Here is a 57,501-nt window from a genome sequence, read left to right on the forward strand (position 1 = left end):
AACCCATCACGGCCGAGGTCAGCCCCAAGGTACTGGCCACCGAAAGGTCGATCTCGCCGGTGACGATCACGAACGTCATCGGCAACGCCACCAGCGCGATCGGCAGCAGGTCCAGCAGCAGGAACGTGAAGTTGCGGCCGGTGCCGAAGTTCTCGACCGTGCCGGAGGCGATCAGCAGCACGACGACGGTCACCATGATCACGGCGGCGTCCCAGCTCGCCAGCCTGGACAACCACGGAATACCGGACTGTGCCCGCTCAGACATGGGAGTCCCTCTTCTTCAAGGCTTTCGCGACCCGGACCGCGACCAGCCGGTCGGCGCCGATGGCGAACAGGATCAGCGCGCCGACGATCGCCTGCTGCCAGAACTGGTCGATGTCGAGTACCGCCAGCGCGCTGCCGATCACGGTCAGCAGGAGCGCGCCCAGACCCGCGCCCCACGCCGAACCGCTGCCGCCGAACACCGCGACCCCGCCGACGACGGCGGTCGCGACGACGGTGAGCTCGTATCCGGATCCGGCGGCCGCGTCGACGGTGCCGAAGCGCGCCGCGAACAGGACCCCGGCCAGGCCCGCGAGCGCACCACTGGCTACGAAGGCGGCGCTGGTGTTGCGGCCTACCTTGATCCCGGCGAGCTTCGCGGCCTCCGGGTTCGAACCCATCGCGTACAGCTCGCGCCCGGCACGGTAGTCGCGCAGGAGAACGGCGGCGGAGACCAGGACGGCCACCGCGATCAGCACCAGCCACGGCACGCCCAGCAGCGTCGCGGTCCCGAAGCCGAGGAACGAGGGCGGCAGCTTGTCGGCGTTGATCTGCTGCCCGCCCGCCCACAGGTAACAGACCCCGCGGAAGGCGTACAGCGTGCCGAGGGTGACCACCAGTGCCGGCACCTGGCCGAACCGGACGAGGGTGCCGTTGATCAGGCCGCAGACGGCGCCGAGGGCCAGGCCGGCCAGTACCGCCACGATCACCGGCAGACCGGGGTTGTCCCGCATCAGCGAGCCGACCGCGAACGCCGACAGGCCCAGCACCGAACCCACGGACAGGTCGATGTTGCGGGTGATCATCACGATCGACTGGCCGACGGCCAGTACCGCGAGGATGGCCGTGCCGAGCAGGATGTCGCGGATGCTCTGCCCGGAAAGGAACCGGGAGTTCTGCGTGGCGGTGAACGCCACCAGTGCCACGAGGGCCAGGGCGATTCCCGACTCGCGGGCTTTGAACACCGTGCCGAGCACCGAACGCTCCGGAGGCCGGGGTGCCGCCACTTCGGTCGCGCTCACGCGGCGGCTCCCTGTCCCATCGCGGCGAACATCACCGAGTCCTCGGTGGCCTCGGCGCGCGGAAGTTCCGCCACCATCCGGCCTTCGCGCATGACCAGCACCCTGTCGGCCATGCCCAGCACCTCGGGCAGTTCCGAGGACACCATCACCACGGCGACCCCCTCGGCGGCCAGTTCCGACATCAGCCGGTGGACCTCCGCCTTCGTGCCGACGTCGATCCCCCGGGTCGGCTCGTCCACGATCAGCACCCTCGGCGCCGTCGCGAGCCATTTGGCCAGCACGACCTTCTGCTGATTACCGCCGGACAGCGTTCCGACGGCGTCGGTCAGACGGCGGTACCGAGTGCGTAGCCGCTCCGTCCAGTGCCGCGCCTCCCGCCGTTCCCCCGCGCCGCTGAGCAAGCCGAGCCGCGCCAGCGCCCGCGAACGCGGCAGTGTCACGTTCCGCTCGATCGACAGGTCCATCACCAGGCCCTGCTGCCGCCTGTCCTCGGGCACGAGCGCCATCCCCGCGGCCATCGCCGCGCGGGGCGAACGCGGCCGGATCCGCTTGCCGTTCAAGCGAACCGAGCCCGTGTCGCGTTCGTCCACCCCGAACACCGCCTGCACGACCTCGGACCGGCCCGAGCCGACCAGCCCGGCGAAGGCGACGATCTCCCCGGCGCGGACCGAGAAGGAGATGTCCCGGAAGACACCGGCGCGGGACAGGTTCTCGACCTCCAGGACGACCGCGCCCGGTTCGACGTCCTGTTTGGGGAACAACGCGTCGAGGTCGCGGCCGACCATGCGGCGCACCATGTCGTCGACCGTCAGGTCCCCGGCCGGATCGGTCGACACCTGCCTGCCGTCGCGCAGGATCGTCACGCGACCGCACAGTTCGGTGATCTCCTCGAACCGATGCGAGATGAACATGATCGCCGCGCCCTCGTCGCGCAGCGTCCGTACCACCGAGAACAGGCGCTCGACCTCGACCAGGCTCAACGCCGCCGTCGGCTCGTCCATGACCAGCACCCGCGCGTCGGCGCTCAGCGCCTTCGCGATCTCGACGATCTGCTGATCGGCGATCGACAGCCCGCGCGCCGGCCGGGCCGGGTCGATCCGCACCCCGAGCCGGGCGAACAGCCGCCGCGCCTCGGCTTGGACGGCGGCGTGGGCGATCCTGCCGAAGGCGCGGCGCGGATGGCGGCCCATCACGATGTTCTCCGCCACCGACAGATCCGGGAACAGGGTCGGCTCCTGGTAGATGACCGCGATACCGGCGGCCTTCGCGTCGGCGGGCGAGGCGAAGGCGACCGGTTCGCCGTCCAGCACCAGCGTTCCGGAGTCGGGCCGGTGGACCCCGGCCAGCATCTTGACGATGGTCGACTTGCCCGCGCCGTTCTCCCCGACCAGGGCGTGCGTCTCCCCCGCGTACAGGGGGAACGACACCCCGGCGACCGCCGCGACCGCGCCGAACGACTTCGTCACGTCGCGGACCTCCAGCAGGGGCACGCGACCCGGCTCGTCGGCCGACCGATCCTGCCGCCCCATCGCGACCTCCGGATTGAAAGGTTTCACAAGCCTGGAGCGGTGAAGCTACTATGGCCTGAAAGGTCAAGTCAACGACTAGCCAGGACCGCTTGACCGCTGCATAGTGTTACGTTTCAACAGAGAGGTGCCGATGACCGACCGAGGCTCGAAGGAAGCCCGACTCGAGACCCGGGCGGCGGGCATCAAGGATGTCGCGGCCGCCGCCGGTGTCTCCCTCGGCACGGTCTCGAACGTGCTCAACCGGCCCGACCGGGTCAGCCCCGGTACCCGCGCGAAGGTCGAAGCCGTCATGGCCGAACTCCGCTTCGTGCGCAACGAATCGGCGCGCCAGCTGAGAGCCGGCCGCAGCCGCGTCCTCGCCTACGTGATGCTCGACGGCAGGAACCCGTTCTTCACCGACGTCGCCGCCGGGATGGAGGAGGCCGCCGGCGCGGACGACCTCTCGCTGTTCCTCTGCAACAGCGCCAATCTTCCCGGCCGCGAGAAGGCCTACCTCGACCGGCTCGAAGAGCAACGGGTCCAAGGCATCCTGATCACCCCGGCCGATCCGGACTCACCGCTGCTCGACGAAATCGCGCGCCGCGGCACCCCGGTCGTCATCGTCGACCGCACGCGGGACACCGCCACCCACTGCTCTGTCGCGGTCGACGACGTCTACGGCGGCGAGATCGCGGTGCGGCACCTGATCGAACAGGGCCACGACCGCATCGCGTTCGTCGGCGGCCAGACCGCGCTCGGCCAAGTGCGCGATCGCCGCGAAGGCGCCCTTCGCGCGCTTGCCGAGGCAGGTCTGGGACCGGATCACCTGATCGACATCACCAGCCCGACGCTGACCGTCGCCGACGGCCGCAACGCCGGCGAACGCCTGGCGGGCCTGCCCGCGCCGATCCGCCCGACCGCCGCCTTCTGCGTCAACGACCTGCTCGCGCTCGGCCTCCTGCAGGCCTGCGCCACCCTGCGCGTGAGCGTCCCCGGCGACCTCGCGATCGTCGGCTACGACGACATCGAGTTCGCCTCCGCGGCGGCGGTCCCGCTCACCTCGGTACGCCAGCCACGCCACCAGCTCGGCCGCACCGCCGCGGAACTCCTGATGGCGGAGACCACCGAACCGGCTCACGAGCACCGGCAGGTCATCTTCACCCCGGAACTCGTCGTGCGCGCCTCCACACGCCGCCGCGAGTGACCGGTGGGCCGGGGTGGTCGACTCCTCATGAATCGCGCTGACAGCACGGCGATCGCCGTGTCGGCAACCGTGTTCATCGACAGAGCGGAACAGGCAGATCGCCCCGGACCGACCTTGTCACCCACGCGGTTTGCGTTTCTTCAGTCGATCGAATGCCAGCGCAGCGCCAATCCCGGCGAGACCGAAACACATGATCAGCGTGCGCCCCTCGTCCCAGAAGTCACCCGTTCCCGTCCCCTGGACAAGACGTCCGATTCCGGCCAACGTGAAGACCACCGCAGCCACGCCACCGATCATGATCAGAACGACATCGACAGGTGTCCGTTCCTTGGCGACAGGTGTCCGCTCCCCGGGAGTTCCGAACTCCCGTGCTGCTTGCCGCTGTTTGCGGTTCATCGGCTTGCGAAGCTGTTCGTCGGTCATGCTGGATACACGTCCGTCGCGCCTCGCGGGTTGCCGTGTTACCTCACCGTTACAGCCAGGAGCGGCTGTGACCGGCGCGCCATGGAGGGGCTGAAGGGCGCTTTCCCCGCATCCCATGCGACGAAAGCGCCCTTCACCGCATCTGACGCGAGGAAAGGGCCCTTCAGCCCACGCAGCCGGTACAGGACCTCGTGAGTGGTAAGTGCCGTTAGAACGACACTTACCACTCACGACCCACCGGCTCGCCTAACCGACCGCCACGCGCGGGTTCCCGATGCTTCCCGGAACCGACAACAGGGCGCGGTACCAGACGGCGGCCATCTTGTCGTACCCCGTGGCGTTCGGATGGACGCCGTCGGGGAGGTCCGCGGCGGTCACCGCGCTGTGCTGGTCCACCAGGTGCACACGCTTGCCCGCGTTCACCTTGTCCCGCACGATCCCGGGCAGCGCGTTGTTGAACGTCCGCACGGTGGCGTCACCACTCCCCCATCCCAGCGGGATGAGCTGCGCGACGAACACGTCGGCGGTGGGCGCCGTCGCGGTGATGTGGTCGATCAGCGCGGACAGCCTGCCCGGCGCGCCCGCCACGTTGTAGTTCTGCAGCACGTCGTTGGTGCCGATGTGCAGCAGCACCGAACGCGGCCGGTAGGTCCGCAGCCAGCCGGTGATGTTCGCGTCGATCTGGTCGATCCGCCAGCCGGGGTGACCTTCATGGTCGTGGTCCCAAAGACTGCCCGGCCCGTTGAACTGCGAGCCGACGAAGTCGTTGGTGTACCGGCCCGCCGCCAGCCGTTTCCAGAGGCCGATCCGGTACCCGCCGGGGTCGCCGGTCCCGTAGGTGATCGAGTCGCCCAGTGGCATGATCCGCACGCCCCCGTTCGATTCGGCGTGGCCGGCGCCCGGCAGTCCGGTGATCGCCACGACCACGGCCGCCGCGACGGCCAGTACTTTCGCGCGTGTTTTCATCGTCGGCTCCCGTTCAACAGGTGGAATTCGTCTGGGTGAGGAGATCGAGCCGCCAGGGCAGGCAGCCTCTCGCCGTGACTGACGTCCTTCGTCCACTGCCTGCCGGGGAACGTCACATTGTTGGCCCGGGCGAAGGGATTGCTTTCGCTGGCGGCCAGCGGCCTGAACGTGCCGTTGATACTCGACGACGTCCAGGAACGGAAGTACCGGCGGCCCTCGGATCCGATCGCCTCCACCAGCATCAGGTACTGGTTCTGCCCGGCGATCTTGTAGCTGTTGCCGGCCTCGAACAGATTGTGCGCGTTCGAATCCTGCATCGCGATCACGGTGTCGGTGAAGCCGTTGGGGAAGTTCGCCATGGTGGTCCGCGAACGGTACAGATGCCCGTTGTCGTCGGAGGAGAACAGGTAACAGTTGGCCGTGTCCGGGTTTTCACGAAACCTCCTGCGGGCAGGGAAAGTAAGCCGGTGGCGGCCGAAACTTTCGCCATCGGGCGGAGAAAATCGCTGAGTGACGAAAGTTTCGCTGACACTGTTAGCGATAACATTCCGTCGGAGTTGTCAGCTTAACGTCTCGTTCACATCGTGACAACGGTCGATGACCACTCCCTCACGCGCGACGAGCCTGATCATCCACTGTGGACGGACATCGCCGACATCGATGACAGCACCCCTGACCTGGGAGCGATCCCAGCTCACGCCGGCGAACATCACCGTGACCCCGCGGCCGCTCGCCATTTACATCGCTTTCGATGTATCGTTTCCGATATGAAGGCCAGTGAGCTGTACCTGCTCGGCAAGCACCTGATGGAGCTGGCCTCCCAGGGCATGCGCGACGACACGGATCCGGAGGCCCCGGAGATCTACGACCTACTGATCTCGGTGCTCGTCGAAAGTCCGGGCATGTCGATCGGTGAGCTGACCGCGCGCACCGGTTTCGCGCAGAGCCACGTGTCCGCCGCCGTCGCGAAGATGCGCGACGAAGGTGCCGTGGTGACGGGCCCGGATCCGGCGGACCGGCGGCGGACCCTGGTCACGCCGGTCGACGCCCTGGTCGAGGTGGTGGCCCAACGGCAGCAACGGGACGCCGAACAGGTCATCGCGGCGGCGCTCGCCGAACTCGATCCGGACGCGGAGGCGGTCGCGGCCCGCGCGGCGCGCCTCACGCTCGCGGCGGAGGAGCTGTACCGGGTACTGACCGCCCGAGCGCTGGGCGTGAGCGGTGACGCCGTCTTGATGCCGCTGAACTCACTCAGCGAGAAAGCGACCGAACGACCCAAGAGAAGGGGGAGATCATGACAGGGGAGAGTGATTACCCGTTCGCGGAGGCGGACCCCTTGCGGTGCCCGGCGGAATTCGCCCGGCGGCAGGACGAGGAACCCGTCGGCCGCGTGCGGCTGGCGTCCGGGGAGGACGCCTGGCTCGTCACCCGCCACGCCGACATCCGGGCGGTGCTGGCCGATCCGCGGTTCCGCCCCTGGATGCCCGGGACTCCCGCCACCGACGGAGAGCAGCTGCTCTTCACCATGTCGGGCCCCGGACACGCGCGGTTGCGCCGCATCGCGGCCAAGGCGCTCACCCCTCGCCGGGTCGAATCGCTCCGGCCGCGGGTGGAGGTCCTCGCGGCGGAACTGGCCGCGAAGCTGATCGCGCAAGGCCCGCCGTCCGACGTGCTGGCCGGGTTCGCGATCCCGTTCGCCCTCTCGGTGATCGACGAACTTCTAGGCGTCCCGGCGGCGGCTCGCGACGATCTGCGGACCTGGACCGACGGGATCGTCGCGGTGTTCACCGCCCCGGATTACGCGGAAATGGCCGACGCGGCGCGGAATCTGGGCGGATACCTCGCGGAACTGGTCGAGTCGAAGCGGAAATCGCCCGGTGACGACCTGCTGACCGGGCTCATCGAGGCTCGGGACGACTCCGGTGACGCCCTGCGCCCGGACGAGGTCACCCATCTCGCCTTCGCGATCATGATCGCCGGCTACGTCCCCTCCGCGAACGCACTGGCCCAGGCCGTACTACGGCTCGCCGTCGCACCGGAACTCCCCCGCGACCCCGCCGCGATCCCCGCGCTGGTCGAGGAATTGCTGCGCCAGGACCAGGGTTCCGCCGCCGATCAAGGACGGGTGGCGGCCGAGGACGCCGAAATCGGGGGAACGCCGATCCGCGCCGGAGAGTTCGTCCTCTCGCCGCTGCGAGCGGGCAACCACGACCCCCGGCGGTTTCCCGCGCCCGAATCGGTGGATCTCACTCGCGCGCCGGGTCATCTCACCTTCGGGCACGGGCCCCATCACTGCCTTGGCGCGGCCCTGGCCAGGCTGGAACTCCAGACCGGTCTCACCGCGTTGCTGGCCGCCGCGCCGCGCCTGCGACTGGCCGTCCCCTTCGGCGAACTCGCGTGGCGGCGGATGTTCCTCACCCTCCAGGGCCCGGTCACCGTCCCGATCGAGTGGTGAAGCTGAAGGACGCTTTCCCCTCATCGCATGCGGGGAAAGCGCCCTTCGCCGCGTGAGATGAGGGGAAAGGGCCCTTCAGCCGCATTGAACGCGACGCCGCCGCCGGGTTGAATGACCGCTATGCAACGCAGGATTCTCGGGCCCGCGGTCATCTGGTTCCTGCTCGCGTCGGTGATGGTCTGGGTGATCATCCGCTACGGCGCGGGACCGGTCACCGCGGTCTCGGGCGTCGTCCTGGCGTTGGTGACGGCGGCGCCCTTCGCCCCGGCCGTCCGGCGCTGGTGGCTGTGGTCCGGTGAGGCGAGTACGCCCAGCCAGATCGACGACGCGGCTCTCGTCCTCCGGGAAACGGTGCGCAAGCAGTGGACCGAGGAGGCGGGACGACGGCACCAGTTCGCCGAAGAAGACCGGATGGCCGTCCGGTGGGAGGTCGTGTCGAGGCCCGCGCCCCGCGCCGGGGCCGAGAACCTGTTGCCGGACAACGGTTCCCTCGAAATGCTCCTTGAAGCGTACGAGGCACGGCCGTGGCCGATGATCGTGGTGGGCGACGCCGGATCGGGCAAGACCGGGCTGTGCGTCCTGCTCACCCTGGAGCTGGCGAAAAAGGAGGCGCAGCAGCGGATCCCGGTGCTGTTCCAGCTCGCGTCGTGGAATCCGGCGGAGAACTTCGAGCGGTGGCTGCTCGGCAGGCTGAACGAGGACTACCCGTTCCTGAACGACGAGGCGCGCTGGGGTGCCACCGCGGCACAGGACCTGCTGACCGGCGAACGGCTGCTGCCGATCCTCGACGGCTTCGACGAACTGTCCGAGGAAGCCCGCAGCGCGGTGATGCGGACCGTCCGTGAAAGCCCGGTGTTCGTCTCACCGTTCGTCCTCACCAGCCGGACCGCCGAATTCGCCGACGCGGCCGGGAAACGCACGGTCAGCGGCAAGACCGTGGTACGGCTGCTGCCGATCGACGACGCCGCGATGGGCACCTACCTCCGTGAGGTGTTCAGCACCGACATCGACCGCTGGCTGCCGGTGCTCGACGAGATCGAGCGCAGACCGGACGGACTGGTGGCCACCACCCTGGCGAAACCGTTGATGCTCTTTCTCGCGCGCACGACCTACGAAGGGCCGGACCGGTCCCCGGCGGACCTGCTCGATCAGCACCGGTTCGGCACCGCCGACCAGCTCGAACACCATCTGCTCGACAGCTTCGTGCCGACCGTGTTCGCGCGAAGGTCCAGGCCGCTGGTGCACAACCCGGCCCGGCCCTCCGGGCATTGGGGCCCGCGCCAGGCCGAGCGGACGTTGACCTTCCTCGCGCGGCACCTCAGCTCCGGCAGGAAGGAAGGCGACCGGGGCACGACGGACCTGAGCTGGTGGCAGCTGTACCGGCTGGTGCCGATGACCGTGTTCGTCCTGACCCCGGTCATCCTGGGCGCCGCCGGCTGCGGGTTGCTGGGCTGGTCGGTGTTCAGCCTGTTCGGGCGCCCGGTGTTCGGGCTCGTCTTCGGGCTTTCGATCGGCTTGCTCGGCGGATTCGCGCTCGGCGTGATCCGGCCGGAACCACCGATGCGGTTCGTCCCGAGGGCACCGCGGTGGAACGCGGCCGGACGTCGTTCGTTGCTGCAGGACCTCGGTTTCGGCGTGACCGGCGCGGCCGCGGGCGGCCTGATCGCGGGAACCCTCGCCACCCCGGTGCACGGCCTGATCAGCGGCCTGATCTTCGGCCTCACCTTCGCCATGGTCCGGCGGTTCACCCGTCCGACGGAGCCGAAGTCCGCGGTCACCCCGCTCGGCGTCCTGCGCAGCGACCGGGCGGCCGTCGGCTACGGCGTGGCCGTCGGCGGTTTCGCCGGTCTGGTGGTCGGTGTCGCCGGGAGTATCGCGGTGCCGGAACTCGCCGCACAGCTCGCCTTCCGGATGAACCCGGTGCAGCAAAGCCTTTTCGGCGGTTTCGTGGGCATGGTGCTCGGTGGCGGCGGGCTGGGGATGATGGTGCTGGCCAGCAGCGCCTGGGGGCATTTCGTCACCGCGCGGATCTGGCTCTTCGTCATCGGCGCCACGCCGCTGCGGCTGATGCGGTTCCTCGACGACGCGCACAAGCTCGGGGTGCTGCGGCTGACCGGGCCGCACTACCAGTTCCGTCACGGACTGCTTCAAGACCGGCTGTCCGGCGGCTGAAGTCGTCCTCGTTACCCGGCGGCGGCGTGGACCGTGGCCGGGCCGAGCACCCAGAACGTCGTCTCGCTCGGTTGCCGCCAGCCTGTCCGGTGCAGCGACGGCTGCGCGTGATAGCGCGCCTCCGGGAACCGGACACGTGCCCGGCGCGCACCCTCCGCGCGGACGATCGTGACGTCGTCCAGATCCAGGTGGACCACCTCGATCGCCGCACGTCGCGCCGGCCCGAGAAGGTAGGAGAATTCGAGCTTCACCTGCGAGGACCGGCCTCGGGCACGGTCGTCGCGCTGCCGCTCGATCAGCATCTCGACCTCCGCGGGGCGGGTGAGGTCGTAGGACTGGGCACGGCCGCGAGGACGTCGCTCGAACGGCGTCGACACCTCGAACCGGACGACTTCGAACGAGGCCGTGCGCAAGACGGCCGACTGCGCCTCCAGCCACCGGGGCTCGAAGGCGCGCTGGCGGCGCCGCAAGGAGTTCAGCGCGAGGAGACGGCAGACCAGGTCCAGCAGGAGCAGGGCGGCGGCGCCCAGCAACCACGGCCGCAGTGAGGGGACGACGGCGAACTGTGCGGCCGTCAGCGCGGCGGCCCCCGCCAGGGCGCGGAGGGTCCGGCGATGGGCGTCGGCGAACCGCGGTTCACTCAGCCGGGCCAGCGTGGCCTCGATCCTGGCGGTCGCGAGGAGGGGAACGCGCAGGTCGGGTCGCAGGCTGTCGGCGGGCTCGATCCTGGGAAGGTCATCCGTTTTCACCGGTACTCCGCCTCTCTTCGCGGACGCGGTCGGCTCCAGCCTCCGCCGTGCTCACGGCTCTGACAAGGCCTCCGTACTGTTAGCCTGCTCGACATGGGTGGGGTGCTCCGCGATGCGCTCGGGGTGATGCGCTGCGTGCCGATGGCCGCGGGCCTGCCCGGTGTGGTGCGGTACGTGGTCCGTGACGCGCGGGAGATCATGGGCGCGTTCGACGAGGTCGTCGCGCCACTCGTCGACCAATCGGTCGGGACCACCCCGGCGTTGTCACGGGACGCCCACGACGCCTTCCTGGCGACGACCATCAAGGTCGGGCTGGCGATGCGCGGCTACGCGGAGATGGCGGGGGTACCGTTCGACCCCGCGCTCGCGGCGCTCGGCAGTTCGTTCACCCGCGTCTACGACGACCTGGTCGACAACTTCGACCGGCCCGACCTCGACGACAGGCTCGCCGAGCTGTTCCGAGGCGAGGCCTTCGAGCCGATGTCCGGGGTGGAATCGCTGCTCCTCGCCCTTTATCACGCGATGGAGACCCGGATGGACCGGCCCGCCGAGGACACCATCTTCACCGTGATGCGGGACCTGCACGACTACGAACGGCAGTCGCGGCGCCAGCGGGATCCGCGGCTGCCGCTCGCCGAGGTCGAGCGGATCACCCGCGGCAAAGGCGGTCTCGGGGTCACCGCGCTGTTCGCGCTGCTACGGCCGGGGATGACGGCGGACGAACTCGACCTTCTCGTCGAGCTGGGCGACGTGCTCCAGCTTCTCGACGACTACCACGACGTCGCCGTCGATCACCGCGACGGAGTGGTGACGGTCGCGACGCTGGGAGAGCCCGGTCTGGCGGTGCTCGCCGAGAAGATCCGCCGGCTGCGCTCCCGCTTCGCGCGTCACTACGGCGAGGGACGTGATCGCCGTCTGGCCGCGATGTTGTTCGTGATGCTGGTCGGCGCCTTCGCGGCGGGACGGCGACGGCTCGACAGGCCGGTGCGGTCCACGCGGTCGCGGCGTCCTTTCGTCCTGCTGTTCTCCCGGACCGGCACGATCACGCCGGACGGCGCGGGATTCGACGACTGACGAACGTGACGTCGGCGAAAGGCTGATCATTCGGCTGCACGTTGGTGCGTTCACGATTCGGTACCGGGCTGGTCTCATGGCGATATTCCCGTCGAGAAAGGAATACTCGAGATGTCCATTGCGACCAGGAAAGCGCTCCGGATCGGTATCGCCGCGACCATGGCCACGGGCCTGGCCTTGACCGCGACGCCTGCCGCGTCGGCTGCCACGAGCTTCGCGGGCAGTTTCGACTGGCAGGCGGATTTCAAGCTGCTCCTGAAGTCCCGGCTCTGGGACCAGAACGGCGGGAGCACGAAAATCACCAGTTACGCCAACTGCTCCACCGATCCGGGACTGACGTCCTACGCGATCGAACTGTGGAAAGACGAATTCTTCGACAAGAGCTACGGCAACGTCGGTTACCAGTGCGACTCGGCCCGGGAATACACCTGGAACAACCTGCCGGCCGGGACCTACTATTTCATGATCTCCAAGCGGGACGGCAACGCGATCCACGCGAACGGCACCACGTACTACCCCTGATCGCGACAGCCCCAGCCTCGTGAGTGGTAATGAGGGTTAGAACCGTCATTACCACTCACGAGACGTCCTTGCGGCTCGCCTAGTGCGCGAGTACTCCGCTGACCTCGTTCGGTGTACCGGGCAGCGAGCCGGTCGTCGTCTTCGTACCGGCGGCGAGGTCGACCGCGTGGATCTCCTTCTTGCCCGGATCGGTGACATAGGCGGTCCCGCCCCGGACGAAGATCGCCGGACGCGGGCTCTGCCATTCGAGCGGTTCCTGCCAGGAGCCGAGCACCGCGATCTTCCGGGTCACCGCACCGGACACCGGGTCGATGACGTGGATCTGCCCGTCGGTACCGAGCACCAGCCCCTCCCCCTGCGGTCCGCGGGCCAGCGACCGGAAGGTGTAGCTGACCCCGAGTTCGACGTGCTTGAGCGTGGCCTTCTCGGTGTCGATCAGCGACACCCTGGTCGGCCGCTCGAGTTCCGCCGCCTTGTCGACCTTGTAGTCGCCCAAGGTGATCGGCGAGAGGTCCGACCCGGCCTGGTTGCCGATCCGGCCGTAGGGGTCCGGGCTGGGGACCTTGGTGATGGCGCCATCGCGGTAGATCAGGACGCCGGTCTCGCAGCCGATCACCACCGCTTCGCCGCGCGCGGCGGCTTCACCGTGCACGCCGGGGCATTGGTCGTTGCGCGCGATCTCCTTCTTCTCCTTGTCCAGCACCACGATCCCGGGCCGCTCGTCCTCGTTCCCGATGGTGGTGACCAGTTCGCCGCCCGCGAGTTCGACGGCCACCCCGTGATGCGCTTCCGGCGTCTTGTGCTTCGGCGCGGGCAGGGCCGCGCCCCCGAGCGTCTTCGGATCGAACACCGTCACCTCGCCGGTGCCGTCCGCGAAGAGCACCGTCTTGCCGGCGTGGCGGACGACGTGTCCCGGTTTGGGCGCCTTCACCTCGGTATCGGTCAGCACGGCGCCGACGGCGTCGAGCACGCGGAACCCGGTGGACGTCGAGACCAGCAGATGCCGGTCGTTCCCGGCGGGGTTGAGCCGGTTGAAACCGCTGAGCGGAAGGTCTTTGGCCACCTTCAGGGTCTTCCCGTCGAGCAGCAGGATCCCGCCGTCGTAGGTGACGGCGACGGGTTCGGCCACGACGGCCACCGCCGGGGTTCCGGCCTGTGCCTGCGGGGACGGCTGTTCGGTCGCGCAGGCGGTGAGCGCGAGCACGCTCGCCGCCGTCAGCGCGCCGTACCGGATGGGTCGTGCCATTTTCACTGCACCTTTCTTCTGTGCCAAGTCATTCAGGGCCAAGTCGTTCAGGGGCGCGTCAAGCCGGTGGCGATCGACTCGGTGTTGGCGCGCATCATGTCCAGATAGGTGGCCGCGCCCTGCCCCGGTTCGCTGAGCGATTCCGAGAACAACGAGGTCACCGCCACCTGCAGACCGGCCTGCTCGGCCAGGACCCGCGCGAGCTTGTCGGGCTGGGAGGAGTCCGCGAAGATGACCGGCACACCGGCCGAGCGCACGGTGTCGGCCAGCGCCTTCAGATCCGAGGAACTGGGTGAGGCGAGGGTTGTGCCACCGGGGATCACCGCGCCGACGACCTCGAACCCGTAACGCCGGGCGAGGTAACCGAAGACATGATGATTGGTGACCAGTTTCCGGCGGTCCGGCGGGATGGCCCCGAACCTCTCGGTCATCGTGGCGTCGAGTGCCGCGATCTCGCGGCCGTAGCGGTCGGCGTTGGCCCGGATCACCGTTTCGTCGACGCCGCCGACATGGGCGACGATCTGGTCGGCGATCAGCTTCACCGCCTCGCGCACCCGTCCCGGGTCGGTCCAGAAGTGCGGGTCGGCCGCGCCTCCCGGATAGGCGATCGGATTCGCCCGCTCTCCCACGGGAAGCGACGGCACCCCGTTCTCCTCCGCGGTGCGGACCGTGCGCAGCATGCCCTCTTCGAGGCCGAGTCCGTTGTAGACGATCAGCCCGGCGCGTTCGACTTCGGCCGCCTGCTGCGCGGAGATGCCGAACGAATGCGGATCGGCGTTCGGTTTCATCAACACGGTCACCCCGGCCTGATCCCCCACGATGTTGCGGGTGATGTCGCCGAGGATGTTCGTGGTGACGACGACGGACTTCCCTCCCCCGCCGCTCCCGGAGCAGCCTGCGACCACCAGCAGCACCGTGGCGAGCAGCGCGAGCACGCGACGGTTCATCGGCCGGTCTCCACGATGAAGGCGGCTTTGCCCTCGACCTTCAGGGTCCTGGCGCGACGGAGGTTGTCGTTGTAGTCGATTTCGTACACCTCTCCGGAAAGCGGGTTGTTGATGTAGGCCCGCGTCGTGTCGACCTGCACGGAGGGAGTGGCGGCCACGGCCGCTTCGGGTGGCAGCAAAGGGATCTGCGCCTGTTCCTTCCCCGTGGCGCCGTCGAAGGCGCGCAGCTTCCCGTCCCGGGTCAGCACCAGGACGGGGCCGCCCTCCCCCACCGCGTTCACCGCGGCGACCGGCCCGGTCTCGAGGTACCGCCAGGTCCGGCGGCCGACGTCCAGCGACCACACGCCGCCGTCCCCGGCCTTCGCCACGAGCGTGGTGCCGCCCGGCCGGTGAAAGAAGCCGGTGGCGCGTTCCCGTGCGGCCGCCTCCGGCGGGTACGGGATCTTCTCGCCGGTGAAGGCGCCGTCCTTTTCCGTGACCAGCAAAGCGCCGTCCGCGCAGCCGAACACGACACCCCGCCGGGTCACCGCCTGGCCCCGCAGTTCCGGACACGGCCGGTCGATCTCCGCCACCGGTTTCCCTTGCCGGTCATGGACCCGCACCCGGTTCCCGTACCTCTTGCCGGGTTCCGCCACCGAAGCCAGGATCTGCTTGCCATAAGGGATAGCGACGCCGTCATGGGGTTCGCGCACGATCCTGCCCAGTTCGGCGACGGATCCCTTGTCCAGCAGAGCCCGGTCGAGCACGACCGCCGTACCGTCCGAAAAGGACAGAGCGGAAGCCACTGGATCGCTGTACGCGCCCAGCGGCTGTTTCCCCGGCGCCACACCGACTTCCCTGGGCTTCGCGCGATAGTAGTGCACGTGGTCGCCGTGATCGACCATCCAGGCGCCGCTGTCGACCACGCGGACCGAACCGTCACCGCCGGTCAGATAGCCGAACCGCCCGTCGCCGGTGAGGGCGCGCACGCCGTCGACGCGACCGGTTTCGTGCACCTCTTCGGTGATCAGGTCCACCACGCGCACGGCGCCAGACGCGGTGTCCGCGACGATCAACCGTGACTGCGCCTCGGCGGCTTCCTCGGCACCTTCGACGTAGCCGTGCGGTGTCTCCGCGGGAACGTCCTGCCGCGGTTCGCCGCCGCACGCCGCCATGGTCACCGCCGTGACCGCGAGGATCACCGCCACCCGGCTCTTCTTGAGTCTCATCGTGAACGCTCGATCTCCAGGGTCAAGGAACGGAAGCGCCGTCGCGCGAAGGAAAGGAACGCGGAGAGGAAGAACACCAGTACCGCGCCGGCGGCGATGGTCGCGCCCGCCGCGGTGCCCCAGTGCCACGAGACGAGCAGGCCGCCGACCGTGGCCACGACGCCCAGCAGCGCCGCGACGAGCATGATCGTGGTGATCCGCCGCGACCAGAAGAGCGCCGCCGCCGCGGGGGCGATGAGCAGGCCGAACACCAGCAGCGTCCCCACCACGCGGAACGAGGCGACGATCGTCAGCGTGACCAGCGCCAGCAGCACGGCGTTGGCCAGGCGCGGGCGCAGGCCCAGGGTGTGCGCCTTGCGGATGTCGAAGGTGAGCGCGGTGAACGACCGGTGTCCCAATAAGGCCACCACCGCCACGACGGCCAGCGTGATCGCCAAGCCCACCAGATCGGCGGAACCGACGGCGAGCACGTCACCGAAGAGGAACCCGGTGAGATCGACCGCGAACGACCGCGAATGCGAAACGATGATCACGCCGCTCGCGAGCATCCCCACGAAGAGGAGCCCGATCGTGGTGTCCTCCGACAATCGCCGCGACCGGCCCAGGGCCGTGACGCCGAGCGCCATCACCCCGGCGCTGACCGCCGCGCCGATCAGCAGGTTCACGCCGGTGAGCGACGCGATCGCCACGCCGGGCAACATGCCGTGCGACATGGCGTCGCCGATGAAGGCCATGCCCCGCAACACCACCCAGGTGCCCACGATCGCGCACACCACCGACACGAGCACTCCCGCCACCAAAGCCCGCTGCACGAACGACACCTCGAAGGGGACCAGTAACCACTCCACGCGAGCCACTATAATGGTAATGATTGTCATTATCTGAATGAGGTGGGATGAAATCGGACACAACGGTCCTCACGCTCGACGGCGTCCACGCGCACTACGGCCCCCGGGAGGTGCTGTGCGGGGTCACCGCCGAGGTGCCGCAAGGGCGTCTCACCGCGGTCGTCGGGGCGAACGGAGCGGGTAAGTCGTCCCTGCTCAACGTCGTCGCCGGGGTGCTGCCGCCGACCGCCGGGTCGGCCGGCCTCCGGGATCCGCGCCGCCTCGCCTACGTGACCCAGCAGAGCGAGGTCTCCCAGACGCTCCCGATCACCGTGCGCGCCACCGTCACCATGGGCCGGTGGGCGCACCGCGGCCCCTGGCGGCGGCTGACCGCCCTGGACCGCGAAGTGGTCGAGGAATGCATGGCACGACTGGACATCACGTCGATCGCGCACCGGATGCTCGGCACCTTGTCCGGCGGTCAGCGTCAGCGGGCGCTGGTGGCACAGGGGCTCGCTCAGCGGGCGGGGCTCCTGCTGCTCGACGAGCCGTCGGCCGGTCTGGACCTGCATGCCCGGACCATGATCGACGAGGCGCTGCGGGCCGCGCTCGACGAGGGCACCACGATCCTGCGCGTCACCCATGACCTCGCCGTCGCCCGCCGGGCGGATCACTGTCTTCTGTTGCGGGACGGCCATCTTGTCGACGCGGGCCCGCCGGATGCGGTGCTGACCCCGGGCCGGGTGGCGGAGGCGTGGGGAATCCCGCTGGGCCAGCTCGTGAGTGGTAATGACGGTTAGAACCGTCATTACCACTCACGAGGCTTGCGAACCGACTAAGGCGCGATCAGCTCGCGGTGCCGCGGAATCCCTTCAGCCGCAGGCTGTTCGTGACCACGAAGACCGAGCTGAACGCCATCGCGGCACCGGCGATCATCGGGTTGAGCAGCCCCGCCGCGGCCAGTGGCAGCGCCGCGACGTTGTAGGCGAAGGCCCAGAACAGGTTGCCCTTGATGGTGCGCAGCGTCCGCCGGGAAAGCCGGATGGCGTCCACCGCCGACCGCAGATCGCCGCGGACGAGGGTGAGGTCCGACGCCTCGATGGCGACGTCCGTGCCGGTGCCCATCGCCAGCCCGAGGTCGGCCTGGGCCAGCGCGGCCGCGTCGTTGACACCGTCCCCGACCATCGCGACCACCTTGCCCTCGCCCTGCAACCGCTTGACCACGTCGACCTTGTCCTTCGGCAGGACCTCCGCGATCACCTCGGTGATGCCCACCTCCGCCGCCACCGCGCGGGCCACGGCCTCGTTGTCGCCGGTGAGGAGGACCGGGGTCAGCCCGAGGGCGCGCAGCCGCGTGATGGCCTCGGCGGAGGTCGGCTTGACCGTGTCGGCGACGACGAGCACGGCGCGGGCCTTCCCGTCCCAGCCGACGACGACCGCGGTGCGGCCTTCCTTCTCCTCGGCGGCCTTCGTCTCGGCGAGGTCCTCCGGCAGGTGATGCGCCCACTCCTCCAGCAGGGCGCTGCGCCCGGCGAGTACCGCCTTGCCGTCGACGATCCCTTGCACACCAAGGCCTTCGACGTTGGTGAACTCCTCGACACCCGGGAGGTCGCCGGTGCGCTCCCGCGCCGCGCGGGCGATGGCCTGCGCGATCGGGTGTTCGGACGCGTCCTCCAGCGCGCCCGCCAGGCGCAGCGTCGTCTCCTCGTCGACGCCTTCGGCGACGTGGACGGCCACCAGCGACATCTGCCCGGTGGTCACGGTGCCGGTCTTGTCGAGGACGACCGTGTCGACCGAGCGGGTGGACTCCAGCACTTCCGGGCCCTTGATCAGGATCCCGAGCTGCGCGCCGCGGCCGGTACCGACGAGCAGCGCGGTCGGCGTCGCCAGTCCCAGTGCGCACGGGCAGGCGATGATCAGCACGGCGACCGCCGCGGTGAACGCCGCCGCGACCGAGCCACCCGCGCCGAGCCAGAACATCAGCGTGCCGACGGCGAGCGCGATCACGACCGGCACGAACACCGCCGAGACCCGGTCCGCCAGCCGCTGGACCTGCGCCTTCCCCGTCTGGGCGTCCTCCACCAGCTTCGCCATCTGCGCCAGCTGCGTATCCGTGCCGACCCGCGTCGCGCGGACGACGAGCCTGCCGCCCGCGTTGACCGTCGCCCCGACCACCGCGTCACCGGGGCCGACCTCGACCGGGACGCTCTCCCCGGTCAGCATGCTCGCGTCGACCGCGGAACTGCCTTCGGCGATGACACCGTCGGTGGCGATCTTCTCGCCGGGCCGGACCACGAACTCGTCCCCCACGGCCAATTGGTCGACCGGGATCCGCACTTCCTTGCCGTTACGGAGGACCGCGACGTCCTTCGCGCCCAGCTCCAGCAACGCCCGCAGCGCGGCACCCGCCCGCCGCTTCGAGCGGGCCTCGAAATAGCGTCCGGCGAGGATGAACGTCGTGACGCCGGCGGCGACCTCGAGGTAGATGTTGCCGTCACCGGCCATCCGCCGCACGGTCAGCTCGAAGGCGTGCGTCATCCCCGGCGTTCCCGCTGTCCCGAACAGCAGGGCGTACAACGACCACAGGAACGCGGCCAGGGTGCCCATCGAGATCAGCGTGTCCATGGTGGCCGCGCCGTGGCGCAGGTTCGCCCACGCCGCCCGGTGGAACGGCCATGCCGCCCACACCAGCACCGGCGCGGCCAGGGTCAGCGAGATCCACTGCCAGTAGGTGAACTGGAGGGCGGGCACCATCGCCAGCAGGATGACCGGCACGGAAAGCACCGCCGAACCGATCAGCCGCTGCCGCAACGGCGTGATCGGGTCGGCCTCTTCACGGGGCTCGGCCGGGTCGGCCGTCTTCGCGGGGGCCGGGACGGCGGCCGCGTAACCGGCCGCCTCCACCTGCTCGATCAACCGCTGCGGCTCGAGGCCCGCCGGAAAGGTGACCTTGGCCTTCTCCGTGGCGTAGTTGACCGTCGCGGTGACCCCGTCGAGTTTGTTCAGCTTGCGCTCGATGCGCATGGCGCAGGACGCGCAGGTCATGCCGGTGATCGCGAGTTCGACTTCGGTGGTCCGCGCCTCGTCGACGTCGGTTGTCATGGTGCTCACTCCCTTTCGACTCGCGCGATCAGCCGTGTCCGCCATGCCCGCCATGCCCGGGTTCTTGCGCCGGAGGCTGGGCCGGGGACGTCCCGGTGGCGACGGTGAACTCCGCGGTGCGGACCTTTCCCTGGTGCTGGAAGTCCAGGAACAGCCGGTAAAGGCCGTCCGACGGGACTTCGGCGAAGAAGGTGATCCCGGGTCCCGGCGCGGTGCGGCCGTCGCCGGGTTCGCCGTCCGGGTGGACGTGCAGATAGGCGAGGTCACCGCCGCGCAGGGCCACCAGATGCCCGTAGGCGCCGAGGTAGGGCTGCAGGTCGGTCACGTCGCGGCCGTCCTTGGTCACCGTCAAGGTCACCTTCGACGACCGGCCCGGCGCCAGGTCGCCGTCCAGCCGGACCTGGTAGCCGTCGACGTTCGCGACGCGCGAAGGCCGATGGTCGACCGGCCTGAAGTCCCCGGCCGCGGCGACGTCGACCCCGAGCGTCGTGGCCGTCCCGCCCGCTGGTTTGAAGTCGGCGAAAACCCGGTAGGAGCCCGCTTCGGGCAGCGCGAGCGGCACCGTCCACACGCCGTCCGCCCCCAGTTCGGGATGCACGTGCTGGAAACCGGCGGTATCGCGGCGGACGACGATGAGGTGCATCCGCTTCTCGTGCTCGACGTCGTAGCCGGTGACCGGCGCGCCGTCGGGGCCGAGGATCCTGAAGGAGAAGGGCTGGGTCGTCCCCGGCGTGAGCGTCGTGGTGGTGGGCGTGAGGGTGTAGCCGCCCCTGGACGACGCGAGCCCGCCGGGCTCTTCGGTCCGCGCTGCCTCCGCGACGGTGCCGCTGTGAGCGTCCCCATGCCCGGCGTCCTCGCCGCCGGGAAGGCCGGCGGCGCCGGCGAAAGGACCGACAGCGGTGCCTGCGGCCCAGGCGCCACCGGCGACCAGGGCGAGTGCCACACCGTAGGCGGAAAGCTTCGCTGCTGTGTTCATCGTGAAGTCCTTAGTGCGGGCCCGTGCGGCCCGCTGTCAGGGAGCCGTCCCGCGAATCAGGCGGTCAGCTCGTAGCCGGCTTCTTCGACGGCCGCGCGCACTTCGGCGACCTCGGGTTCCTGGGAGCTGATGACGGTCACCGCGCCGGTCGGCAGGTCGACACGGACATCCGTGACGCCGCTGATCTTCCCGACCTCTTCGGTGACCGAGCTGACGCAGTGGCCGCAGGTCATGCCGGTGACGGTGTAGGTGGTCTCGCTCATCGTGGTTCTCCTCCGGGTTTCTTGCGCGTATCCGCGCATCACGACCTTCCGATGACGACACTACATACCCCGTGGGGGTACCGCAATCGGCATACCCCCGTGACGTATGCCACTGGACGTATGCCACTGACCGCCTCGGGCGTTTTTCGGCACGCCGAGGGGCAGCTTTGTGGTCTTCAGAAAGGGAGGAATACCGGCCAGACAGGCCGCTTACGCCTTCGCCGTCCAATCGGCACAGGACACGACCTCGAATCCCCGGCCGGGGAAGACGGTGTCCATGAAGAAGTCGTGCGTCGCCGGATCGCCGTCGGCGCAGCCATCGCGCAGCACGGTGACGCGATAGTCACGGTCCGCCGCGTCGTAGCAGGTCGCGGCCACCATGGCGCTGGTCGCGACTCCGGCGACCGCGATCGCGCCGACACCGGCGGCCCGGAGCACCAGGTCCAGATCCGTGCCGGCGAAAGCGCTGGCACGGCGTTTCAGCACGACGACGTCGTCCTCGGCGACCGGCAGGTCGATCTCGGTTCCGGCCGAACCCTCGTGGAAGGCGTCCCCCGCCTCGTGGAACGACCTGAACAGCGCGTTACCCGGCGGCAGGTCGGCACCGTTGGGCCGGATCGCGAACCGCACGAACACCACGAGCACGCCGGCCGCGCGGGCGCGCGGCAGCAGATCGGTGATCGGCGGGAGGACCTGCCTGGCGAACGGGTAGCCGCCCGTGATGCCTCGCTGGAGGTCGCCGACGATCAGCGCGGTGGTCATGGCGGACTTCCCTCCGGCGACGGAAAAGACCTGTCAAGCAACGAAAATACAGAAAGGATGCCCGGCGGGGTCCGCGTACACGCGCAACGGTTCGTCAGGATGGTCGCTACGGTCGAACAGGAGGCGTCCGCCCAGTTCGAGAACGCTGTCATGCTGCGCGTCGAGGTCCTCGACGGAGTCCACGGTCAAGTCCAGATGCAGCTGCTGCGGTATCGGGGCCGGATCCGGCCAGCTCGCTTCGGGAAGCCGATCGACCTGCTGGAAGGCGAGTTGCACGCCGCCGTCCGGATTTCTGAGCACCAGCCAGTCCTTGTCGCGCTCGCCGTCCTGGGGCGGCTCGTCGCCGGGGCGGTATTCCCAGCCCAGCAGACGCCGGTAGAAGTCGGCCAGCACCCGGACGTCGGTGCAGTCCAGCACCACCTGACGGAATGTCGGACCAGGCTTTCGTTCGGCCACGCCGTTCACCTCCTCTGCGCTTCCGCGGCCGCTCGCTGCTCGAGAACGGCGAGAACCCTTTCACACCAACGGATGTTCTCTTCTTCGAACGCGATGCCGCGGGCGAGGGTCAGGTAGGGGCCGACGCGGGCAGCGGTGGCGAGGAACTCCGGCTCCGCGGACTCGCCGAGAAGACGCTCCCGGAGACGTTCGAATCGCTTGAGTTTCGTTTCGGCAGCGGCCATCCTGCCCGCGACGGCACGCCGGACCGCCTCGTCGTCGCCCGCTTCGACGGCCTGGATCTGCACCAGGAGTTCGTCGCGGATCGCGGTCGGTTTCGGCGTCCTCGTGGTGAATCCGGCGAGTTCGGCCTCCCCGGCGGCGGTCAGGGCGAAGAGCCGCTTGTTCGGGCGGCGCCGCTGCTCGACGACCCGCGCGGTCACCAGGCCCTGCGACTCCATCTTGTCCAGTTCCCGGTAGAGCTGCTGGGGGGTCGCGGTCCAGAAGTTGGCGACCGACGCGTTGAAGCTCTTCGCGAGGTCGTAGCCGGAAGACTCGCCTTCGAGAAGCATCGCGAGGATCGCGTTCCGCAGCGCCATGGCGTGATGATAGTCATCCGGCTGATTAGTCGCAAAGTTGATTAGACACTTTGATGGACACCGGTGCGGCGATCACCTACGCTCGGCGTCATCTACTCAACAAGTTGACTATGAGGAGATCGCCATGCCCACGTTCCGCCAGGCCGTCGAGGCGAAGGACGCCGCCGCGATCGAGGCGATGCTCGCCGACGACGTGGTCTTCACCAGCCCCGTCGCCTTCAAGCCGTACCAGGGCAAAGCGATCACCGCGGCGATCCTGCGCGGCGTCATGCGCGTGTTCGAGGACTTCCGCTACGTCCGCGAGATCCAGGACGGCGCGCACCACGTGTACGAGTTCGAAGCCACGGTCGACGGCCTGCGGATCAACGGATGCGACCTCCTGACCTTCGACGCCGACGGCAGGATCATCGACTTCAAGGTGATGGTGCGGCCGCTGCGCGCGGCCGAAGCCCTCGCGGCGCGGATGGGCGCCCAGTTCGAAGCCATCAAGGCCGACGCACTCAGCTCACCCCTCGTGAGTGGTAATGACGGTTAGAACCAGGGCGTTTAGATACCCACCGGGGGTAGATTCTCAGCGGTTGGCCGTGAAGGCCCCCATCCCTCGGCTCAGCCGAGGAAACTCGACCTTCACACCTTCCGCAGTACATGATGGCCCCCTTCCTTGCGCCTGGCGCAAGGAAGGGGGCCATCATGTACTTCACCGCGAGCAAAGCCGCAGGTCACGACCTGGGCCGGGTGGGTCGTGAGTGGTAAGTGTCGTTCTAACGACACTTACCACTCACGAGCCAACCAGGCGCCCCCGCCGGATTGGGCCGATCGGGGTGGAAGCGTCACCCGTCCTGGTCGGTCTGGCGGGGCCGGGTTTCCGGGCGGACGGGAGTGCGCGATCCTCGATCGGTGACGACCAACGAGAAGATCGGTGACGCGCGATGGCGTGCGTCCCTGTGGCGCGAGATGGCGACCATCGAGCAGGCCAAGGGCGCGCTCATGGCGCGTCACGACGTCGACAGCCGCGCCGCCGCGGCCCTGCTGGCGCTGTGCGCCGAGCAGAACGGGATCGAGATCTCCGAAGCCGCCCAGCGGCTGAGCTGAAGTCCAGCGGCGATCGACCCGAACCGAACGAGACCCCCTGCTCCCTAGCCGGCGCGCTGTCGCCGCACCATCTCCGAGATCCAGACAGGCGCGAACGGCGACGTGCAGTTCGGCGGAGTCGGATAGTCCTTGAGCACCTCGAGGCGCTCACCGATGTCGATGGCCCTGGCGCGGTGCGCGGGGTGGTCGATCCCGACCTGCGCCAGGCAATGGTTCATCGCCCACTGCAGACGGTCCGGGGCGGCCTTCATCTCCGCCTCGATGACGTCGAGCAGCCCGGCGAGGTCGAGCCCGTCCGGTTTCTTCGCGACACGTTCGGTGGTCAGCGCCCAGCCCGCGCTCGCGACCACCGGATCCGGATCGGCGGACCACGCCAGACGCAGCTCTTCGGCGTGCGGGCTCTTCTTCACCACGTAGTTCACGAGCCAGTCGTGCACCTTCGGGGTGCGCGCCTCGCGCACCATGCGGTCCAGGTCCGCGCGCTCGAACGCCTTCGGACGGCAGATCAGCAGCGCGAGCAGTTTCGCCGCGGTGTCGTCCGTGTCCCAGAGTTCGCGCGCGAGTTCCTGCTGTGTCTTCAGGCGTTTGGCGAGCGCGCGCAGCTTGCCGAGGTTCACGCCGTGATCGTCACCGTGTCTCTCGTTCACCTCGCGCGCCCTCGGATCCTCGAGCGCGGCCAGTTCCGCCATCACCTCGGCCATCGTCGTCCCGGCCACGTCAGCCTCCTGTCCACCGCGGATGACGTTCAGCCTAGGAGAATCGCCGGCTGGAGAAGCCCCTCGACTCCTCCACCCGGCGATTCGCTCCCCCAAGCCGTGTCCTAGCCGCGACGGGTCAGCTCGTCCGCGTGGTCACGCAGGAGCGCGGCGACCCGGGGCCAGCCGACGTTGATCCGCCGCGCCCAGCCACGATGGAGCTGGGCGAGTTCCCCCGAATCACCGTCCTGGACGGTCATACCGATCGCGAAGCCTTCACGGAGATGCCCGCCGTCGGCGACGTCCAGGACGTCCCGGACCGGCTCCGGCGGCCAGCCACCGTCCGGCCTGGCGGACCCGCCCGCGAGCAGGGTGCCGATCGCGCGGTCACCGGACTCGGCCCGGCCACGCTCGGCGAATTCCGCGCGAGCGCGCGCGACCCATGCCTTGAGCCCGGCACCGCCCGGTATGGTGCGCGCTTCGAAGATCGCGAACCACGCGTTGACCAGTTCGACGCGCGGGGAATCGTCGTCCTCGGGATGGATCCGGGTGTAGAGATCGACGAACGCGACCGGGTTCTCGGCGAGGATCCGCAGGAGGCTCCGGGGTTTCCGATGCTGCCTGAGCGCCGCGTGGTACCGCAGCTCCAGCCGGGCGACCGCGACGTCCGATCCCCCGGCCTCCACCAGCTGATCCAGCAGCGGACCCACCTGGGCGACGGCTTTGCGGTCGGGCGGCTCGATACCGTCGGCGGATGCCTGGAGCAGCACGTCTTCGACCAGGGACGCCGCCGGGGACAGCGGGTCGGCCGCACGGAGGCCGAGTGCGAGGGCCTCGACCGCGGCCCACGGCCGCCGCCGCGCGAGGTGCGTGACGAAGGACGACTCCTGCCCTTCCGGGAGCGGCCACGGGCCGACACGGGCCCAGTAGCTCTCGTGCACCGCGTCATCGGCGGATTCGAGGAGCGCCAACGCGTGTTCCGCGGGCACGGCCAGGAGGTAGTCGACGAGCCTGTCCTGCCCCTTGAGCTGTGTCGCGGCCTCCTGCCACCACTCCTCACCCCGCGTCCGTGCCATCTCCCCCACCCAGCCGGACGCCCATTCCTCGCGGCCCAGCACCGCGAGCGCGTCCTCCTGGATGTCCTCCCCCGCCACCGCGGCCGCGATGCTCCCGACCAGCCGCGGCTGCGCGCTCTCGGCGGCGAGGGCGCTCAACCCCGCGACACCGTGTTCGCGCAGGACTCCTCCGACGGCATCCCGGCGGAGACGGTCGATCTCGGCCTCGCGAGCCTCCTGATCGAGGGAGTCGCCACCCTCCAGATACGGACGAGGGCCGAACAGCCGGACATGCCGTCCCGGGTTCACCGTGGGCTCGATCATCTCGGCGCAGGATTCCAGCCACTGCAGCAATTCTTCCGGCAACGCCCAGGCGGCACCGGCGTAGTGACGATGTTCCGCGGTCAGCCCGGTGAGCCGGTTCCACAGCAGGAGTCGTTCGTCCGCCGAGAGCCTGTCGGCGTCCAGCCGCGTGAGCTCTTCCACGACGCGGTCCCACTGCGCCGTGCTGAGCTCGCGCCGTCGCTCGAAGAACTCGCACCACCGCGCGGGCCGTTCCTCCAGCGCCGCCAGCGCCGCGGTGACCAGCTCGTCCTGGAACTCCGCCACGTCGGGGACGGCGGCCGGCGGTACCGGGACCGTCCATTCCAGACGGACACGGGGTCGCCGGGGACTCGCGAGGAGATGTCCTCGCGGACCGCCCAGCAGCGCGAGGACCAGCCGCCAGCCGGTTTCCGGGGTCCGGCGGCCGATCGCCTTGACGAACTCGGTCCGCTGTCCGCCGGGCAGGTCGAGGTACGGATACCACGGCTGCACGAGAGTGATCAGGGCCTCGAGCGGCTGCGCACCGGCGCCGCGGTCCGGCCGCGCCAGCTCGGCCAGCAGGGACACGACCATCGGCAAGGCGTCGTCGGACCAGCAGACCGTTTCCAACGCCGCCGTGAGACCGTCGGACGAGCCGTCGATCGGCGACGGATCGCTGGTCAGCGCGCGATCGACGGCGCCGAGGAATTCATGCGGAGCCGCTTCGGCGAGCAAGGGCAGCACATCGGCGAGCGAGCGCCAGAGCACGCCGTCCGCGGCCTCGTTGGCCCGCCCGAGCAGTTCTCGGACGAACCGCGCGGCATGCTCGGCGCACGCGACGCCGTTGGACAGCGTCGTCTCCCCCTCGGCCGCCAGCAGCGCAGCACTGGCCGCCAGCCCCTGCCGCAGCTCCGCCGACCACGTCCGCCCGGGTTCCGGCTCCGCGAGCACCTTGACGGCTTCCTCGTGCCAGCGCCGCAGATCCTGCGCGCTCAACCGACCACGAAGGAGAGTCCAGGCGTCGTAAGGATCCGCCAGCCGCACCCGGTCGCCGGACCGGGCGAGCAAGGGGTCGTCGCCTGCCTCGGACCTGGTGAAGAAGCGCGCGAGCTCGTCGGTCTCCCGGCCGGCGATCGCGGCGATCTCCTCCAGATCGTGCCGCGAATCGGCCGTCCAGCGGCCGATCAGCAGGAGCGGCGCGGCGAGATCGCGCTCCAGCGGGTTCACCCACTTCGGGAGATCACAGCCGACGGCCAGCCGTCGGCGCAGGCTGCCGAGGCTCCGCCGCGCCAGATCCGCGTAGGTGTTCGCGTCGGCGGGCGGAACCCCGGCCGCGGCGAACGCCTCGGCGGCCTCGTCGCGGGGAATCCTGGGCAGGACCAGGACATCGGTCCCGTTCCGGTCCGGGGTGCCCCGCACCACGACGACATGGCCTTCACCGGCGTCGTCCACCTCGATCCCGGGGCCGTCCACCACCGCGACGAAGGGAGCGGCCAGGCTCCGACAGTGCCGCCAGCCTTCCTGGCTCGACACCCGCACCGCCCGCAGCCCCGGCCGGTGGGCGGCCAGCGCGGTCGCGACGAACGCCGCGGCCTCGGTGCGGCTTCCGGCGTATACGGGCAGAACCGACGGCGCGGCGTCCAGCCACCCGCACAACCGGTCGATCTCCCGGTCCCGGCCGAGCACCGGGAGCGCCTCGGGCAGCACTGGCCGCGTCTCGTCGCGCCAGGAATCGAGCCACTCCGGCAGGTCTTCGAGTCCTTTGAGGACACCGATCCCCAGTTCCGGGGCGACGCGGATCAGTTCGGTGATCAGGCTCGCGATGTCCTGTTCTCGCGTACGGCGACCGAGCCGCCGGTACGGCAGGCGTGAGAACCCGGCGATCCCGGACGGCATCACGGCGTCCTCGGTGAGTACCGGGACGACCTTCTTCCCGAGCCGCAGCGCCTCGGCGATCTCCTGCCGGGCCCCGTCGTCGAGGCCCTCGGCGCCGATCGGCACCACCACAACGGACGCGGAACCACTCGACCGGAGAACCCGGTCCGTTCCGAACACGTGACGCAAACTCCGGTCGAGACCCCGGACGGGATCCTGACCGTCACCGGGCTGGACGGTGATGAAGATTCCTGCCATGGTGCGAAATCCTTTCCAGCGAGCACAGTTGATGAGGCGGACGGGCTGTGGTTTCACTCGGCGTCGGCACGAGCGCGGGTGAGGACCTCCTCGATGCGGAGCGGACTGGCCGGATGGTGGGTGAGGCACAGGGGGGTGGTCACCCGCTGGAATCCGAACGCCTCCCCCGCCACGTAGAACTGAGCGCGTTCCAGCCGCGAGATGTCGTCGACCGGGCTGCCCTTGGCCCTGGCGAGTTCGTTGGCCGCGGCGATCTGGGCGGGGCTGTTCAGCCTGCCGAAGAACTGCGTCATCGCGTTGCCGACGACCTGGTTGTGCAGGCCTTTCGGGGCCTGCGTGGCGAACAGCAGTCCCAGGCCGTACTTCCGGGCCTGCGAGGCGAGCACGATGGTGCTGCGGGTGCTCGCCGTGAGAGTGCCCGACGCCGCGAGCATCTGCGCTTCGTCCATGACGAAGAGCGCGCCCAGTGGCCGGTCACCGGCCGGATTCCGCTTGGCCCAGGCGAAAAGTTCCATCTGGAGCTGGTTGACGAAGTTCTGCCGCTGCTGCTCCGACGGCAGCCCGACGAAACTGATGACCGAAACCCTTGCCCGCTTGCCTTCCCCTGGAGCGAGCAGGACACCAGGGTCGACAGGCTCGCCGCCGCCCGCCAGGAGCGGGTCGTTGACCATGGCCGCCTTCAGCCACTCGGCCAGGTCGGCGGCGACCTTTTTCCCGTCGTTCAGGGTGCTCACCCCGTCAGGCAGGTCTTCGAGCACCTCGATGAGTTCCGGCAGGCTCCGCGACCCGGTGCGGGCGTGGTGCACGACCGCCTGCCGCAGCACCGCCAGCCCGACGGTGGCCTTCGCCGTGCTGCCGGTCAGCCGGACCTGGGGAGCGAGGGTGGCCACGGCGACCTCGACGGCGGCGTTGAACTCGTCCTCGTCGTCGAGTACACCCGCGAAATCGGGCAGCGGCTGGAACGCGAGCGGCCTGCCGGTGGCCCGCCCCGGTGTCCACACGACGACGTCGGTCTCGGCCAGGTACCGCTCGGCGAGCCGCGCGTCACCCGGCCCCCACGCCGACGGCTGGTCCGGCCAGGCGTCACCGAGCCGCGCGAGGTCGTTGTTCGGATCCAGCACGATCGCCGAGACGCCCTGCAACGCGCACTCTTCCACGATTCGCCTCAGCAGAACCGTTTTGCCGGAACCCGATCCCGCGAAGATCGCGGCGTGCTTGCGTAGCGCGGACAGTTCGATCCGGACCGGTTTCCCGCTGCCGACCACGGTGCCGATGGTGATCTCGCCTTCGACGGACGGCGGCTGTTCTTCGTCGGAAGGGGAAGCGGGTCCCGGCCGGGATCGCGGAAGCGGCTCGGGGAGAACGGCCGACAGGAGTTCCGATTTTCCGGCGGGGCGGCGGTCGACGAGCCATTCGTGGAGTTCCCGGCTGCCCTCGGCGAACATCTTGTCGAGCGCCCAGAACGTGCGGATGTCCGCATCGGACAGCCCGTGCCACTTGCCACCGTCCTTTTTGAACGCCTTGAGTTCCGCTTGTGTCTTCACCCCTCCCGACCACTTGAGGTTGCGGATCAGGACGAGGTGGCGGTTCTCCGCGCCCTTGCGCACCCCGGCCGCCGACCGTGCCTTGCGGAACCGGTGCAGCGCGGCGATGGGATGCGACGCCGCGATGGCCCGAAACGCCCAGTGCTCTTCCAGATCGGACGCCTCGTCCACCGTGCGGGTGAGCCAGGCGTGCAGTTCGTTTCGATCGCTCTTGGCTCCGTACACCCACTCCAGGTTGTCGTCGCCGACCTCGGTGATCCATCCGCGGAGCGCGGCGGACAGCAGACCGGGCATCACCTTGTCCTCGACCTTCGGGTCCAGGAGTGCCGACGGCTCGGCGGCCGACCGGTGTTCCTCGAACCGTTTGTCCAGTTCCACGAATCGATCGGCGGCCATCGCCGGACGCGGCGGAACCGCGGGCCGCGCGGCGCGGTCGTCGAACGTGGTCAACTCGGCGATCCGGCCGGCCCGCACACAGGTATCGATGTGCGCGCCGATCCGCTTCAGCACCTCTCGCGGAGTCATCTCCTCCCAAGCCCCGTCGAAAGCGGAAGGCGACACCGGCCAGGTGGGATGCGGGGGCACGAATTTCATGACCGAGTAGGCGACTCCGAGTCGCTTCTCGACCAACGCCCTGCCGATCTCGGCATCGGTGACCCGGCCGAGGATCAGAGCTTCGTGGAACCGGTCAGGGACGGTGTCGGTGGCCTTCTTCTTGATCAGCTCCCAGGTTCCGGGCAGGCACGCGAGGACCGTCATGGTCCTCCGGGTCACTTCCCGCAGGCCCATCAACCCGTCCGCGACCTGGGCGACGAGCAGATCCTCCTCGTCGCTGTCGCGCACGTGCTGCATGGCCACCGAAGATCGGGCCACCAGGGTGTCCAGCTGATCGACGGCGACCACGATCGGACCGGTGAGCGCGAGCAGCCTCGTGATGTTCTTCACCTGAGTCGCCGCGGACTTGGGCGCCGACCGGATACCCCATTTGCGGCGGTCGCCGGCCTTCGATTCCGGGAACACGCCCAGGTAGTCGTCGCCGACGTAGTTCTTGCTCGGATCCTCACTCGCGTAGAGCACCAGTGCCCGCGCCGTATCGGCGCACTCCCTGGCGACGTCACGGTCGAGGGCTCGCAAGCCCTCGACGAAAGCGTCGACATCTCCTCTGGAAACACCGTGTCCGTCGAGGATCTTTTTGGTGACCTCCGCGTCGATACTCGCGCGGAGACAGACTCTGCGGAGGAAGCTGGTGAGCTGGGGAACACCGGACCCGTCGAGTCGCGAAAGCCCCCGGCGCAACGCCTCCGCCGTGTTCTCCCAAAACGCGTCACCCGCTGTGAGGTCATTGAGGAAGAAGTAGCCGCGAGCCTCATGCGCCTGCTTCCTGACGAGACCGAGCAGATGTGTCTTGCCAACGCCCTTCTTTCCTTGGAGGACCAACCCGATCGGGCTCGGGCCGTCGCTGGCCGTCGCCTCCCGAATCCCTCCGCTCACCTGCGCCAGGACGCCCGCGTGCAGGCCGTCGACGTGATAAGGCGAATCACGCCATACGTGGTCGGGCGTGTCGGCCCAGTCGAAGCGCAGGGCCGCGAGCGCCGTCAGCTGGTCCATCACGGCTCCTCGATCGAGAGCAGATGGTTGTCCTCACCGCCGACGCGGATGGCCGCGGCGTGATCCGCGTCGGTGAGCGCCTTGCGATTCGACTCCGGCACCAGATGCGCCTGTCCCGAACGGCTGAGTTCCTTCAACACCGCGTCGACGTCCACTGTGGACGCATCGCCGAGCATCGGCCGCAGATCCACCAGCGCGACCCAATCCTTCGGGGTACGGGACAGTTTGCGGTAAGCGATCCGGATCCGGCTCTCGATCTCCTCGGCGGTCAGTTCGACATCGGGCATGAAAAGGTCGACCAACCGGAGCTTTTCGCGCCGCAGGTGCCTGTCGAGCCCGCCGAGCAGGACATACAGCGCGCTGCCCAGACTGCTTCGGGGCAGTGGCGCCTCCCCGACGCTCAGCTCCTCCTCGCACCAGGCCCAGCCGCGCTCGGTCAGCTCGTGGACGAAGGGACGGCCGCGGAGGACACTGCTGCGTTCGCTGGCGACCAGATCGAGTTTGTTGAGCTTGGTGCGATCCTGGCCATCCAACGGGAAGCCCACGATATCCCGGAGTTCCGGGTTGGGCACCTCACGCGCGATGACCATCAGCGCGAGCATCGCCGCGGTCTGCTTCTGTCCCAAGCGATCCGTCATCCGTGATCCTTCCGTAGCTTCGTTGCCGGCCCAGAACGGTCGTCAAGGCCTACTGATCGAGAAATCCGCTGAATCCGTGCCGTGTCGCCCTGGCCTCGGCGATCTGCACGGCCCACTCGATCGCCGTGCGGGTGCCCGGCGGCGCGAGCACTCGCCGATCGGATCCGGTGTCGGTCGATCGGGATCGGGTGGCCAGCAGCAGGTCTTCGGCGAGTTCCTGAGCCCGTTCGCTCTCCCCCGCGCCGATCGCGAACTGCAGATCGGCGACGATCTCGTCCACCAGTCCCCACATCAGCGGACGCAGCTGTGCCCGCGCGGCCTGCCGGAGCACGCCCGCGACATCGAGTTCTCCCGGTTCGATGAGCGCCGTGGTACCGCCCAGCTGGTCCATGAGGCTCCGGGCGATCTCCACCGGGCCGCGGGAGGGGCCGAACCGGAGGTGTCTCAGGTTGCCGACGTAGCCCGGCAGGGTGTTCGGGTCGGTGTCCTCGGTGAGCACGGGAATGACCCTGCGGTCCTGGCCCAGGGTCCGGTGGAGGAACAGCTCGACCTCGGCCGATTGCCACCGGCTGACTTCGCCGTCGACGAGCAGGCACAGATGCCTCGCGTCGTCCGCCTTCCCGAGCATCGACCGTTCCCCGGACAACGACAGCACCGGCGACGCGCCGAGTTCTCCCAGGTACTTCATGAGGTCGCCGGCGAGATCCTTCGCGGGCCGCGGCGTACTGATCCGGACGTCATAGGCGAACGTGCTCTTCTCCGCCCGGATCGCGGCGACATAGGCGTCCCGGTTCTCGGCGAGCAGGTCCGTGCGGTCGAAGTCGTGCGCGACCACCGCTGCGACCGTTTCCAGTGCGAAACTGATCTGGTCCGCGGTCGGGTTGAGTTCCTTGACCACCGGGAGCTGCTCGCCGAAGGTCCAGTAGGAGACGTAAGGCAACGTCAGATGCCGGGACATCACATCGGGCGAGACATCGCGGTCGAGCCAGTTGCGGAACAGGCCCTTGGTCTCTTCGAGACAGATGCGCCGCCACTCCTCGGAGCGGGCGTACTCCTCGCGGGCGTCGAATCTCGACAGCACCGGCAGGACGGGCAACTGTGGCCGGTCGTAGGGCATGCGGTCACGAGCGACGTTGGCGCGTTCGGCGATGTCGACCGCGCCCTTCATGCTCTGCACGTTCGCCGTGAACAGGACGACGAGCCGGTCCGGGAGGTGGGCGGTGCAGATGCCCCCGATGTCGGAGATCCCCGTCCGGCTGTCGATGAGGATGTAGTCGTACTCGGCCGTCCACTGTTCACGGCACCGTTCGAGATAGTCTCCGAAGCCCTGCTCGTAGAGCGACTCCCAATCGAGCTTCTGCACCCGCCCGGCGTAAGCGGCGTCGGCCCGGCCCGCGGTGACGACGTCGAGCTTTTCGGCACCGCGAAGCCGGGTCGTGTGCGCGCCGGGGCGCAGCCTGCCGACGAGGAAGTCGTCGATCAGATCCACCACGCCACCGGACGGGGCCGCGCTCATCATCGGCCGGAAGTAGGCGTCCAGACCGGGTGCCTCGAGATCCCAGTCCAAACACAACACCCGATGCCCCCAGCGGGCGAGGAGGACGGCGATGTTGGCCAGCGTGAAACTCCGCCCGACGCCGCCCTTGTAGGAGTAGAAGGTGACCACGGTTCCCGGCATGGGTCAGAACCTCGGCAGCTTCGGCGGCTTGGGCTGGTCGGGCGGCGGTGTTTCGACCGGCCAATCAGGACGCCACCTGGGCGCCTGGTCGATGATCTCCACCAGTTCCTGGACCATCCGCTCCATCTCACGGTTGAAGTCGAGGTACTCATCGGTGTTCTGGTACTGAGGATGCGGCTGATTCCAGCTCCGGAAACTGCGCATCCGCCGCTCATGGGCGTAGTTCGGAAAGTTTTCGGAGTCGCTGAAGATCACCGGGTAGATCAGCCTGCCCGCCTTCACCGAGCCGTCCCGACCGACGAGTTCCTCCCGTTTCGCCATGGTGTGCCATTCGGCGAGACACCACTCGTCGCGGAAGTACTTCGGCGAACAAACGGGGATCAGTATCCGAGTGCGCTGCAACGCGTCTCGAACCTCCTGTGGCCATTTGCCGCCGATGGGAACACTGTCGTCCAGAAATATCCTGACGTCATAGTCGACATTGTCGTCCAGAAGTCTCTGCAGCCGTGGATGGAAGTGATTCCGCACCCAGTCCGGGGCATCACCTCCGCCACGGCGGTAACTGATGAACAGGTGGTACTCGTACACGAGCGCCCTTGCTCCTTCACACCCCGACCTGCTGGACAGCCCTGATCGTAGGGGGCGACGACGCCGTCGAAAAAGGTACAAAAACACGACAAAAACTGGACACGGCCGCGCCGCGAAGACCGTCCTGGACACCCGCGTACCCGGAAAAGACAGAAAGGTGACAAGCGAACGACAAAGGGTGCGCCCGCCCGCGCGATCGTCAACAATGCGACCCACCCGCGTTCCCCTCAGAACAGGAGAGTCGATGGCCGACAACGAGGCGCCGCACGTGTTCGTCACTTACGCACACGATTCACCGGAACACAAGGAGCGGGTCCGCCTCTTCGCGGATTTCCTGCACAGCCGGATCGGCCTGGAAGTACACCTCGACCAATGGGACGACGGTGAACGCCGCGACTGGTCTTTGTGGGCGTTGGAGCACCTCGACACGGCGAATTTCGTGGTGGTCGTCGCTTCTCCGGAATACAAACGCCGTGCCGAGGGAACGGCGGCACCCGACGAAGGGCGGGGTTCCCAGTTCGAGGCCGCGCGGCTCCGGGACCGGCTGACCCGTGACCTCGGCCGCGAGATCAAGCGGGTGCTCCCGGTCGTGTTCCCCCAGCAGTCCATCGAGGACATCCCGAACTTCCTCAACCCCTACTCCACCACGAGATATCCCATCGAGGCGTTCACCGAGGAGGGCGTGGAGGACCTGCTGGCCGCGATCACCGGCAGGGCCCGGCATCAGCGGCCCGAGCGCGGGCCATGGCGTGGCGGCTCGGTGGGCGCGGCCGGTCCCCACCGATGTTCGCTCGCGACCGACCTGCGGTGGCGGGCCTGCAGCCCGCAAGTCAGGACGGAGGGGGCGCGGATCAACGATGTGCACTACACGGACAGCATCGTCGTGCGGGCGGCGGAGCGGCTCGCCTTCGTCGAGGTGGACCTCGGGATGGCCTACCGGAGGCTGACCGCGGTGGCCGGCGTCGTCGACGACGCCATCGAACCCTTCCAGGTAGGACACTTCCGCGTTCTCCTCGACGGAAGACCTTCACCCGAGATCAAGGTGGCGCTGGGGAAACCGGCCACGATCGACGTCGACGTCACCGGCGTGCTCACGCTGCGGCTGGAGTTCCACCGCCCGGGCACCACCGACGCCAAGTGGCTGCCGGAACTGGCCTGGGGCGATCCCACCTTGGAATAGCCCGCAGCTGGTCGTGAGTGGTAAGGACGGTTCTGAGCCAAAGGTGTTTCAGGCACCTACCGGGGGTAGGTTCGTTAGCGGCCGGCTCGGACCATCGCCATCAGCCTCAGTGACACCACCAGTCACAGCGGTAGCGCGCGAAGGCCCCCTTCCCTCGGCTCAGCCGAGGAAACTCGACCTTCACACCTTCCCCAGTACATGATGGTCCCCTTCCTTGCGCCAGGCGCAAGGAAGGGGACCATCATGTACTTCGCCGCGAGCAAAGCCGCGGCTGGTCGTGAGTGGTAAGTGCCGTTAGAACGGCACTTATTGGCGAGTAAGGCAAACTTGGCGTGTTGCGTGCGCTATCGGCTCGCGCCGCGGTCTGATGTCTCCAATGTGGCATTGGGGGCGCTCAGCGTCTCCAATGCCACATTGGAGACATGCCCGGCTCCCGGAGTCTTCACCGAGATGTCGCGAAAGCCTCTTTCAGGACACCACATGTCCCGAAAGAGGCTTTCGCGACATGATCGGCAGCAGCGGCTTCGGGGAACGCGCAGTTGGGGGTGTCGGTCACAACAACTTTGCCTTACCCCTCAATAACACTCACGACCAGCTGTACCGGCCAGCCTCAGAAGTCGTCCTCCCGCTGCGCCAGTTCGCGGAGCTTCACCAGCGCCCGGTGCTGTTTGACCCGCACGTTCCCCGGGCTGAGCCCGAGGGCGGCCGCGGTCTCGGTGGCCGTCATGCCGACGACGATCCGCAGGGTGAGCACCTCCTGCTGCACTCGCGGAAGCGTGGCGACGAGCTTGCCGAGCCGGGCGCCGAGGTCGACGCCGAGCATATGGCTCTCCGGCTCGTTGCTGACCGGGCCGGCCTCCGGCAGTTCCGGTACGGGATCCGACCGGTCACGGGACACGGCGCGGAAGGCGTCGGCGACCTTGTTCGCCGCGATCGCCCGGACTAGGTAGATGAACGAGCCGCCCCGGTCTTCGTACGACGGCAGCATCTTGAACACCGCGAGGCAGACCTCCTGCGCGACGTCGTCGGCCGACAGGTACGAAAGATCGCGGCCACCCATGCGCGCGCGGCAGTAGCGCACCAGCGCCGGCTTCACGACGGCCAGCAACGCGTGGACCGCGTCCGGATCCCCGGTCTTCGCCGCGACGACGAGCGGGTCGAGGACCTCCTTGGTCATCCGGCCCGACGGGCGCGGCGCGGTCCGCAAAGTGGTGTAGCCCTTGACGTCGTCGGCGACCGGGCGGGTGTCGATGGTCGTCATCGGGTCAGCCCATCACTTTCGCACTGGAATCGAGCCGCCGGACCTGCGCGATGAAGGCGTTCATCCGCCATCGCAGGGTGTATGCCTTCGCGGTGCCACCGAAAGCCTTCTTCTCGTGGAGGATCGCGGCCACTTCACCGATCGTGCGCCCATTCGCCTCGGAGATCCGCAAGGAGATCTGCTGCCGGATTCCGGCGGGCATGACGGACTCGGCGATCATCGGATTTCCGTCGTCCGCGATCGACCAGCCGTTCCTCGCGACCTTTTTCTTGAAGACGTGCCGCAGCTGCTGCCCGCTCAAGGTCGTTTCCACGCGCCGCGGCCGGAAACCGTGTCTCTTGAAGGCGGAGTAGCCCAGGTACACGATGATGATCACGGCGACGATCAGGGCGCTGGTCGCGCTGTTCCCCTCACTCGCGGCTCCAGTGGCGATTCCCATGGTCTCTCCCGGGCGTTCACGGTTCGAATACCCGGTAATCGAGCGACCCGGGCATCGCGTTGCGGCCCGCGATTTGTTGTCCTCGTTTTGTCCGTTGCCGAAATTCCCGCCATCACGACTTCTCGGCGGATTCCACCGAAAGACCGGTCAAATCAAGGACAGTTCTTCGTATCGGCGCGATCACCGGTAGCGAAATCGCGTCCGTGGTCGATCCTTGCGCAGGCGTACCGACACGATCACTGGGAGAGAGCGCAGATGACGGATCCCGACCCTGGCCTGTCCGATGCCCGAAGCTCGGATCGTTTCGATGTCTTCCTGTGTTTCACCAGAGCCGATCCCGATGGCGCGGCGCGGGTCGTCGAGATCGAAGCGGCGCTTCGTGACGCAGGGCTCCGCGTCTTCCGGGACACCGTCATCGACGAGTTCGCGCCGATCACCCGCGAACTCGCCGACGCGATCGCCGGCTCGCGCGTCCTGCTGGTGTACTACTCCCGGGTCCTTCCGACCCGCTATGCCTGTCAATGGGAACTGACCGCGGCCTTCGTCGCCGCCAGGCGCCACGGCGCTCCGGCGGACCGCGTGCTCGCCATCAATCCGGATCCCGACAGCGCTCACCTCGCGCCCGTGGAACTGGCCGACGCCAAGTTCTTCACCGGTCCGGTCACCCGCGAGACCCTGCCCGCCCTGGTCGAGCGGGTCGTGCGCAAGGTGGCCGAGGCCGGCCATCCCCTCGGTGCCCGGAACCGGGTGCCCGGACGGCGGCCCCCGGCCAGGACGGTCGGGAGGTACCGGGAACTCTGGGCCGTGCACAGTGGCCTTCACGCCGCCGAATACCCGGGAATGACACCGTATTCCCGGCCGGTGGTGATGGTGCGCGGGCTGCCGGGCGTGGGCAAGACCGCCCTGGCGGAACAGTACGCCTACCTCTTCCACGACGCCTTCGACGGCGGCGTGATCCGGCTGGGCCCGTTCGGGCATCACGCTCCCGAAGAGGTGCTTTCCCAGTTCCACCTCGCTTTGGCCCGGGTCGCCGGAGACCGGCTGGGTACCGACGTGTCCGGAATGGACCTCGACCGGCTGCGCGATCACGTCGCCGAGCGGATCGGCAAGGACGGCAAGCGAGTCCTCGTCCTCATCGACGACGTTCCGGCCGGGCTCCCGCCGAACGTCCTCGACCGGTTGCTGCTCCCCACGTCCGAAGTGGCCACGCTGCTCACCAGCCGGGTGCGGCATTCCCCTTGGGACGTCGCGACGGTCGACCTCACCGGGTTGTCGCCGGAGGAAGGACTCCGGCTGTTCAGCGAATACCGCGCCCCCGCCGATGACGCCGAACGCGACGCGGTGCTGCGTCTCGTCGAACGGTGCGGCGGGCACCCGATCACGGTGCGCGCCAACGCGTTGAGCGTCCGGCATCTCCCGGGGCCGCTCGACGACGCCGCCCTCGCCTCTCGCCCGGACACCGCCCCGCCGGCGATCCGTGCCCTGCTCGCCGGATTCGGCAGGCTCGCCTCCGGCATCGTCCGGCTGGGCGCCTTGCTGGCCCCGGTCCCCTTTCCCCTCGGTTTCGCCCGTGACGTTCTCGGATTCGCCGACGAACGCGCTTTCGCGCAGGCCGTCGACGAGCTGGTGACGCGCTGCGCGGCCTCCCGGGTGGACGGCGGACTGCAGCTGCAACCACTCGTGGCGGAGGTGGCCAGGACCGACCTCGACCCGGGCGACCTGCCGACGGCCGCGGCGAAAGCCTTGCTACGACTGCTTTCCGACGAGCGTGCCGAGTACCGGGACTTCCTCCTCCAGCATGCCCGCGTCCTCGCCGAACGCACTTCCGCGGCATTCCGCGTCCGGCTGCTGCGCCCGATCGCGGCCGCGCACGAAAAGCAGGGAGATCCGCTGGCGGCGGGGGAAATCCACGCCATGATCCTGACCGCCGAGGAGGCCACGAGCACGGATTTCGCGACGGCGGCACGGGTGGAGATCGCCTGCGGGCTCTACCCGGAGGCCACCCGGCACGCCCGGCGCGCGCTGCTCCTGGCGGGCACCGAGGACGAGCGGTACGCGGCCAGGCTGATCGCCGCACAGGCACTCGACTGCCAGGGCGACTATGCCGCCGCCGAGCGGACGTTCTGGCGGGACTACGCCGGACGATTCCCGAGCCGTCGCGAAGACCGGTTGCCCGCGGTCGTGGCGAGCGCGCAGGCGTGGCGCCTGCGCGGCCGCCCCCGGGAGGCCGTCACCTCGCTCGAAGCGATCTTGCCGGAGCTCCACGACGCCCCGCCCGGGCCGCTGCGCGACGACCTCCTGCCTTCGGCCTTGCTCGAATACGCCCGTGCCCTGCTGCTCGACGGCCATCCCCGGCGGGCACGCCAGGTCGCGGCGGAGGTGATCGCGTCCTTTCACCACACCGGCCGGGAACGGCACTTCCGGTGTACCGAAGCCGAATTACTGCAGGCGGAGGCGACGGTCACGCTCGATCTGCGCGACCTTCGCCCGGACCGCACCGATTGGGAGCGCTCCGCCACGGAACTGCGTGAACTCGAAAGCACGTATGGGAAACGCTACGGCTCCGAGAATCCGCTGACCCTGACCGTCGCGGTCATGGCCGATCGCGCGCTCCTGGCACTGGGGCGGCCGAAACAGGCCTTACGCGTGCTGAGCGCGACCGAGCAGACCGTGGTGCGCGTCCTCGGCGGCGAACATCAGCTGCGGTACCGGATCAGGCACGGCATGGCGCTGGCGCACGGGCAGTTGCGCGAGTTCGGGCGCCAGGCCGATCTCCTCGAAGACATCCTCCAGCCCCAGATCCGGCTGCTGGGCCTGACCCATCCGGAAACCCTGGAAAGCAGACTCGACCTCGGCATCGCACTGGCCTTCAGCGGCCGCGGCCAGTACCGGCGCGCCACGGAACTGGTCGACGGCGCGGCGGACGACATCGTCGCCGCGCTCGGCATCGCGACCGAACTGTCGACGAAGGCCATCGCGGCGAAACGGGTGATCCGGCTCCCCGGCCCCCTCGTCTCCGCGCTGTTCACGGCCGAACGGCTGTTCGGTACGGGTAAGAAGAAGGGCGAATGACTCATGGAAGGTGAACTGGCCGGGCGCTACCGGCTGGGCGAGTCGCTGGGCAGAGGCCCGGCGGGAGAGGTCTTCGCCGCCACCGGGCCGGACGGCGAGGACTACGCGATCAAGCTGCTGCCCGTCGGCCCCGCGCCGGATCCGTCGCTGCTCGCGGGCTTTCTCCGTGCCCAGTCCCAGCTCGTCGGCCTGCGGCATCCCAACCTCGTGGTCCTGCACGACGTCCTCGTCGAGGACGAGGTCATCGCGCTGGTCCAGGATCGCGTGCCCGGTGGCTCGCTGCGGCAGTGGCTCGACACCGCGGGCACCCTGCTCCCGGCGGAGCTGGCCAGGATCGGCGCGGGTGTCGCGTCGGCCCTGCACGAGGTGCACTCGCTCGGGATCGTCCACGGGGCCGTCGAACCCGCCAACATCCTCATGGACGACACCGGCCCGGTGCGGACACCCCGCTTGTCGGACACGGCCACGTCGCTGCTGAAACCCCGGGAGCCGGGGAGCACTTCCCTGCTGGCGGCTTCGGCGTACGCGGCGCCCGAGGCAGGCGAAAGCGGCCCCGCCGCCGACCTGTACGCGCTCGGCGCGCTGCTCTACGAGCTGTACTGCGGGGTCACGCCGTTCGTGCCCGGTTTCGTCCGGGCCGCCGACGAAGGACCGGGACGGCCGGGGCAGCTGCCGGAGCCGCTGTGGGACCTGATCCGGCTGCTCCTGGCCTTCGACCCGTCGTTCCGGCCGACGGCGGACCGGACGGCCGCCGTGCTCCGTGCGATGGCGCCCGACCTCCTCGGCGTACCGGTCGGGCAGCGGCTCGACCGGCCGCCACGGCCCGAATCGGCGAAAGACCGGCAAGACAGCCTTCCACCCTCGTTCCTGATCGGAGACCAGATGTACGGCGAGCAGTTGTACAGTCCCCCGCCCCGGCGAAGGAGACGATGGGTGCCGATCACCCTCGCCACCACCGTGGTCGCCGCCGGGGCCATCACCACCGTGGCCCTGACCGGCACTTCGCCGTCGTCCGGTCCGCAGGCGGCCCCACCGGTGCCCACGACGACGGTGCAGGTCACGGCTCCGCCGTCGTCGGTACCGGGCAGCACCGCACAGGCGGCGGTGAGCACGTCGACGTCCGCCCCGCCGAGTTCGCCTTCCCTGCCGGCCGAACGCTACCTGACCGAACTGGACCCGGTGCGGGGCTCGTTCGACTCCGGCCAGCAGACCGGCGCGATCGCGGGCAAGACCTACCTGCACACCCTGGCCACCCGTGTCTACGAGTGCGGCGGCGCCGACTTCGCCGAATACAACCTTTCCAAGGGTTTCCGGCGGCTCGTCGCTTCGGCGGGCCTGGACGACAACTCGCCGGACTCGACGCTCAAAGTGCAGCTGGAGATCTTCGGGGACAACCGCAAACTGCTCTCGACCACGCTCGAGCTGAACAAGATGGTGCCGATCGACCTCGACCTCACCGGCGTGCTCCGGCTCAAGATCGGCTGGCAACCGGTGAAATCCGGGGAGTGCGGAGCGTCGGGCAACCATCTCGACCTCGGTGAGGCCAAAGTGCTCGGACTGCCCGAGGAGATGCCGCCGCCCACCACCACGAGCTGACCACCCCTCTTGGCTTGCCCGGGCGTCAGTTCACCGAGCCGGGCAAGCCGGGATCCGGGGATTTCCAGCGCACACCGTAGGCGAATCCCGGCGTGAGGTTCCGGAAGTGGACGTGGATCTCTCCGGAAGCGTCCGGCGTCAAGAGGGTTCCCCGCGTCGCGTCGTCACTCGCGTCGTCCTGGAAAACCCGCTCCAGTTGCACGATTTCCGCCGGGACCGGCAGGCCGAACCGGACGTGCAGATCGAACAGGTCGACCGGATGCCGCGGAACGCAGACGAAATGCGGGTGCCCGAAGGCCGCCCTGAACCGCAGCGCGATTTCATGCTTGTCGTGCCGCTGAAGCGGTGTGGGTAATTGTAACGACATGCCGACCCGGTCGGTGGACTCCATCACGCGTCCGGCGAGACGTCCACCGTGGAACACGTCGACCCGGAGAGCGTCGGCGCCGATCGCTTCACCCTGATAGACCGAGTCGGTCAGGGTGAGCGCGAGATCCAGCTCGGTGATGTCGTCCGCGTCCGCGACGATCCGGCGGAATTCGAAAACCTCGGGCACGGGCTGATCGAGCGCCAGCGTCACCCGCAACTCCTCGGTGTGCCACCTCTTGCTCGGCTGCGCCGATTCGGTCTCGTCGGATTCTCTTGTGGACGCCGCGGCGACCTCCGCGAGCCGTTCCAGGCCCTCGTCGATGCGACGGCGCGCGGTCCGGTCGTCGCGCTCGAGGTATCTGGCCAGCCAGCGCACGCGGTCCTGATAGAAGGGCTTCGTCGCTTCCGGGTGCAGCCCGAACGCTGCCAGCACGGCGGTGCGCAGATCCTCGGGCAGCGAACGCGTCCACTCGGAGAGGCATTCGGTCGTTCTTCTCCTGATCTCCGCGTTTTCGTCGTCATCGGCCATACCGCAGGCCGCGCGCAACGCGGGTCCGGCACGTTCGGCGAGCTGAGGTGCCGAAATTCCCCTGCCCCGCCGGAGCAGCTTCAATTCACCGGCCAGGTCCGCGGCGCTGATGTTCACCAGTCCTCCCCTAGTGGTTCAAGCACGGTGGTCAATAGTCGTCAGCGCGGACGCCCGTGTCCAGCCGGTAACGGCGGTATATCGCCGATCGTTATTCAGGGTTTTCCTTTCCCGCTCATACGGGAAACAGGAAACTCCTTGTCGCGCCCAGGTGGGCATCGCATTCTTGGTGAGCCGCCACGATTTCGCGGCGAATAACACCCGAACCAGCGGTTTTCCCGCGTTGTCGAGTGCTGCCCTGGCACGCCCCGAAGGAGTCGGAATGAAGGTCGAGTGCTCGTTTTCGCTGCTCGTACGGCTGGCTTTCTGGCTGTGGGTGGTCGCGCTCCTCATCGGAGTGGTGCTCGGCGGCGCGTCGGGAACCGCGTCCGCGAACCCGGTCGAACCCGTGGTCGCCACGCACGGAAAGGAGGTGGATTGATCATGCAGACCCACGCCATCGGCCTGATCCTGGCCCTGCTCGGCTTCGTTTTCGGCTGAGGACGACGATGATCAACGACCATGGGCTGTGCGCGCAGCCGCCGGCCGGGTCCGCGGACCCGGCCGGCGCCCCGGTGGAAAATGGACGGTGCCGGGGCACTGTCCACACGGCCATACTGATCCTCCGACGAGGATGGGTGCTGATGAACGAGAGAGCCACGTTCGGAGCGGAGCTGAGACGCCGCCGCAGAGCGGCAGGCATCTCCCTGACCGAACTCGCCGCTCGCACCCACTACAGCAAGGGTTATCTCAGCAAGGTCGAAACCGGGCTCTCCGCACCGAATCCCGCACTCGCCTCGATGTGCGAAGCCGAACTCGGCGTGGAGGGGGTGCTGACCCCCCTGCTGCCCGCCGAACCGTCACGGCGCAGGACACGACCCGACGTGCGGCCGTCCGGGTTACCGGCGGCGACGTCCTCCTTCACCGGCCGGACAACGGAACTGCGGGCGATCCGGGCGGCGCTGGAAACCGACGGCGGCGTCTGCGTCGTGTCCGGCATGGGCGGGGTCGGCAAGACGGCACTCGCGGTCCGGTGCGCGCACCGGCTGGAATCCGGATTCGCCGACGGCTGCCTGTTCATCGACCTGCGCGGCCACGAGTCCGGCGGACCCGCCACCGTGCACGACAGACTGTTGCGCCTGCTCGGCGTTCCGGCGGACCGCATCCCGGCCGATCCGGACGACCGCGCGGCGCTGTACCGATCCCGGCTTCGCGGTCGCAGTCTTCTCCTGGTGCTGGACAACGCGATCAACGCGGCTCAAGTGCGCCCGCTGCTGCCCGCCGAGCCGAAATGCCGCGTGCTGATCACCAGCAGATCCAGGCTGAGCGCGCTCGACGACGCCGAACACGTTTCGCTGGACATGCTCCCGCTCGCCGCGGCTGTCGGCCTTTTCACCACCGTCACCGGTGTTCCCGACAGCGCCGCCGTCACCCGGGTGGTGCAACGGTGCGGCAGGCTCCCGCTCGCGATCCGGATCGCCGCGGCGAGGTTCCGCGCGCATCCGGCGTGGGACGTCGCGGAACTCGAACGGCGCCTGGACGACGAAAGCGCCCGCCTCGGCGAACTGGACGACGGCGAACGCACGCTCGCCGCGGCCTTCCAACTGTCGGTACGGCAACTCAGTGCCGCCGAAGCGAGACTCTTCGGTCTGCTCACCGTCCATCCCGGAACCGACGTCGACATCCAGACCGCGAGCGCGCTGAGCGCCCTTTCGCTCCGGGAGACAGATCGTTTGCTGGATCGTCTTCACGAAGCTCATCTCATCACCCAGCCCGAACCCGATCGATACGGATTCCATGACTTGCTGCACGCTTTCGCGGCTGAATTCGTACTCACCGACGCGGAGGACGAAATGAAAGCGTTCAGCAGGCTCACCGCTTTCGCGGTACGGAGCGCCGCTCACGCCGACAGGGAACTCACCCCGCACCGCTTCATCCCGGAGATCACCTTCGATCCGGGACTCCCGGAACCGGCCCGGCTGGACGACAGTGAAATGGCGATGTCCTGGTTCCGCACCGAATGGCCGGGGCTGGTCGCCCTGTGCCGGAAGGCGGGCGAGCGCGGTGAGCACGAGCGGTGCTGGCAGCTGGCCTTCTTCCTGCGCGACTTCTTCTTCGTCGCCAAGCTCTGGGACCCGTGGCTGGAGACCCATCGCTGGGCACGCGCGTCCGCCGAGGCGATCGGGCACACGTGGGCACTGGCCACCACCACGGCCAATCTGGGCGTCGCGTACGTGGATCGCGGTGATCTGGACGAAGCGTCGGAGTGCTACGGCGAGGCGCTCGCCCTCTTCCGGCGTATCGGCGACGGCCACGGGGAAAGCACCGCGCTGGCGCACAGCGGCTGGGCCGACCACTACCGGGGCAAGCACCACGACGCGCTCCGGGATCTCCGGCAGGCGCGGGCGTTCTACCTCCGTGACGGCAACCGCCGCAACGCCGCGATCACCGGCCGTGGGATCGCGCTGGCGCTGACCGCGCTCGGACGGTCCGCCGAGGCCGCCGAGATAGCCATCGAAACGTTGTCCGTCTTCGACGAACTCCGGCTGGACCTCGACGCCGCGATGGCCCTCAACTGCGCGGGCTGGGCCTGGTACCACGCGGGACGCCACGACCTCGCCGCCTCGGCCTATCGCGCCGCCGCAGACCGGGCGGAGGCCTGCGGAAGCTCCTACGAAACCGCACGCGCGTACCTGGGTCTCGGCAACGTGGCCGCGGCCGAAGGCTCAGCCGCGCTGGCGACCGACCTGTGGGGCCGGGCCGACGAGATCCACCCCGACCTCGACCGGGTCATGGTCGGCGAGGCCCGGGCGCGACTCCCGTGACCGCCGGTCCTGCTGGGGCTGAAGGGGACTTTCCCCGCATGCGATGCGAGGAAAGCTCCCTTCGCCGCGTGAGATGAGGGGAAGGGGCCCTTCAGCTCCCGCCGACGGGAGCAGCGGAGTGAGCGGTGGGTGGCTCGCTCATCCGGCGGTTCGGGCCGCGGGGCTGCTACGGTTGACTCGTCGCGGTTCAGACACCAGCCGCCGGGTCCCTTCTTTCGGGTCCGGCATGCCCTCTGGGCGTCAGCCGGTCCCCCATACCGGCAAGGAGTCAACTTGACCGACCATCGCGCGCCCGCCGCTTATCCGCCCCGCACAACCCGGAGATTCGTGTCCCCTCTCGACATCTCGGTCACCGCGTCCGACACCGACACGGTGGTCACCGTTTCCGGTGAAATCGATCTTGCCGTCTCCGACAGCCTGCGGCGGAGCCTGGAGGAGGAACTCCGGTTCACCCCGGCGGCGTTGATCGCGGACCTGTCCAAGGTCACCTTCTGTGATTCATCCGGTTTCACCGCTTTTGTCCAGATCAGGGCGAAGGCCGAAGAGGCGGGGGTCCCGTTCATCCTGGTCACCCAGGAGCGGGCCTTGCTGCGCCCGATGTCGCTCCTCGGACTCGACGCCGTCTTCAACGTGCACCCGACCCTCGATTCGGCCAGGGACGCGCTCACGCACTGACTCCGGATCCCCGAGTGCCCGCTTTCCTGCCTGGTGAGCGGCCTCGGGGAGGCACGCGCCACGCGCTCCGACGCCGTCCGGCTGTCATGATGGCCGCTGTGACGGCTGACAAGGATCCCGGATTCCGTATCGGCGGACGGCCATTGGCGGAACGGCTGACCGAAGTCCTGCCGTCGCTCGCGAAGACGGTTCTCGCCGAGATCGTCTCCCGGATCCCGGAGTACGGCCATCTGCCAGCCGAGGAGCTCAGCGGCGACATCACGCACGTGATCGAGCAGAACCTGCGGTCGTTCATCGACACCCTGCGCACCGGGGCGACGCCCACCCGGCGGGAACTCGACTTCCTCCGCGAATCCGCTGCCCGCCGCGCGGAAGAGGGCATCCCCATCGACATCGTCCTCACCGCGTACCACATCGGCATCCAAGCGGTCTGGGCGTCGCTGACTCCGGACGCGCGCCCGGACGAGGTCGCCGACGTCCTGGCCGTCAACGCGCTCACGTTGCGCTACCTCGAAGTCGTCACACCCGCGGTCGGCGCGGGATACCTCGACGAACGCCAGACGATGTTCGACGACGAACGTTCGGCGCGGCATACGGTGTTTTCCGCCCTGCTCGACGGCGAACCGGCCGACGTCGCCGCGGGACAGGCGGGTCTGCGCCTGCCGCCCTGCTACATCGTCCTCGCGGCGTCGATCGGGGCGCATCCCGACGAGGAGGCCAGCGGCGTCGACCCGCTGGTCGCGGGACGCCGGAAACTCCGGCGGCTGCGGGTCGAACTGGAACGGCAGATCCGGGGCACGGTCCTGACCTCGCTCACCCCGGACGGCGGAATCGCCTTGCTGCCGTACGAAACCCCGGCCGAGGAACTGTCCACAAGCGACTGGTCGCGGCTGAGGCGAGTACTCGCCGACGTCGCCCGGACGGCGGGCGCGGAGGTCACCGCCGCGGCCGCGGCCGCCGGACCTGCCGACGTGCCCGCCGCGGCGAAACTGGCGCAGGACGTGCTCGCGGTCGCGACGGGCGCGGGCAGGCCACCGGGGCTCTACCGGCTCGACGACGTCCTGCTCGAATACCAGCTGTCGCGTCCCGGCCCGGCCCTCGACCGGCTGGCCACCCGGCTGGAACCCTTGAACGGCAACGAGGAACTCCTGCAGACGCTGGAGACGTTCCTGCGCCATGGCGGACGACGGCAGACCGCGACCGCCGTCGGTGTCCATCCCAACACCGTCGACTACCGGCTGCGCCGGATCGCCGAGCTGACCGGGCTGGACCCCACCCGGCTCGAGCACATCGCCCTGCTGAGCGCGGCGCTCGTGGCCCGGTCCGCCGCCGCCCGGGACTGACTCACGATTTCTCCAGGGTCCGGAGGCTGACGTCGTCACAGAGATCCAGCAGGCGGCGCACCGAGCGGCACGCGCCGGGGCAGACGTACAAGCGGGTTCCCGTCTCGTCGGCGAGCAGGTGCGCCCGCTGGAGGACCCGGACGCCGGCCGCACCGAAGAACCCGACCGCGGACAGATCGACGATGAGTTTCGCGCCGTTGCCGTGCAGCCGTTCGCTGAGCAGCTCCCACAGCCGTGGCGCGGTGCCGAGATCGACTTCGCCGCCAACCTCGACCACGGCGGTGCCCCGGGTCGGCCTGCGTACACGCAGGCGTAGCCGCCCCGGCGCTCCTTCCACCGTGTGGGTCGTGGTCAGCGAGGTCATACCCCGAAATACCCAGGCCCCGCGGGGGACGAAACAGGCGCACGACCGTCGCGGGCACCGCTGCTTGGGAACCGCGCGAAACGGGTACCCGGAACCCGTCGGGAGGTGATGGCGATGTCCGCTGCGCAGACCGGGGCGGGCCCGGTGGTGGTCGGCTTCGACGGTTCGCCCGAGGCGCGCCGGGCCGTCCGATGGGCGCTCGCCGAGGCGAAGAACCGGCGATGTGGCCTGGTGCTGGGGTACTGCGCGAGGGATCGCCTGCCACCGCCCGGTGCCGATCTGGTGGCCACGCCACTCGCGGAAGCCGTCCCGGAGGCCGCCGACGAGGCAGCCGCGGTGGAACCGGCGCGACGGCAGCTCGACGCGATGGCCGAAACGATCCAGCGCACCGATCCGGACGTCGACGTCCGGACGATCGTCCGTGGTGGGACGCCGGAGGCGGTGCTGACCTCGATCGCCGACGAGACGGACGCCGCGATGATCGTCCTGGGCGAGTCCCACGCCGGCGTCTTCACCCGCGCGGTCCTGGGATCGACCGAAGCCGAGGTGACCAAGGCGGCCGGGCGGCCGGTCATCGTCGTCCGCGGGGACGAGCCTCTTCCGGGTGGGCCGGTGGTGCTCGGCACCGACGGTTCGGAGCAGAGTTCCCCCGCCGCGGGTTTCGCCTTCGACTTCGCGGCCCGTCACGGGCTGGCCGTGCACGCGGTCCACGTGGCGCGACTTCCGGTCTGGGGTCCGACGAGTGAGCCGCTGCTCGGCGGACCGATCCTCGATCCGGCGCCCGGGGTGCCGCAGGAGATCTCCGACGAGCTGATCGCCCGCCAGCTGACCCCCTGGCGGGAGCGCTACCCGCAGGTTTCCGTGGAGGTCGTGCACGACATCGGGCCTGCCGGCCAGGCACTGACCGGGCAATCCACCGACGCGGCCCTGCTGGTGCTCGGCCGGAGCGACCACGGCGCGCTGCGGCGGCTGCTGCTCGGCTCGGTCAGCGACGACGCCCTCCACCACGCCCGCTGCCCAGTCGCCGTAGTGCGCGCCTAGCCCCCCGCCCCCCGCATTTCGTCCTCTAAACGCGGCCACCCACGCCCCCCCAGAGCGCATTTCGTCCTCTGAATGCGGGGGCTTTCGCCCCGGATGGTCACTCGCTGTGGCTGGCGGGGCGTGAGTGTTACCGCTAGTGAGGGGTGCGGCGGGGGGTGAAGGGAACTTTCCCCGCATGCGATGCGAGGAAAGCGTCCTTCGCCGCATGAGATGAGGGGAAGGGGCCCTTCACCCGCTTTCGGGGCCCTTCACCCGCTCCCGAGACCTGCGCGGCCACGGTCGTGGGGCTCAGGCGCGACGGCGCAGGAGGTACGCCACCGTGCAGCCCAGCGCGACCCCGCCGAGGACGTCGGTGGGCCAGTGGACCCGCGTCCGCATCCGGCCGTAGCAGACCGCGACGGCCAGCGGGGCGATCGCGGCACCGGCTTTCGGTGCCCGCAGGGCGACAGCGGTGGTGAAGGCCGAGGCCGTCACCGCGTGCTTCGAGGGAAACGACGACGAACTCGGCCGCTCGGGCAGCGATTCCCGCGCGGGCAGATGCCGGGCGGGAGGACAGGGTCGCCGCACCAGCGCGCTGAGCAGATGCCCGCACGCCATCCCCGCCCCCGCGGCCACCAGCCCGCGCCCGGCGGCCCGACGGGAGTTCCCGCGCCGGGAAGCGAGCAGCGCCGCGACGACCAGCCACAGCAGACCACCCCGCGCCGCGGTCGTCACCGCGATCAGCACCGGATGCGGCCGCGACGTCGGCAGCTCGTTGTCGTCCAGTTCACGCAGGGCGTCTTCACCTTCGAAGCCCGTCAAGGGCCACCACCTCCTGACCGGTCGGTTACCCCGAACGGGCGAAGATCACGCACAGCGCCCGGAGTACCCCAATGGGTTGTTTCGGCCACCCGCGCCGGGGTTACCCCGCACGCATGGATCAGCGCAGGGCACCCGTGCTCGACGCGGTGCGCGACTACCGCGACCGGGGCTTCGTGCCGTTCAACGCCCCCGGGCACAAGCAGGGCCGGGGCGTCGACCCGAGCGTGCTCGAAGTCCTCGGTGGAGATGTGTTCGCTTCGGACATCATCGCGCTCAACGGGCTCGACGACCGGCTGATGCGCGCCGGTGTCCTCTCCGAGGCGCAGGAACTGATGGCCGACGCGGTCGGCGCGGAGCACACCTTCTTCTCGACCTGCGGCAGCTCACTCTCGGTCAAGAGCGCGATGCTGTCGGTCGCCGGTCCGCACGAAAAGCTGCTCGTCCCCCGGCACGTGCACAAATCCGTGATCTCGGGACTGATCATCAGTGGCGTCTGCCCGGTGTGGGTTCGCCCGCGCTGGGACAGCGAACAGCATCTGACCCATCCGCCCGGCCCGCGGGAGTACGCCGCCGCGTTCGAACGCGACCCGGAGGTCAAGGGCGCGCTCATGGTGACACCGACCGACTATGGCACCTGCGGCGACATCCGCGCGGTCGCCGGAACCTGCCATGAACGCGGCATCCCGCTGGTCGTCGACGAAGCCTGGGGTGCCCACCTCCCCTTCCACGACGACCTGCCGCCGTGGGCGATGAACGCCGGGGCCGACGTCTGCGTGACCAGCGTGCACAAGATGGGGGCCGCGGTCGAGCAGAGTTCGGTGTTCCACCTCCAGGGGGATCGCGTCGATCCCACCGTGCTCAAGGCGCGGGAAGACCTGCTGGGCACGACCAGCCCCAGTTCGCTCGTGTACGCCACGCTCGACGGCTGGCGACGGCAGATGGCCTTGCACGGCAAGGAACTGCTCACCGCCGCGCTGGAGCTGGTGTCCTCGGTACGACGGAGTGCCGGCGAGATCGACGGGCTCCGGGTCCTGCACGACGAATTCCTCGGGCCGCGGCTGGCCGATTCCGTCGACCCGCTGAAGGTGGTGGTGGATCTTCACGAACTCGGGATCAGCGGCTACCAGGCCGCGGACTGGCTGCGTGACCATCGCGACGTCACCGTCGGGCTTTCCGATCACCGCCGGATCGTCGCCCAGTTCAACCATTCCGACGACGAGAAGACGGCGGCCACCCTCCTCGACGCCCTCGAAGCCTTGACCAAGGCCGATCTGCCGACGCCGCCCGAAGTCCGCATCCCAGACCCCGAAGACTTCGAACTGGAGACGGCGATGCTGCCGCGGGACGCCTTCTTCGGCCCGGCGGAACAAGTGTCGGCCGACCAGGCCCCCGGCCGGATCTGCGCCGAGATGATCACGCCCTACCCGCCGGGAGCGCCCGCCGTCCTGCCCGGCGAGGTGCTGACCGAACCGATCCTCGACTACCTGCGCAGCGGGCTCGCCGCGGGAATGGAACTGCCCGATCCGGCCGACGCGGAACTGAAGTCGATCCGGGTGGTCGCCCGCGGGTGACGCGCGTGTTCACCGGGCGGTGAGCTCGCCGAGCATCTTCTGCGAGGTACGCAGTTCGTCGGCCATCAGGAGACCGCCCGCGCGGGCCTGGACCAGCGCACGGCCGACATCGGCCACCTTGTCCCACGCCTCGCCCGCCGCGTCGGCCGAACCGAGTTCGCCGGACAGCAGCTGTTCCTCCAGCTGCTCCTGCAGGCCCGGCAGCACATGCGCCAGGTCGTCGGTCAGCTGCCGCAGCGCGCCGAGGGTGCGGAAAAGGTCGGCGGGTGAGTCGGCCCCGCCCTCCCGTACGCGCCGGTACAGCCGGCGCACGACGGTTCCGGCCTGCGCGGCCAGCAGATACGGCGGCTCCGCCGACATGGGTTCCATGCCGTCAAGTACCCGGTTCCGCGTCCCGGAAAACACGTTTGCCCAGGGCATACCCCGGGTATCTGCGGCGGGTGAAGGACGACGTACTGACGTTCGGTATCGAGGAAGAGTTCTTCGTGGTGGGCCGGGACGGCCACCTGTCCCAGACGGGCGACGTCGTGGTCGACGCGGCGGACGAGGACGAAGGCGAGCTTCAGCACGAACTCACTCGCTCGCAGGCCGAATCGGCCACCGACATCTGCACCACGCACGACGAGGCCGTGCGGCAGCTGCGGAACCTGCGCGCGGATCTGGCGAAGGCCGCCGCCCGGCGCGGCTGCCGCCTGCTGCCGTGCGGCAGCAGCCCGCTGGCGGAAAGCGAACTCCCGGCCATCACGCCGAATCCGCGCTACGAACGGATGGCCGAGCATTTCGGGGCCACCGCGCGGACCTCACACACCTGTGGCTGCCACGTCCATATCGCCATCCCCGACCGCGAAACCGGCATCCGGGTGATCGCCCGCGTCCGCCCGTGGTTGCCCGCCCTCCTGACGGTCACCGCGAATTCCGCCATCTGCGACGGCTACGACACCAGCTACAGCAGCTGGCGGTACCAGCAGTGGAGCCGGTGGCCTTCGGCCGGGCCGCCGCCGGCGTTCACGTCGCTGGACCACTACGAAAGCATCGTGGACGGCTGGCTGCGCGCGGGCGCGATCCTCGATCGCCAGATGATCTATTGGGACGTAAGGCTTTCCGAGAAACAGCCGACGCTGGAGTTCCGGTTCGCCGACGTCGCCGCCACTCCCGAGGAAGCCGGCCTGTTCGGAGCGCTGATCCGCGGCGTGGTCGCCACGATCCTCGGCTCGGACGAACGGCCGGCCGACCTGCCCAACGAAGTCCTGCGAGCGCACCTTTGGCGCGCTTCACGGGAGGGACTTTCCGGCCGCTGCCCCCATCCCCGGACCGGCGACCTCGCTCCCGCCACGGAGGTGCTCGACGACGTCGTCGCCTTCGCGGCCGGTGCGCTCAAGGAGAACGGCGACTTCGACTTCGTCCGCGACGGCTGTGCCCGGCTCGTCGAAGGGGGCTCCGGAGCCGACCGGCAACGGGCCCGGTTCGCCGAACGGAACCGGGCCGAGGACGTCGTCGATCTGCTGGCCGTCCGGACGGGCTGACCGGCGGCGTTCAGATCCGGTCGAGTTCCGGCGGACGGCGCAGCGGACCCCATTCGGAGTCGTCCTTCGCGTGAGCGCGCAGCAGGTCCCGTGCTTCGGTCAGCACCGCCGTGGAGATCCGGGCGACGGGCTCCGGATCGGTGAGCAACGGTTCGTTGTCCGGTCCGGAGCCGACGATCCGGCCGGCCAGTACCCACGGTTTCGTCTCACGACGCCGTTCGTGCCGCAGGTGGCAGTAGTCGTACAGCCTCCTGGCCAGCCACAGTTCCAGCGGCCGATCGCGCCACCACGGTTCGGGATCGAGGGGATTCACCGACAGCCCGGGCAGTTCCGCGCCGGTGAGCTCGTCCCGGCTGGTGCCCGGCCGGTGTTCCGGCGACGGCGCCCAGCGCACGTAAAGGTCTTCCCGCCGTCGTACCAGGTCGGCGAGTTCCCCCAAGGAGGTCACTTCCCGCATCGAACACTCCGCAAGTGGTAACGGTGACCGGCGCGCCGGCGTCCCTGCTCCGCCGGGGCTGCCCACGCCGGTCCACCTCGCGGCCGGTGGACGCACAACCTCGCTACGCCGGCCGCTCTCCTCCGGATACCCGTTCAGTCCGCCACTACACCGGATTCAGCGGCGATCGACGAGATGGGCGATCTCTTCGACGGCGAGTGCCGCCTCCGGGATCGCGGCGATCATCCAGGCGTGGATCATGCCTTCGAATTCGTGGTAGCCGAGCCGCACACCCTGTTCGGTGCAGAGCGTCCGCAGCCGCCGCGCGTCGGTGAGCAGGACGTCGCGGGTCCCGATGTGGACGGTCAAGTTCCCGAGCCCGGTGAGATCGCCGGAAACCGGGCTGAGGCGGGGATCCGTCCGCGGCAACGGCCCGCTGTAGAGCCGCGCGGCCTCGTTCAGCCCGGTGAGCGCGAGGTACGGATCGCGCCGGTCCAGCGCGGGCTGCGCCGGATGGCTCATCGTGAGATCCAGCCACGGCGAAAGGAGCACGGTCTCCTTCGGCACGGGACGGCCGCTGTCGCGCAGCGATTTGACGAGTTCGAGCGCGATACCGGCGCCCGCGGAGTCGCCCATCACGACCTGCTCCTCCGGCTGGAGCCCGGCGGCGAACTTGTCGTAGGCCCGCCTCACGAACTCGACGGTCTCCGGACACTGGTGGGCGGGCGCCAGCGGGTAGATCGGCACGGTCACCGTGCAGCCGGTCCGGGAGATCAGCCGCCCGAAGAACTTCCAGTGATCGTGCTGGATCTGGTGCACGTACGCGCCGCCGTGGAAGTACAGCACCTGCTTGCCGATCCCGGCGTCGTGCGGCCGGATCGTGTAGCACGGCCGTCCGTCCACATCGGACTCACGGACGTCGAACCGGCGGCGGATCGACCGGCTGGGCTCGGTGTGCCCCTCGCGCTGGCTGCGTTCGATGCTCTTCCGGAAGCGGTCGATGTCGGCGTAAGTGCGCTTCCGGTTGGTCAGCCGCAACCAGGCGTACAGCGCCCTCGCGCGCAGGCTCGTCTTAGACGTGGTCACGGGGAACCGTCCGATGCCAGTTGCGGGAGAACGCCCTTCGTTCACCCTCGTATCCGTCGAGCTGGGCGTCGATGACGAATTCGGTGGGGGTACAGGAAACCCGGGTGCGGGTCTCGGACCTGGCCTCCCAGTCGCCGCGGGCGAAGGTGATCGACCACGAGGTTTCCGCGACAGGGGAACAGAAGTCGTCCGCCACCCACGAGTAGCTCTCCAGCACGTTCCTGGTGACTTCGAGGTCGATGTCGTCGAAGCGGACCTTCCCCGCGTTCTTCACGATGTCGAGCGCGGACCGGTAGTCGATCAGGTCACGGGAGACCGTCCAGCGCTGCTCGCCGGGTTCGAGTTGCGTGACGGGCAGGGGTTCCGTTCCCTCGGGCTCGCCGAACGGTCGCGCGGGCACCTCGTCCGCCTCGGCCATCGGGCGGACCGGCAGCGTCAGCGCACTCTGTCCGGTGTGGACGGTCACCATCGCCGGTTCCGGCGGCGGCCAGGCCAGCGGCCAGTAGGACGACGAGAGCGAAAGCCGGATCCGGTGCCCGGCCGGGAACGCCTGTGCGACGGCGTTGAGTTCGATCCGCACCCGGTAGGTCTTCCCGGGTTCCACCGGTTCCGGATCGTCGTGCCCGTCCCGGTGGGTCAGGTTCAGCAGCCCGTAGGTCACGCGGGTGGCCCGGCCGTCCGGTGCGACGTCGGACAGGCGGGCGGCGATCATCGCCACCGGCTTGTCCGCGGAGACCTCCAGGTCCACCACCGGGGAACCGAGGATCTCGCACGGTTCGGTGAGTTCGTCGGTGTCGAAGACGAGCGAGCCGCCGTCCTCTTCCCGCTGGTCGTAGGGCAGGTCGGGCGGTGCGCTGTAGGAGGCCCACTTCCCGGCGAACTGGCCGACCGACAGCGGCGACTCCACGGACAGCCGCTCGGCCGGGACCTCCTCGCCGGGGCGCGCGATCCGGTGCCGCGCGAGCCGGTGCTCCGACGGGTGGACATGCGGCGACGGCCAGGACGGCTCCCCCACCCAGCGGCCGGGCCGGTCCTCGTAGGAGGTGGACGGCGGCACGCTGTCCTGCATCCAGGTCTGGAGCATCGGCCCGTCCATGACGCCGTTCTCGACGTCCTTGAGCCAGTGATCCCACCAGCGGACCAGTTCCTGCAGGTAGCCGATGGCCGGACCGGGCTGCCCCAGATGCGGGTACTTGTGCGACCACGGCCCGATCAGCCCGCGGCGCGGGACGTCGAGGTTGGCCAGCAGGCGGGAGACGGCGTTCGAATAGCCGTCGGCCCAGCCGCTGGAGGCGAGCACCGGCACCTGGATGTCGCTGTAGTTCTCGCAGACCGACGCGTGCCGCCAGTAGTCGTCACGACGCTGGTGGCCCAGCCATTCGCCGATCCACAGGCTGCAGTTCTCCAGTCGTTCGAACCACAGGTCGCGCCACCGCTCCCCCGCCAGCGCCGGGTCGGGCGGCAACGTGCTGTAGGCGAACATGGTCGACGCCTCGGCGACGTTGTCCGAGAGCAGGCAGCCGCCCATGTAGTGCATGTCGTCGGCGTACCGGTCGTCGGTGAAGGACGAGATCGCGATCGCGGCGAGGCCGGGTGGTTTGCGCGCGGCGGTCTGCAGCGCGGCGAACCCGCCCCAGGAGATGCCCATCATCCCGGTCCGGCCGGTGCACCACGGCTGTGCCGCGATCCACTCGAGGACCTCTTCCGCGTCGAGCTGTTCCCGCTCGAGGTACTCGTCGGCGAGCACTCCCTCCGACTCCCCCGAACCGCGGATGTCCACGCGGACACAGGCGTACCCGTGGCCCGCCAGATACGGGTGATGCACCGAGTCCCGCACCGAGGTCAGATCGCGATGGCGGTACGGGATGTACTCCAGGATCGCGGGCACCGGTTCGGTGTCCGAGGCGACCGGACGCCAGACCCTGGCCGACAGCCTGATCCCATCGGACATCGGGATCCAGACGTGGTCGTCCTCGGTGATCTCGTACGGCAGCGAAGCCACCGTCCGCATGGGCTATCCCTCCTCGAATTCGAACCGCAGCGCTTCGGTGCACCGGCGGTACTTGTGCTCCATCTCCCGTTCGGTCTGCGCCGCGACGAAGAGATGGGCGAGTTCGTAGCTGTAGCTGTCCTGTGCCGGGAGATCCGAAAGCCGCATGCCCTTCTCCGGCACGATCTCGATCTTCACGCCGGGGATCTCGGCCTCCAGGTCGGCGATCTCGGCGCGGGTGGGGATCCGCGTGACCATCCCGTCCTCGAAGCGGCGGTAGTACCACTTGCCCGCGATCTGGTAGTCACCGCGGTGCCGCCGCTCGCCGGGATCCTCGCCGAGCCCGAGTTTCACCATGATCTGGTGGTTCGCCATCCCGTCGACGTATTCGAAGAGCTCGGCGTGGGACTGCGAATGCCGCGGGTTGATCTCCAGCAGGCACGCCTGCCCGGATTCGGGATGGCAGAAGAACTCGATGCTGAAGGTGGCGTTGTCGAAGCCGATCTGCTCCATCACCAGTACCGAAATCTCCTTCATCCGGCGGACGGAGTCGTCGGGCAACTGTGACGGATACTGATGTCTCAGAAAGCAAGGCGTGTCGGGATAGTTGATCGAATCGAGCGCGCCGTACACGGTCACCTGTCCGTTGTGGACATACCCTTCGGTCGCGGCCTGGACACCGTTGAGCGCGCCTTCCGCCAGGCAAGCCGCTCCACCGGCATCGGCCACCTCGGCGGGAAGGTCGACCTTGCCGAGGATGTGGTCGAACGGTTTCCCGACCCGGTCGACCCCGGACCGGATCTCGGCGACGGCCTTCGCGAACTCGGCGTCGTCCTCGACATGGAAGGCCAGTTCGGAGGAGAACGACTTCACCGGCTTGAGCCACATGGGGTAATCCACGCCCTCCGGTGGCGCCGGATCCTCGTCGTCCAGATCGACGATGCCGAAGTCGGGCAGCTCGTCGATCACCTTCGCCTGTTCGAGCCTGCTCCAGTACTTGTGCTCGCATTTGAGCACGGCTTCGAGCGAGACACCGGGCAGCCCGTACTTGTCGCACAGCATCGCCACCATCGTCGAGGCCGGGAAGTCCCAGTAGCTGACGATGGCGTCGATCGTGCCGTCGAAGGCGTCCAGCTGCCGTTGTGCCTTCTCCAGGAGCTCCAGGATCGGGATCTCTCCGTACTGGAGTTCCTCGACCGACAGCAACGGGTGGAAGCGGTACCGGTCCGCGCCCGGAACGCGCCGCAGC

52 protein-coding genes (2 of these 52 only partly in view) are annotated in these 57,501 nt (G+C 69.1%); 19 read left to right on the forward strand and 33 right to left on the reverse strand.

All coding sequences use genetic code 11. The annotated features are described in order from the left end of the window. The 3 genes in view from L324_RS10825 to L324_RS10835 are tightly spaced (each overlapping or abutting the next) and all read right to left on the reverse strand, a layout consistent with a single transcriptional unit that may run on beyond the window. On the reverse strand, positions 1-265 hold the 5' portion of the coding sequence (locus L324_RS10825) for an ABC transporter permease (RefSeq protein ID WP_037306123.1). 752 nt of this gene lie to the left of the window's left edge; the window shows 265 of its 1,017 coding nt (coding positions 1-265); it begins with the start codon at positions 263-265; its stop codon lies off the left edge, out of view. Further along, on the reverse strand, positions 258-1,283 hold the full coding sequence (locus tag L324_RS10830) for an ABC transporter permease (RefSeq protein ID WP_037306124.1): 1,026 nt from the start codon (positions 1,281-1,283) through the stop codon (positions 258-260). Before L324_RS10830 ends, L324_RS10825 begins: the two co-directional genes overlap by 8 nt. Continuing rightward, positions 1,280-2,812: a sugar ABC transporter ATP-binding protein gene (locus tag L324_RS10835; RefSeq protein ID WP_037306125.1), complete on the reverse strand. Its 1,533-nt coding sequence runs from the start codon at positions 2,810-2,812 to the stop codon at positions 1,280-1,282. The genes L324_RS10830 and L324_RS10835 overlap by 4 nt, the downstream gene beginning before the upstream one ends. A 130-nt stretch (positions 2,813-2,942) precedes the next feature. Here L324_RS10835 and L324_RS10840 point away from each other — a divergent pair, with 130 nt between their 5' ends. Further along, positions 2,943-3,995, forward strand: a complete 1,053-nt coding sequence (locus tag L324_RS10840) for a LacI family DNA-binding transcriptional regulator (protein WP_081736293.1) — start codon at positions 2,943-2,945, stop codon at positions 3,993-3,995. A 117-nt stretch (positions 3,996-4,112) separates the two neighbouring features. Here the strand turns inward: L324_RS10840 and L324_RS42260 are convergent, their stop codons facing one another. From L324_RS42260 to L324_RS10855, 3 genes are all read right to left on the reverse strand, one after another. Then, on the reverse strand, positions 4,113-4,418 hold the full coding sequence (locus L324_RS42260; protein WP_152546794.1) for a hypothetical protein: 306 nt from the start codon (positions 4,416-4,418) through the stop codon (positions 4,113-4,115). 246 nt (positions 4,419-4,664) lie between these two features. Next, positions 4,665-5,384 carry an SGNH/GDSL hydrolase family protein gene (locus L324_RS10850; protein ID WP_037306127.1) on the reverse strand — a complete coding sequence of 240 codons (720 nt, stop codon included), beginning with the start codon at positions 5,382-5,384 and terminating at the stop codon, positions 4,665-4,667. Next, on the reverse strand, positions 5,381-5,926 hold the full coding sequence (locus L324_RS10855) for a non-reducing end alpha-L-arabinofuranosidase family hydrolase (RefSeq protein WP_328286147.1): 546 nt from the start codon (positions 5,924-5,926) through the stop codon (positions 5,381-5,383). The genes L324_RS10850 and L324_RS10855 overlap by 4 nt, the downstream gene beginning before the upstream one ends. Positions 5,927-6,151: 225 nt before the next feature. On the opposite strand from L324_RS10855, the gene L324_RS10860 reads away from it, so the two are divergent. From L324_RS10860 to L324_RS10870, 3 genes are all read left to right on the forward strand, one after another. Further along, a complete protein-coding gene (locus L324_RS10860) occupies positions 6,152-6,682 on the forward strand; it encodes a MarR family winged helix-turn-helix transcriptional regulator (protein WP_037306129.1) in 531 nt (176 codons plus the stop codon). Beyond that, a complete protein-coding gene (locus L324_RS10865; RefSeq protein ID WP_037306131.1) occupies positions 6,679-7,839 on the forward strand; it encodes a cytochrome P450 in 1,161 nt (386 codons plus the stop codon). The genes L324_RS10860 and L324_RS10865 overlap by 4 nt, the downstream gene beginning before the upstream one ends. Before the next feature lie 120 nt (positions 7,840-7,959). Next, positions 7,960-10,011 (forward strand): NACHT domain-containing protein, encoded by a 2,052-nt coding sequence (locus tag L324_RS10870; protein WP_037306132.1) that lies wholly within the window; start codon positions 7,960-7,962, stop codon positions 10,009-10,011. Positions 10,012-10,022: 11 nt separating this feature from the next. Here the strand turns inward: L324_RS10870 and L324_RS10875 are convergent, their stop codons facing one another. Continuing rightward, complete coding sequence (locus tag L324_RS10875) at positions 10,023-10,760, reverse strand: hypothetical protein (protein WP_037306133.1); 738 nt, start codon at positions 10,758-10,760, stop codon at positions 10,023-10,025. Positions 10,761-10,853: 93 nt separating this feature from the next. Between L324_RS10875 and L324_RS10880 the strand changes: the two genes are divergently transcribed. Both L324_RS10880 and L324_RS10885 read left to right on the forward strand, forming a co-directional pair. Next, positions 10,854-11,834, forward strand: a complete 981-nt coding sequence (locus tag L324_RS10880) for a class 1 isoprenoid biosynthesis enzyme (RefSeq protein WP_037306134.1) — start codon at positions 10,854-10,856, stop codon at positions 11,832-11,834. Between the two features lie 111 nt (positions 11,835-11,945). Then, entirely contained in the window at positions 11,946-12,356 is a 411-nt protein-coding gene (locus tag L324_RS10885) for a hypothetical protein (protein ID WP_037306136.1), read from the forward strand. A gap of 79 nt (positions 12,357-12,435) precedes the next feature. Here L324_RS10885 and aztD read toward each other — a convergent pair whose 3' ends face one another. The 4 genes from aztD to aztB are packed head-to-tail and all read right to left on the reverse strand — an operon-like array spanning position 12,436 to position 16,605. Then, complete coding sequence (gene aztD / locus L324_RS10890) at positions 12,436-13,602, reverse strand: zinc metallochaperone AztD (protein WP_037306137.1); 1,167 nt, start codon at positions 13,600-13,602, stop codon at positions 12,436-12,438. Positions 13,603-13,649: 47 nt separating this feature from the next. Beyond that, entirely contained in the window at positions 13,650-14,549 is a 900-nt protein-coding gene (gene aztC / locus L324_RS10895; protein WP_037306140.1) for a zinc ABC transporter substrate-binding protein AztC, read from the reverse strand. After that, positions 14,546-15,757 carry an outer membrane protein assembly factor BamB family protein gene (locus L324_RS10900; protein ID WP_037306142.1) on the reverse strand — a complete coding sequence of 404 codons (1,212 nt, stop codon included), beginning with the start codon at positions 15,755-15,757 and terminating at the stop codon, positions 14,546-14,548. The genes aztC and L324_RS10900 overlap by 4 nt, the downstream gene beginning before the upstream one ends. Next, complete coding sequence (gene aztB, locus L324_RS10905; RefSeq protein WP_037306143.1) at positions 15,754-16,605, reverse strand: zinc ABC transporter permease AztB; 852 nt, start codon at positions 16,603-16,605, stop codon at positions 15,754-15,756. The genes L324_RS10900 and aztB overlap by 4 nt, the downstream gene beginning before the upstream one ends. Before the next feature lie 47 nt (positions 16,606-16,652). On the opposite strand from aztB, the gene aztA reads away from it, so the two are divergent. Further along, on the forward strand, positions 16,653-17,384 hold the full coding sequence (gene aztA, locus L324_RS10910; protein ID WP_037306146.1) for a zinc ABC transporter ATP-binding protein AztA: 732 nt from the start codon (positions 16,653-16,655) through the stop codon (positions 17,382-17,384). A gap of 46 nt (positions 17,385-17,430) precedes the next feature. On the opposite strand, the gene L324_RS10915 is transcribed toward aztA, so the two are convergent. The 6 genes from L324_RS10915 to L324_RS10940 form a co-directional block, all read right to left on the reverse strand. After that, positions 17,431-19,686: a heavy metal translocating P-type ATPase gene (locus L324_RS10915; RefSeq protein WP_037306149.1), complete on the reverse strand. Its 2,256-nt coding sequence runs from the start codon at positions 19,684-19,686 to the stop codon at positions 17,431-17,433. Between the two features lie 28 nt (positions 19,687-19,714). Then, on the reverse strand, positions 19,715-20,662 hold the full coding sequence (locus L324_RS10920) for a DUF8832 domain-containing protein (protein WP_037306151.1): 948 nt from the start codon (positions 20,660-20,662) through the stop codon (positions 19,715-19,717). A 56-nt stretch (positions 20,663-20,718) separates the two neighbouring features. Next, the gene (locus L324_RS10925; protein ID WP_037306153.1) at positions 20,719-20,925 is read right to left on the reverse strand and encodes a heavy-metal-associated domain-containing protein; all 207 of its coding nucleotides are present in this window, start codon (positions 20,923-20,925) and stop codon (positions 20,719-20,721) included. A 210-nt stretch (positions 20,926-21,135) separates the two neighbouring features. Then, positions 21,136-21,687, reverse strand: coding sequence for a cysteine hydrolase family protein (locus L324_RS10930; RefSeq protein WP_037306155.1), 552 nt, complete (start codon positions 21,685-21,687; stop codon positions 21,136-21,138). 33 nt (positions 21,688-21,720) lie between these two features. Next, positions 21,721-22,143, reverse strand: coding sequence for a VOC family protein (locus tag L324_RS10935; protein WP_037306403.1), 423 nt, complete (start codon positions 22,141-22,143; stop codon positions 21,721-21,723). A 5-nt stretch (positions 22,144-22,148) separates the two neighbouring features. Then, complete coding sequence (locus L324_RS10940) at positions 22,149-22,721, reverse strand: PadR family transcriptional regulator (RefSeq protein WP_037306156.1); 573 nt, start codon at positions 22,719-22,721, stop codon at positions 22,149-22,151. A 124-nt stretch (positions 22,722-22,845) separates the two neighbouring features. Between L324_RS10940 and L324_RS10945 the strand changes: the two genes are divergently transcribed. Both L324_RS10945 and L324_RS10950 read left to right on the forward strand, forming a co-directional pair. Further along, the gene (locus tag L324_RS10945; RefSeq protein WP_037306158.1) at positions 22,846-23,256 is read left to right on the forward strand and encodes a nuclear transport factor 2 family protein; all 411 of its coding nucleotides are present in this window, start codon (positions 22,846-22,848) and stop codon (positions 23,254-23,256) included. 362 nt (positions 23,257-23,618) lie between these two features. Continuing rightward, positions 23,619-23,813 carry an ANTAR domain-containing protein gene (locus L324_RS10950; RefSeq protein ID WP_037306160.1) on the forward strand — a complete coding sequence of 65 codons (195 nt, stop codon included), beginning with the start codon at positions 23,619-23,621 and terminating at the stop codon, positions 23,811-23,813. A 44-nt stretch (positions 23,814-23,857) separates the two neighbouring features. On the opposite strand, the gene L324_RS10955 is transcribed toward L324_RS10950, so the two are convergent. From L324_RS10955 to L324_RS10980, 6 genes are all read right to left on the reverse strand, one after another. After that, positions 23,858-24,529, reverse strand: a complete 672-nt coding sequence (locus tag L324_RS10955; protein ID WP_037306162.1) for a DNA alkylation repair protein — start codon at positions 24,527-24,529, stop codon at positions 23,858-23,860. A gap of 104 nt (positions 24,530-24,633) precedes the next feature. Beyond that, a complete protein-coding gene (locus L324_RS10960) occupies positions 24,634-27,999 on the reverse strand; it encodes a hypothetical protein (protein WP_037306164.1) in 3,366 nt (1,121 codons plus the stop codon). Positions 28,000-28,052: 53 nt separating this feature from the next. Beyond that, on the reverse strand, positions 28,053-31,151 hold the full coding sequence (locus L324_RS10965) for an ATP-binding protein (RefSeq protein WP_037306166.1): 3,099 nt from the start codon (positions 31,149-31,151) through the stop codon (positions 28,053-28,055). Next, a complete protein-coding gene (locus tag L324_RS10970; RefSeq protein ID WP_037306168.1) occupies positions 31,151-31,789 on the reverse strand; it encodes a hypothetical protein in 639 nt (212 codons plus the stop codon). Before L324_RS10970 ends, L324_RS10965 begins: the two co-directional genes overlap by 1 nt. 49 nt (positions 31,790-31,838) lie before the next feature. Then, positions 31,839-33,467: a KGGVGR-motif variant AAA ATPase gene (locus L324_RS10975; protein WP_037306171.1), complete on the reverse strand. Its 1,629-nt coding sequence runs from the start codon at positions 33,465-33,467 to the stop codon at positions 31,839-31,841. A 3-nt stretch (positions 33,468-33,470) separates the two neighbouring features. Beyond that, the gene (locus L324_RS10980) at positions 33,471-34,055 is read right to left on the reverse strand and encodes a TIR domain-containing protein (RefSeq protein ID WP_037306174.1); all 585 of its coding nucleotides are present in this window, start codon (positions 34,053-34,055) and stop codon (positions 33,471-33,473) included. 244 nt (positions 34,056-34,299) lie between these two features. On the opposite strand from L324_RS10980, the gene L324_RS40905 reads away from it, so the two are divergent. Further along, the gene (locus tag L324_RS40905) at positions 34,300-35,235 is read left to right on the forward strand and encodes an SEFIR domain-containing protein (protein ID WP_051173847.1); all 936 of its coding nucleotides are present in this window, start codon (positions 34,300-34,302) and stop codon (positions 35,233-35,235) included. 610 nt (positions 35,236-35,845) lie between these two features. On the opposite strand, the gene shbA is transcribed toward L324_RS40905, so the two are convergent. Beyond that, positions 35,846-36,496 carry an RNA polymerase sigma factor ShbA gene (shbA, locus tag L324_RS10990; RefSeq protein WP_037306176.1) on the reverse strand — a complete coding sequence of 217 codons (651 nt, stop codon included), beginning with the start codon at positions 36,494-36,496 and terminating at the stop codon, positions 35,846-35,848. A gap of 4 nt (positions 36,497-36,500) precedes the next feature. Continuing rightward, a complete protein-coding gene (locus L324_RS42750) occupies positions 36,501-36,935 on the reverse strand; it encodes a hypothetical protein (protein ID WP_037306178.1) in 435 nt (144 codons plus the stop codon). A 255-nt stretch (positions 36,936-37,190) separates the two neighbouring features. Here L324_RS42750 and L324_RS40910 point away from each other — a divergent pair, with 255 nt between their 5' ends. Together L324_RS40910 and L324_RS40915 are read left to right on the forward strand one after the other, a co-directional pair. Continuing rightward, positions 37,191-40,007, forward strand: a complete 2,817-nt coding sequence (locus L324_RS40910) for a tetratricopeptide repeat protein (protein ID WP_051173848.1) — start codon at positions 37,191-37,193, stop codon at positions 40,005-40,007. 3 nt (positions 40,008-40,010) lie between these two features. After that, positions 40,011-41,603 (forward strand): protein kinase domain-containing protein, encoded by a 1,593-nt coding sequence (locus tag L324_RS40915; RefSeq protein ID WP_051173849.1) that lies wholly within the window; start codon positions 40,011-40,013, stop codon positions 41,601-41,603. Between the two features lie 25 nt (positions 41,604-41,628). On the opposite strand, the gene L324_RS11010 is transcribed toward L324_RS40915, so the two are convergent. Beyond that, positions 41,629-42,618: a hypothetical protein gene (locus L324_RS11010; protein WP_152546797.1), complete on the reverse strand. Its 990-nt coding sequence runs from the start codon at positions 42,616-42,618 to the stop codon at positions 41,629-41,631. Positions 42,619-42,880: 262 nt separating this feature from the next. On the opposite strand from L324_RS11010, the gene L324_RS42755 reads away from it, so the two are divergent. From L324_RS42755 to L324_RS11025, 4 genes are all read left to right on the forward strand, one after another. After that, on the forward strand, positions 42,881-43,039 hold the full coding sequence (locus L324_RS42755; protein WP_161780847.1) for a hypothetical protein: 159 nt from the start codon (positions 42,881-42,883) through the stop codon (positions 43,037-43,039). A 202-nt stretch (positions 43,040-43,241) separates the two neighbouring features. Beyond that, positions 43,242-45,422 carry a helix-turn-helix domain-containing protein gene (locus L324_RS11015; RefSeq protein ID WP_051173850.1) on the forward strand — a complete coding sequence of 727 codons (2,181 nt, stop codon included), beginning with the start codon at positions 43,242-43,244 and terminating at the stop codon, positions 45,420-45,422. A gap of 327 nt (positions 45,423-45,749) precedes the next feature. Beyond that, positions 45,750-46,097 (forward strand): STAS domain-containing protein, encoded by a 348-nt coding sequence (locus L324_RS11020; protein WP_037306179.1) that lies wholly within the window; start codon positions 45,750-45,752, stop codon positions 46,095-46,097. An 89-nt stretch (positions 46,098-46,186) separates the two neighbouring features. After that, positions 46,187-47,440, forward strand: a complete 1,254-nt coding sequence (locus tag L324_RS11025) for a PucR family transcriptional regulator (protein ID WP_235783492.1) — start codon at positions 46,187-46,189, stop codon at positions 47,438-47,440. A 1-nt stretch (position 47,441) separates the two neighbouring features. Here L324_RS11025 and L324_RS11030 read toward each other — a convergent pair whose 3' ends face one another. Further along, positions 47,442-47,804: an STAS domain-containing protein gene (locus L324_RS11030; protein ID WP_051173852.1), complete on the reverse strand. Its 363-nt coding sequence runs from the start codon at positions 47,802-47,804 to the stop codon at positions 47,442-47,444. 114 nt (positions 47,805-47,918) lie between these two features. Here L324_RS11030 and L324_RS11035 point away from each other — a divergent pair, with 114 nt between their 5' ends. Beyond that, positions 47,919-48,845: a universal stress protein gene (locus tag L324_RS11035; RefSeq protein ID WP_037306411.1), complete on the forward strand. Its 927-nt coding sequence runs from the start codon at positions 47,919-47,921 to the stop codon at positions 48,843-48,845. Positions 48,846-49,133: 288 nt separating this feature from the next. Here the strand turns inward: L324_RS11035 and L324_RS11040 are convergent, their stop codons facing one another. Beyond that, positions 49,134-49,646, reverse strand: a complete 513-nt coding sequence (locus tag L324_RS11040; protein ID WP_173426367.1) for a phosphatase PAP2 family protein — start codon at positions 49,644-49,646, stop codon at positions 49,134-49,136. Between the two features lie 113 nt (positions 49,647-49,759). Here L324_RS11040 and L324_RS11045 point away from each other — a divergent pair, with 113 nt between their 5' ends. Continuing rightward, positions 49,760-51,217, forward strand: a complete 1,458-nt coding sequence (locus L324_RS11045; RefSeq protein ID WP_037306181.1) for an aminotransferase class I/II-fold pyridoxal phosphate-dependent enzyme — start codon at positions 49,760-49,762, stop codon at positions 51,215-51,217. A gap of 9 nt (positions 51,218-51,226) precedes the next feature. On the opposite strand, the gene L324_RS11050 is transcribed toward L324_RS11045, so the two are convergent. After that, on the reverse strand, positions 51,227-51,586 hold the full coding sequence (locus L324_RS11050; RefSeq protein ID WP_037306182.1) for a hypothetical protein: 360 nt from the start codon (positions 51,584-51,586) through the stop codon (positions 51,227-51,229). 71 nt (positions 51,587-51,657) lie between these two features. Here L324_RS11050 and L324_RS11055 point away from each other — a divergent pair, with 71 nt between their 5' ends. Next, complete coding sequence (locus tag L324_RS11055) at positions 51,658-52,740, forward strand: carboxylate-amine ligase (RefSeq protein ID WP_037306183.1); 1,083 nt, start codon at positions 51,658-51,660, stop codon at positions 52,738-52,740. Between the two features lie 10 nt (positions 52,741-52,750). Here the strand turns inward: L324_RS11055 and L324_RS11060 are convergent, their stop codons facing one another. The 4 genes from L324_RS11060 to L324_RS11075 all read right to left on the reverse strand — a co-directional run. After that, complete coding sequence (locus L324_RS11060; RefSeq protein ID WP_037306184.1) at positions 52,751-53,197, reverse strand: DUF6098 family protein; 447 nt, start codon at positions 53,195-53,197, stop codon at positions 52,751-52,753. Positions 53,198-53,353: 156 nt separating this feature from the next. Continuing rightward, on the reverse strand, positions 53,354-54,262 hold the full coding sequence (locus L324_RS11065; protein ID WP_037306186.1) for an alpha/beta hydrolase fold domain-containing protein: 909 nt from the start codon (positions 54,260-54,262) through the stop codon (positions 53,354-53,356). After that, entirely contained in the window at positions 54,249-56,273 is a 2,025-nt protein-coding gene (locus L324_RS11070) for a CocE/NonD family hydrolase (protein WP_037306187.1), read from the reverse strand. The genes L324_RS11065 and L324_RS11070 overlap by 14 nt, the downstream gene beginning before the upstream one ends. A gap of 3 nt (positions 56,274-56,276) precedes the next feature. Beyond that, positions 56,277-57,501: the 3' portion of an ATP-grasp domain-containing protein gene (locus tag L324_RS11075; RefSeq protein ID WP_037306188.1), read on the reverse strand. 74 nt of this gene lie beyond the right edge of the window; the window shows 1,225 of its 1,299 coding nt (coding positions 75-1,299); its start codon lies beyond the right edge, outside the window — the gene reads right to left on this strand; the stop codon is at positions 56,277-56,279.

Source organism: Amycolatopsis orientalis DSM 40040 = KCTC 9412, assembly GCF_000478275.1.
Lineage (GTDB): Bacteria > Actinomycetota > Actinomycetes > Mycobacteriales > Pseudonocardiaceae > Amycolatopsis > Amycolatopsis orientalis.

Bases quoted from the DNA above. Each gene is read 5' to 3' on its own strand.
- L324_RS10900 (WP_037306142.1), bottom strand. From the start codon at position 15,757: ATGAGACTCAAGAAGAGCCGGGTGGCGGTGATCCTCGCGGTCACGGCG.
- L324_RS10840 (WP_081736293.1), top strand. From the start codon at position 2,943: ATGACCGACCGAGGCTCGAAGGAAGCCCGACTCGAGACCCGGGCGGCG.
- L324_RS10945 (WP_037306158.1), top strand. From the start codon at position 22,846: ATGCCCACGTTCCGCCAGGCCGTCGAGGCGAAGGACGCCGCCGCGATC.
- L324_RS10940 (WP_037306156.1), bottom strand. From the start codon at position 22,721: ATGGCGCTGCGGAACGCGATCCTCGCGATGCTTCTCGAAGGCGAGTCT.
- L324_RS11060 (WP_037306184.1), bottom strand. From the start codon at position 53,197: ATGCGGGAAGTGACCTCCTTGGGGGAACTCGCCGACCTGGTACGACGG.
- L324_RS10925 (WP_037306153.1), bottom strand. From the start codon at position 20,925: ATGAGCGAGACCACCTACACCGTCACCGGCATGACCTGCGGCCACTGC.
- aztC (WP_037306140.1), bottom strand. From the start codon at position 14,549: ATGAACCGTCGCGTGCTCGCGCTGCTCGCCACGGTGCTGCTGGTGGTC.
- L324_RS11070 (WP_037306187.1), bottom strand. From the start codon at position 56,273: ATGCGGACGGTGGCTTCGCTGCCGTACGAGATCACCGAGGACGACCAC.
- L324_RS10965 (WP_037306166.1), bottom strand. From the start codon at position 31,151: ATGGACCAGCTGACGGCGCTCGCGGCCCTGCGCTTCGACTGGGCCGAC.
- L324_RS11045 (WP_037306181.1), top strand. From the start codon at position 49,760: ATGGATCAGCGCAGGGCACCCGTGCTCGACGCGGTGCGCGACTACCGC.
- L324_RS10970 (WP_037306168.1), bottom strand. From the start codon at position 31,789: ATGACGGATCGCTTGGGACAGAAGCAGACCGCGGCGATGCTCGCGCTG.
- L324_RS10885 (WP_037306136.1), top strand. From the start codon at position 11,946: ATGTCCATTGCGACCAGGAAAGCGCTCCGGATCGGTATCGCCGCGACC.
- L324_RS10835 (WP_037306125.1), bottom strand. From the start codon at position 2,812: ATGGGGCGGCAGGATCGGTCGGCCGACGAGCCGGGTCGCGTGCCCCTG.
- L324_RS10870 (WP_037306132.1), top strand. From the start codon at position 7,960: ATGCAACGCAGGATTCTCGGGCCCGCGGTCATCTGGTTCCTGCTCGCG.
- L324_RS10960 (WP_037306164.1), bottom strand. From the start codon at position 27,999: ATGGCAGGAATCTTCATCACCGTCCAGCCCGGTGACGGTCAGGATCCC.
- L324_RS11050 (WP_037306182.1), bottom strand. From the start codon at position 51,586: ATGGAACCCATGTCGGCGGAGCCGCCGTATCTGCTGGCCGCGCAGGCC.
- L324_RS11030 (WP_051173852.1), bottom strand. From the start codon at position 47,804: ATGACCTCGCTGACCACGACCCACACGGTGGAAGGAGCGCCGGGGCGG.
- L324_RS10865 (WP_037306131.1), top strand. From the start codon at position 6,679: ATGACAGGGGAGAGTGATTACCCGTTCGCGGAGGCGGACCCCTTGCGG.
- aztA (WP_037306146.1), top strand. From the start codon at position 16,653: ATGAAATCGGACACAACGGTCCTCACGCTCGACGGCGTCCACGCGCAC.
- shbA (WP_037306176.1), bottom strand. From the start codon at position 36,496: ATGACGACCATCGACACCCGCCCGGTCGCCGACGACGTCAAGGGCTAC.
- L324_RS42260 (WP_152546794.1), bottom strand. From the start codon at position 4,418: ATGACCGACGAACAGCTTCGCAAGCCGATGAACCGCAAACAGCGGCAA.
- aztD (WP_037306137.1), bottom strand. From the start codon at position 13,602: ATGGCACGACCCATCCGGTACGGCGCGCTGACGGCGGCGAGCGTGCTC.
- L324_RS11035 (WP_037306411.1), top strand. From the start codon at position 47,919: ATGTCCGCTGCGCAGACCGGGGCGGGCCCGGTGGTGGTCGGCTTCGAC.
- L324_RS10880 (WP_037306134.1), top strand. From the start codon at position 10,854: ATGGGTGGGGTGCTCCGCGATGCGCTCGGGGTGATGCGCTGCGTGCCG.
- L324_RS10860 (WP_037306129.1), top strand. From the start codon at position 6,152: ATGAAGGCCAGTGAGCTGTACCTGCTCGGCAAGCACCTGATGGAGCTG.
- L324_RS40905 (WP_051173847.1), top strand. From the start codon at position 34,300: ATGGCCGACAACGAGGCGCCGCACGTGTTCGTCACTTACGCACACGAT.
- L324_RS10920 (WP_037306151.1), bottom strand. From the start codon at position 20,662: ATGAACACAGCAGCGAAGCTTTCCGCCTACGGTGTGGCACTCGCCCTG.
- L324_RS11025 (WP_235783492.1), top strand. From the start codon at position 46,187: ATGGCCGCTGTGACGGCTGACAAGGATCCCGGATTCCGTATCGGCGGA.
- L324_RS42750 (WP_037306178.1), bottom strand. From the start codon at position 36,935: ATGGGAATCGCCACTGGAGCCGCGAGTGAGGGGAACAGCGCGACCAGC.
- L324_RS10975 (WP_037306171.1), bottom strand. From the start codon at position 33,467: ATGCCGGGAACCGTGGTCACCTTCTACTCCTACAAGGGCGGCGTCGGG.
- L324_RS11015 (WP_051173850.1), top strand. From the start codon at position 43,242: ATGAACGAGAGAGCCACGTTCGGAGCGGAGCTGAGACGCCGCCGCAGA.
- L324_RS40915 (WP_051173849.1), top strand. From the start codon at position 40,011: ATGGAAGGTGAACTGGCCGGGCGCTACCGGCTGGGCGAGTCGCTGGGC.
- L324_RS42755 (WP_161780847.1), top strand. From the start codon at position 42,881: ATGAAGGTCGAGTGCTCGTTTTCGCTGCTCGTACGGCTGGCTTTCTGG.
- L324_RS10850 (WP_037306127.1), bottom strand. From the start codon at position 5,384: ATGAAAACACGCGCGAAAGTACTGGCCGTCGCGGCGGCCGTGGTCGTG.
- L324_RS10915 (WP_037306149.1), bottom strand. From the start codon at position 19,686: ATGACAACCGACGTCGACGAGGCGCGGACCACCGAAGTCGAACTCGCG.
- L324_RS10930 (WP_037306155.1), bottom strand. From the start codon at position 21,687: ATGACCACCGCGCTGATCGTCGGCGACCTCCAGCGAGGCATCACGGGC.
- L324_RS40910 (WP_051173848.1), top strand. From the start codon at position 37,191: ATGACGGATCCCGACCCTGGCCTGTCCGATGCCCGAAGCTCGGATCGT.